Annotated in this window: 55 protein-coding genes, 1 tRNA gene and 1 pseudogene (1 of these 57 only partly in view); 51 read left to right on the top strand and 6 right to left on the bottom strand. The window is 66.1% G+C overall.

Going from position 1 to position 56,523, the window contains the following annotated elements; translation table 11 throughout:
- Window positions 1-143: 143 nt before the first annotated feature.
- Window positions 144-692 (bottom strand): redoxin domain-containing protein, encoded by a 549-nt coding sequence (locus ABC977_RS05535; protein WP_369666254.1) that lies wholly within the window; start codon window positions 690-692, stop codon window positions 144-146.
- Complete coding sequence (locus ABC977_RS05540; protein WP_369666255.1) at window positions 692-1,288, bottom strand: protoglobin domain-containing protein; 597 nt, start codon at window positions 1,286-1,288, stop codon at window positions 692-694. The genes ABC977_RS05535 and ABC977_RS05540 overlap by 1 nt, the downstream gene beginning before the upstream one ends.
- 117 nt (window positions 1,289-1,405) lie before the next feature.
- Between ABC977_RS05540 and ABC977_RS05545 the strand changes: the two genes are divergently transcribed.
- Window positions 1,406-1,789: a winged helix-turn-helix transcriptional regulator gene (locus ABC977_RS05545; RefSeq protein WP_369666256.1), complete on the top strand. Its 384-nt coding sequence runs from the start codon at window positions 1,406-1,408 to the stop codon at window positions 1,787-1,789.
- 238 nt (window positions 1,790-2,027) lie between these two features.
- Here ABC977_RS05545 and ABC977_RS05550 read toward each other — a convergent pair whose 3' ends face one another.
- Window positions 2,028-3,590: a GTPase family protein gene (locus ABC977_RS05550; protein ID WP_369666257.1), complete on the bottom strand. Its 1,563-nt coding sequence runs from the start codon at window positions 3,588-3,590 to the stop codon at window positions 2,028-2,030.
- Window positions 3,587-4,816: a YcjF family protein gene (locus tag ABC977_RS05555; protein WP_369666258.1), complete on the bottom strand. Its 1,230-nt coding sequence runs from the start codon at window positions 4,814-4,816 to the stop codon at window positions 3,587-3,589. Before ABC977_RS05555 ends, ABC977_RS05550 begins: the two co-directional genes overlap by 4 nt.
- Before the next feature lie 254 nt (window positions 4,817-5,070).
- Between ABC977_RS05555 and ABC977_RS05560 the strand changes: the two genes are divergently transcribed.
- The gene (locus tag ABC977_RS05560; protein ID WP_369666259.1) at window positions 5,071-6,597 is read left to right on the top strand and encodes an alpha/beta hydrolase; all 1,527 of its coding nucleotides are present in this window, start codon (window positions 5,071-5,073) and stop codon (window positions 6,595-6,597) included.
- 93 nt (window positions 6,598-6,690) lie between these two features.
- On the opposite strand, the gene ABC977_RS05565 is transcribed toward ABC977_RS05560, so the two are convergent.
- Window positions 6,691-7,110, bottom strand: a complete 420-nt coding sequence (locus tag ABC977_RS05565; protein ID WP_369666260.1) for a hypothetical protein — start codon at window positions 7,108-7,110, stop codon at window positions 6,691-6,693.
- 166 nt (window positions 7,111-7,276) lie between these two features.
- Here ABC977_RS05565 and ABC977_RS05570 point away from each other — a divergent pair.
- Together ABC977_RS05570 and ABC977_RS05575 are read left to right on the top strand one after the other, a co-directional pair.
- A tRNA-Met gene (locus ABC977_RS05570) sits at window positions 7,277-7,353 on the top strand.
- A gap of 224 nt (window positions 7,354-7,577) precedes the next feature.
- Window positions 7,578-9,581, top strand: a complete 2,004-nt coding sequence (locus ABC977_RS05575) for a UvrD-helicase domain-containing protein (RefSeq protein WP_369666261.1) — start codon at window positions 7,578-7,580, stop codon at window positions 9,579-9,581.
- Between the two features lie 15 nt (window positions 9,582-9,596).
- Here the strand turns inward: ABC977_RS05575 and uvrA are convergent, their stop codons facing one another.
- A complete protein-coding gene (uvrA, locus tag ABC977_RS05580) occupies window positions 9,597-12,428 on the bottom strand; it encodes an excinuclease ABC subunit UvrA (RefSeq protein ID WP_369666262.1) in 2,832 nt (943 codons plus the stop codon).
- Window positions 12,429-12,750: 322 nt separating this feature from the next.
- Between uvrA and ABC977_RS05585 the strand changes: the two genes are divergently transcribed.
- The 47 genes and pseudogenes from ABC977_RS05585 to flhA form a co-directional block, all read left to right on the top strand.
- Window positions 12,751-13,278 (top strand): single-stranded DNA-binding protein, encoded by a 528-nt coding sequence (locus ABC977_RS05585; protein WP_369666263.1) that lies wholly within the window; start codon window positions 12,751-12,753, stop codon window positions 13,276-13,278.
- A gap of 9 nt (window positions 13,279-13,287) precedes the next feature.
- Window positions 13,288-14,364 carry a dTDP-glucose 4,6-dehydratase gene (gene rfbB / locus ABC977_RS05590; protein WP_369666264.1) on the top strand — a complete coding sequence of 359 codons (1,077 nt, stop codon included), beginning with the start codon at window positions 13,288-13,290 and terminating at the stop codon, window positions 14,362-14,364.
- Window positions 14,361-15,251, top strand: coding sequence for a glucose-1-phosphate thymidylyltransferase RfbA (gene rfbA, locus ABC977_RS05595; RefSeq protein ID WP_369666265.1), 891 nt, complete (start codon window positions 14,361-14,363; stop codon window positions 15,249-15,251). The genes rfbB and rfbA overlap by 4 nt, the downstream gene beginning before the upstream one ends.
- Window positions 15,248-15,820: a dTDP-4-dehydrorhamnose 3,5-epimerase gene (rfbC, locus tag ABC977_RS05600; RefSeq protein WP_369666266.1), complete on the top strand. Its 573-nt coding sequence runs from the start codon at window positions 15,248-15,250 to the stop codon at window positions 15,818-15,820. Before rfbA ends, rfbC begins: the two co-directional genes overlap by 4 nt.
- Entirely contained in the window at window positions 15,817-16,722 is a 906-nt protein-coding gene (gene rfbD / locus ABC977_RS05605; protein ID WP_369666267.1) for a dTDP-4-dehydrorhamnose reductase, read from the top strand. The genes rfbC and rfbD overlap by 4 nt, the downstream gene beginning before the upstream one ends.
- A gap of 81 nt (window positions 16,723-16,803) precedes the next feature.
- On the top strand, window positions 16,804-17,502 hold the full coding sequence (queC, locus tag ABC977_RS05610) for a 7-cyano-7-deazaguanine synthase QueC (protein WP_369666268.1): 699 nt from the start codon (window positions 16,804-16,806) through the stop codon (window positions 17,500-17,502).
- Window positions 17,499-18,593, top strand: coding sequence for a 6-pyruvoyl trahydropterin synthase family protein (locus ABC977_RS05615; RefSeq protein ID WP_369666269.1), 1,095 nt, complete (start codon window positions 17,499-17,501; stop codon window positions 18,591-18,593). The genes queC and ABC977_RS05615 overlap by 4 nt, the downstream gene beginning before the upstream one ends.
- A gap of 81 nt (window positions 18,594-18,674) precedes the next feature.
- Complete coding sequence (locus tag ABC977_RS05620; RefSeq protein WP_369666270.1) at window positions 18,675-19,022, top strand: C-terminal helicase domain-containing protein; 348 nt, start codon at window positions 18,675-18,677, stop codon at window positions 19,020-19,022.
- Window positions 18,977-19,186, top strand: coding sequence for a protein NO VEIN domain-containing protein (locus ABC977_RS05625; protein WP_369666448.1), 210 nt, complete (start codon window positions 18,977-18,979; stop codon window positions 19,184-19,186). The genes ABC977_RS05620 and ABC977_RS05625 overlap by 46 nt, the downstream gene beginning before the upstream one ends.
- 149 nt (window positions 19,187-19,335) lie before the next feature.
- The gene (locus ABC977_RS05630; protein ID WP_369666271.1) at window positions 19,336-19,551 is read left to right on the top strand and encodes an AbrB/MazE/SpoVT family DNA-binding domain-containing protein; all 216 of its coding nucleotides are present in this window, start codon (window positions 19,336-19,338) and stop codon (window positions 19,549-19,551) included.
- A complete protein-coding gene (locus ABC977_RS05635) occupies window positions 19,538-19,921 on the top strand; it encodes a type II toxin-antitoxin system PemK/MazF family toxin (protein WP_369666272.1) in 384 nt (127 codons plus the stop codon). Before ABC977_RS05630 ends, ABC977_RS05635 begins: the two co-directional genes overlap by 14 nt.
- A 190-nt stretch (window positions 19,922-20,111) precedes the next feature.
- Window positions 20,112-20,816 (top strand): DUF1156 domain-containing protein, encoded by a 705-nt coding sequence (locus ABC977_RS18355; protein WP_501040249.1) that lies wholly within the window; start codon window positions 20,112-20,114, stop codon window positions 20,814-20,816.
- A 317-nt stretch (window positions 20,817-21,133) separates the two neighbouring features.
- Complete coding sequence (gene flgB / locus ABC977_RS05650) at window positions 21,134-21,520, top strand: flagellar basal body rod protein FlgB (protein WP_369666273.1); 387 nt, start codon at window positions 21,134-21,136, stop codon at window positions 21,518-21,520.
- Between the two features lies 1 nt (window position 21,521).
- A complete protein-coding gene (flgC, locus tag ABC977_RS05655) occupies window positions 21,522-21,932 on the top strand; it encodes a flagellar basal body rod protein FlgC (RefSeq protein WP_369666274.1) in 411 nt (136 codons plus the stop codon).
- A gap of 25 nt (window positions 21,933-21,957) precedes the next feature.
- Window positions 21,958-22,632, top strand: a complete 675-nt coding sequence (locus ABC977_RS05660) for a flagellar hook assembly protein FlgD (RefSeq protein WP_369666275.1) — start codon at window positions 21,958-21,960, stop codon at window positions 22,630-22,632.
- A 185-nt stretch (window positions 22,633-22,817) separates the two neighbouring features.
- The gene (gene flgE / locus ABC977_RS05665; protein ID WP_369666276.1) at window positions 22,818-24,080 is read left to right on the top strand and encodes a flagellar hook protein FlgE; all 1,263 of its coding nucleotides are present in this window, start codon (window positions 22,818-22,820) and stop codon (window positions 24,078-24,080) included.
- 19 nt (window positions 24,081-24,099) lie between these two features.
- The gene (locus ABC977_RS05670; protein ID WP_369666277.1) at window positions 24,100-24,834 is read left to right on the top strand and encodes a flagellar basal body rod protein FlgF; all 735 of its coding nucleotides are present in this window, start codon (window positions 24,100-24,102) and stop codon (window positions 24,832-24,834) included.
- A 253-nt stretch (window positions 24,835-25,087) separates the two neighbouring features.
- Window positions 25,088-25,873, top strand: coding sequence for a flagellar basal-body rod protein FlgG (gene flgG, locus ABC977_RS05675; RefSeq protein WP_369666278.1), 786 nt, complete (start codon window positions 25,088-25,090; stop codon window positions 25,871-25,873).
- Window positions 25,874-25,894: 21 nt separating this feature from the next.
- Window positions 25,895-26,620 (top strand): flagellar basal body L-ring protein FlgH, encoded by a 726-nt coding sequence (locus ABC977_RS05680; protein ID WP_369666279.1) that lies wholly within the window; start codon window positions 25,895-25,897, stop codon window positions 26,618-26,620.
- A 144-nt stretch (window positions 26,621-26,764) separates the two neighbouring features.
- Window positions 26,765-27,877, top strand: coding sequence for a flagellar basal body P-ring protein FlgI (locus ABC977_RS05685; RefSeq protein ID WP_439849167.1), 1,113 nt, complete (start codon window positions 26,765-26,767; stop codon window positions 27,875-27,877).
- Between the two features lie 12 nt (window positions 27,878-27,889).
- Window positions 27,890-29,017, top strand: coding sequence for a flagellar assembly peptidoglycan hydrolase FlgJ (flgJ, locus tag ABC977_RS05690; RefSeq protein ID WP_369666281.1), 1,128 nt, complete (start codon window positions 27,890-27,892; stop codon window positions 29,015-29,017).
- 502 nt (window positions 29,018-29,519) lie between these two features.
- Window positions 29,520-31,472 carry a flagellar hook-associated protein FlgK gene (gene flgK, locus ABC977_RS05695; RefSeq protein ID WP_369666282.1) on the top strand — a complete coding sequence of 651 codons (1,953 nt, stop codon included), beginning with the start codon at window positions 29,520-29,522 and terminating at the stop codon, window positions 31,470-31,472.
- Window positions 31,473-31,475: 3 nt separating this feature from the next.
- Entirely contained in the window at window positions 31,476-32,687 is a 1,212-nt protein-coding gene (gene flgL, locus ABC977_RS05700; protein WP_369666283.1) for a flagellar hook-associated protein FlgL, read from the top strand.
- A gap of 101 nt (window positions 32,688-32,788) precedes the next feature.
- Window positions 32,789-33,106 carry a DUF29 family protein gene (locus ABC977_RS05705; protein WP_369666284.1) on the top strand — a complete coding sequence of 106 codons (318 nt, stop codon included), beginning with the start codon at window positions 32,789-32,791 and terminating at the stop codon, window positions 33,104-33,106.
- 414 nt (window positions 33,107-33,520) lie between these two features.
- On the top strand, window positions 33,521-34,987 hold the full coding sequence (locus tag ABC977_RS05715) for a flagellin N-terminal helical domain-containing protein (RefSeq protein WP_439849162.1): 1,467 nt from the start codon (window positions 33,521-33,523) through the stop codon (window positions 34,985-34,987).
- Window positions 34,988-35,197: 210 nt separating this feature from the next.
- Window positions 35,198-35,623, top strand: a complete 426-nt coding sequence (locus ABC977_RS05720) for a flagellar protein FlaG (protein ID WP_369666285.1) — start codon at window positions 35,198-35,200, stop codon at window positions 35,621-35,623.
- 58 nt (window positions 35,624-35,681) lie between these two features.
- Window positions 35,682-37,076, top strand: coding sequence for a flagellar filament capping protein FliD (gene fliD / locus ABC977_RS05725; RefSeq protein ID WP_369666286.1), 1,395 nt, complete (start codon window positions 35,682-35,684; stop codon window positions 37,074-37,076).
- Between the two features lie 65 nt (window positions 37,077-37,141).
- Window positions 37,142-37,576 (top strand): flagellar export chaperone FliS, encoded by a 435-nt coding sequence (gene fliS, locus ABC977_RS05730; RefSeq protein WP_369666287.1) that lies wholly within the window; start codon window positions 37,142-37,144, stop codon window positions 37,574-37,576.
- A gap of 22 nt (window positions 37,577-37,598) precedes the next feature.
- Window positions 37,599-37,937 (top strand): flagellar protein FliT, encoded by a 339-nt coding sequence (locus ABC977_RS05735; protein ID WP_369666288.1) that lies wholly within the window; start codon window positions 37,599-37,601, stop codon window positions 37,935-37,937.
- A gap of 579 nt (window positions 37,938-38,516) precedes the next feature.
- Window positions 38,517-40,082 (top strand): sigma-54 dependent transcriptional regulator, encoded by a 1,566-nt coding sequence (locus ABC977_RS05740; protein WP_369666289.1) that lies wholly within the window; start codon window positions 38,517-38,519, stop codon window positions 40,080-40,082.
- Between the two features lie 182 nt (window positions 40,083-40,264).
- Window positions 40,265-41,329, top strand: coding sequence for a sigma-54 interaction domain-containing protein (locus tag ABC977_RS05745; RefSeq protein WP_369666290.1), 1,065 nt, complete (start codon window positions 40,265-40,267; stop codon window positions 41,327-41,329).
- An 18-nt stretch (window positions 41,330-41,347) separates the two neighbouring features.
- On the top strand, window positions 41,348-41,674 hold the full coding sequence (gene fliE / locus ABC977_RS05750; RefSeq protein WP_369666291.1) for a flagellar hook-basal body complex protein FliE: 327 nt from the start codon (window positions 41,348-41,350) through the stop codon (window positions 41,672-41,674).
- A gap of 43 nt (window positions 41,675-41,717) precedes the next feature.
- Window positions 41,718-43,379: a flagellar basal-body MS-ring/collar protein FliF gene (gene fliF, locus ABC977_RS05755; RefSeq protein WP_369666292.1), complete on the top strand. Its 1,662-nt coding sequence runs from the start codon at window positions 41,718-41,720 to the stop codon at window positions 43,377-43,379.
- The gene (gene fliG / locus ABC977_RS05760; RefSeq protein WP_369666293.1) at window positions 43,369-44,373 is read left to right on the top strand and encodes a flagellar motor switch protein FliG; all 1,005 of its coding nucleotides are present in this window, start codon (window positions 43,369-43,371) and stop codon (window positions 44,371-44,373) included. The genes fliF and fliG overlap by 11 nt, the downstream gene beginning before the upstream one ends.
- Window positions 44,366-45,127, top strand: coding sequence for a flagellar assembly protein FliH (locus ABC977_RS05765; protein ID WP_369666294.1), 762 nt, complete (start codon window positions 44,366-44,368; stop codon window positions 45,125-45,127). Before fliG ends, ABC977_RS05765 begins: the two co-directional genes overlap by 8 nt.
- Before the next feature lie 44 nt (window positions 45,128-45,171).
- Window positions 45,172-46,518: a flagellar protein export ATPase FliI gene (fliI, locus tag ABC977_RS05770; protein WP_369666450.1), complete on the top strand. Its 1,347-nt coding sequence runs from the start codon at window positions 45,172-45,174 to the stop codon at window positions 46,516-46,518.
- Between the two features lie 224 nt (window positions 46,519-46,742).
- Window positions 46,743-47,189 carry a flagellar export protein FliJ gene (gene fliJ / locus ABC977_RS05775; RefSeq protein WP_369666295.1) on the top strand — a complete coding sequence of 149 codons (447 nt, stop codon included), beginning with the start codon at window positions 46,743-46,745 and terminating at the stop codon, window positions 47,187-47,189.
- Between the two features lie 4 nt (window positions 47,190-47,193).
- Window positions 47,194-48,549 (top strand): flagellar hook-length control protein FliK, encoded by a 1,356-nt coding sequence (locus ABC977_RS05780; RefSeq protein WP_369666296.1) that lies wholly within the window; start codon window positions 47,194-47,196, stop codon window positions 48,547-48,549.
- 371 nt (window positions 48,550-48,920) lie between these two features.
- Entirely contained in the window at window positions 48,921-49,403 is a 483-nt protein-coding gene (locus tag ABC977_RS05785) for a flagellar basal body-associated FliL family protein (protein ID WP_369666297.1), read from the top strand.
- A gap of 1 nt (window position 49,404) precedes the next feature.
- On the top strand, window positions 49,405-50,484 hold the full coding sequence (gene fliM / locus ABC977_RS05790; protein WP_369666298.1) for a flagellar motor switch protein FliM: 1,080 nt from the start codon (window positions 49,405-49,407) through the stop codon (window positions 50,482-50,484).
- A gap of 143 nt (window positions 50,485-50,627) precedes the next feature.
- Window positions 50,628-50,891 (top strand): annotated as a pseudogene (gene fliN / locus ABC977_RS05795) (flagellar motor switch protein FliN); the annotation flags it as partial.
- A 65-nt stretch (window positions 50,892-50,956) separates the two neighbouring features.
- Window positions 50,957-51,334: a FliO/MopB family protein gene (locus ABC977_RS05800; RefSeq protein ID WP_369666300.1), complete on the top strand. Its 378-nt coding sequence runs from the start codon at window positions 50,957-50,959 to the stop codon at window positions 51,332-51,334.
- Between the two features lie 18 nt (window positions 51,335-51,352).
- Window positions 51,353-52,099, top strand: a complete 747-nt coding sequence (gene fliP, locus ABC977_RS05805; protein ID WP_439849163.1) for a flagellar type III secretion system pore protein FliP — start codon at window positions 51,353-51,355, stop codon at window positions 52,097-52,099.
- Between the two features lie 161 nt (window positions 52,100-52,260).
- Complete coding sequence (fliQ, locus tag ABC977_RS05810) at window positions 52,261-52,530, top strand: flagellar biosynthesis protein FliQ (protein ID WP_369666301.1); 270 nt, start codon at window positions 52,261-52,263, stop codon at window positions 52,528-52,530.
- A gap of 2 nt (window positions 52,531-52,532) precedes the next feature.
- Window positions 52,533-53,306: a flagellar biosynthetic protein FliR gene (gene fliR, locus ABC977_RS05815; RefSeq protein WP_369666302.1), complete on the top strand. Its 774-nt coding sequence runs from the start codon at window positions 52,533-52,535 to the stop codon at window positions 53,304-53,306.
- Between the two features lie 9 nt (window positions 53,307-53,315).
- Window positions 53,316-54,434 carry a flagellar biosynthesis protein FlhB gene (gene flhB, locus ABC977_RS05820; protein ID WP_369666303.1) on the top strand — a complete coding sequence of 373 codons (1,119 nt, stop codon included), beginning with the start codon at window positions 53,316-53,318 and terminating at the stop codon, window positions 54,432-54,434.
- A gap of 89 nt (window positions 54,435-54,523) precedes the next feature.
- Window positions 54,524-56,523, top strand: partial view of a flagellar biosynthesis protein FlhA gene (gene flhA / locus ABC977_RS05825; RefSeq protein ID WP_369666304.1) — the 5' portion only. Its footprint extends 76 nt past the window's final position; only the first 2,000 of its 2,076 coding nucleotides appear in the window; it begins with the start codon at window positions 54,524-54,526; its stop codon lies off the right edge, out of view.

Raw genomic sequence — 56,523 nt, forward strand, 5'->3', positions numbered from 1 at the left:
CATACTGCGAATACTTTTGCAACTATTAATACTATGAAATCAGAGAGCTGATGGCGCGCAGGATTTGCAGAGACCTCGGAATAGCGGAACCATAGACGATGACGGGAGCCGTCGATTCGTGAACGCACGCGGGCGCCCTTGCGCTACACGGCGCCGCGAGAACTGTCGGCGCAAGGGTCCGACACCGAGGCGGTCGTTGTGCCGGTGGCGTCGAACCTTCCGGGCGCTTCCGCCAACAATGTTCCGATCTCAGCGCCGAGCAGCAGGTCGTCATGCACGCCGAAGACCTGCCGGCGCAGCCGGCCTTGGGCGTCGATCAGAAGTGTCGTCGGCGTACCTTGCATCGCGTACGCACGCATCGTGCGGGGCATCGGGTCGCCATCTTGCCCCGGAGCGTCGACACCGACGGGGAACCGCACCCGGTACTCGTGCAGGAACGCCCGCAGCGACTCTAGTCCCATCGCCTCGTGGTGCTCGAATACCGTATGCAGTCCAACGACCGTCAAAGGTGCGCCCTTGAAGATCTCCGCAACACGCTGTGCCTGCGGAATGCCGTGCGCCACGCATCCGGGGCAGAGCATCTGGAAGGCGTGCAGAACCACGACCTGCCCCCGAAGGCGTTCCAGATCGAGGGGCTCTGGCGTGTTGAACCATGTCGTGGTCTGCCATTCATGGGCTGGTCTCGGCTTCATCAGAAGTCCCCGTCCTTCACGTACGGGTGGGTCCAAAGGGTCATCTGTAAGAGGCACGACTTGACCCACGCCAGATACATCTTCTCGACATCCTCGGCCGGGTGGCCCTTTTTCGCGAGGAACGGCTTGAGCGTGAAGGTGACCGGGACGACCAGCAAGAACAGGTCGCGGAACGGCACGATCTCCGTCGATGCGGCACCGTCGGTGCGGTTCTTCTTCGCGCGGTGGTGGCGGAGGCCGATCTCGTGCTGGTAGTCAAGCCACTTCTGGTCGTACTCGGCGCGGGCCGTATCCAGGATCCACTGGCCGAAGCGTTCGCGGACAGCGCCGAGGTAGTCACCGAGCGGCTCGCCGTCGCGTTTGCCCGTAAACGACGCGAGCAGGTGCGGGTTCGAGCCGACGAACCCGTACCAGACATCGAGGATGGCCTCGACGTGATCCTTCACGACATCGTGGGAAAGTCGCAGGTACTCGACATCCTCGTCCCCGAACAGGACACTCTTCTTCATCAGCTCGAAGTCGGCGAGTGTCACGGGGGACGGCGGAACGGCACTGGTTCCGTAGCTGTATCCGGGAATTGCGGTCGGTTCATTCATGGTTCGATCCTTCCATCTCGTCGGGTTCGAGGCGCCCGTTTGCACCTCGTTACCAGCAACTCTAAGGGCGATGGTGGGCTGTGTCAGGAAGGCACTTTTCGGTAAGGTAGTTACGATATGGTTCAGAACGACCCCTCAGAGCATGCGGACTGGGAGTCGAGCGACGAAAGCCTGATCCCCGTAGCCGGGATGGTCGAGAGCATCATCGGCTGCAAATGGTCGGTTCGACTCCTTCAACTGTGCGCCGAAGATCACCACCGGCCCAGCGTGTTTCTTCGATCCTGCCCTGGCCTGTCCTCGAAGGTAATGAACGAGCGGCTGCGCAAGATGACTCGCTTCGGAATCCTGAAGCGGACGGTCTTCGGTGAGAAGCCTCCTGTCGAGGTAGAGTATCGGCTGACTCCGCTCGGCCGGCGATTCATGCAGATCCTCGAGGAGGTACGCCGCCTTCAGGAGGCCATTGACCGTGGTGCGCTGTCAGAATCTGGCGACTCGGAATGAGCGTAGAATCGTTCAACAAGGCCAATTGCCGACCCGAAGAGCGCGCGCCCGACTCGCAGGTCTGTTCAAACGCGGTGCAAGCGCGCTTTCACGGGGGTGCGGCGCGGCCGTGAGGAATGGCAGGCCCTTCTCGAGCCCGCCGAGCGCAGTCGCCTGAGTAGGCTGGCGTTCTGCGCGGCGGAGGAATTCACTACCGCGAGCTCTTACCTGGGGGGCAAGCGCCGGCGGCGTTTCTCGATCAGTCTTGGCGGGTCTGCGATGCCTTGAAACGCGCCGGCAGCTTCATCAGGAGGCGGCCGGCGCCGATCATCTGGCGGCGCAGCAGGTCCCAGTTTTCGGCGCGGCGCCGGGCGTCGAGACAACGCAGCAGGCGCGTGCGAACGGCCTGGTCCTGCTGGTCGAGGATCGTGGCCCAGAGGCCGTCGTCGATGTTGTAGCGGCGCTCGTCGGTCAGGACCACGGGCACCACGCGCTCGAGCGGGATCGCAAGGTCGCTCGCGACGGCGGCGACCGCGGACTGGATGTTCGCGCCCTTTTGGTCGGTCGGTTCGCGCAGGTCGTAAGGCGGCTGCCAGTCGCGCGCCGGGCGCAATTGGTCGACATGGCTCAAGGCGACCAGCAGCGGCGGTGGACGGTGCTCCGGCCGCGCGGCCTGGGCCGCGCGCAGCTTCTCGAGCAGCGCGCGTTCGGCTTGGCGGTCGGGCCGGTGGGCCGGACTGACCCAGAGGATCAGATCGGCCGCCAGGGCCGCGTCGATCAGCGTCGCTTCGTCGACGCGGTTGCCATCGAGCCCCGGGGTGTCGATGACCAGCGCTTCGGTCAGGCCCTCGCGGACCAGCGGGTACCCGTAAAACTCCCGCGTCGTGTCGGCGAGGGTGTCGGCCGCGGCCACGGGCCGGTCGAGCAGGGCGTTGATGAGGCTGGATTTGCCGGCATTGGCGCGGCCGAGCACCAGGATCCGCAAGGGTTCGCGCGGCGCGGGGGTGGCCGCCGCGCGGGCGAGGTCGGCGCGGGTTTCGGCGCTCGGGGCCGCGGTCGGGTCCTCGGTCGTGAGTGGCAGCCGGCCGCTGTAGAGGTCGATCGCGTAGAAGCCGATCTTGCGTACCAGCGCGCGCAGGAACCAGCCCTGCAGCTCGGCCTGGGCGACCCCCGTGCCCTGCTCGCGGAGGCTGCGCCAGGTCTCGCTGATCAGCGCATCGACCGGATTGACGACCAGGCGACCGACGCGGTAGACACGGAAGGCCTGTTCCGCCGAGCCCTTCCAGCGCTGTATCCGGATCAGGTCGCCGAGGGTCAGCCGATGGCTGAACGGGATCTGCTCGGCGATGTCGCGGCGCAGGTCGCGGCAGGCCCGTTCGAGGATCAACAGCGTATGCGGGACCGTCAGTTCGAGCAGCGGCTGTTCGGCCTTCGGGTGGTAATGGCGCGCGACCCGTTCGAGCGTCAGGCGGCCGAGCTCGATCAGTCGCGGCCCCTCGGTGAGCGGCCAGTCTTGCCAGTCGAGGCCCTCGGCCAGCGCCTCGACGTCGCGCCAGACCACCTCGGCGCGCGGCGGCCAGTCGGGATCTGGCTCGGTGCTGGCCTCGGCCAGCAGCCGGCGATCACGCCGTTGCAGCCAATGTTGCAGCCCGTAGCCGGCCGCGCCGCACAGCAGTAATGCCGCGAGCCAGTAGTAAAGGCTGCCCGTCTGCCACAGCCACAGCATGCCGAGGCCGAACAGCGCGAGCGGCGGGGCGATCAGCAGGCCCAGCGCGAGCAGCCGCAGCGGGTCGATGTGTCGCAGCGCGTCCTTGGCCTTCATCGCTGGTTCGCCCGCGCGCGGTCCTGGATGACCCGGGCGCCACGCGCCAGCGCCTCGGCGTAGACCTGGCGCAGCCGCGTCGGGTCGACCTCGAGGCCGTCCTGGCGCCGGGCGAGGAAGTAGACCGCGGCCTTGCCCAGCGCATAAGTCGTGGCGCCGCCCGAGCCGGCCCCGACGACGGCCCCGACCGTTTGGCCCCAGACCGGGATCAGCTTGATCGCGCTGCGGCCGAACCAGTGCGCGAGCAGGCCCGTCGCGACGCCGGCGCCGAGCAGTCCGAGAAACTGCGCGGTCGTTCGGCGGTCCCAGGTCTGCCGGTACAGCGCCCCGAGCGCGTGGAGCAGCTTGGCCTGCACCGCGGCGACACCGACCAGGTCGACGATCGGCACCGCGCCGATGCCAGCCGCCGCCAAGGCGTGGCCGACGATCTGCAGATGAGCCGTGCGCGCATAGAGGTCGCGGACCCCGTCATCGCCGAGCAGTTGGGTCTTCAGGCCGAGCGGCGAGACCTGTTCGATCCCTTGCCAGAGGGCCTCCAGGCCGTAGTCGGCGGGTTCGTAGCCGTCGTCGGGTTGGGTCAGGTCGATCGCGACCCAGGATACCGGCGCCGAACCGGACAGTGCCGGCAGTGCACGGCGCTGCGCGATCAGCGCGCGGCGCAGGTCGGCCGGCACCCGGTCGGGCCAGGGCTCGGATGCGAACGGGTAGGGCACTGGATGGTCCGAGACCGGGGCGTAGAGTTCGTGCAGGCCCGTCTGCGCGATCAGCACCGGCCATTCCGGATGCCGCCGGCGCACCGCGCGCAGCACGTCGAACACCGCCTCCTGGCGCTGGTCGGCGACCTTCATCACCGCGAGCAGCAGATGGGCCTGGGCTTCGGCGAAGCGGATGTCTTCGTCCGGGTCGTAGGTGATCTCGCCAAGGCCGCGGGTGTCGAGAAAGCGCACCACCGGCATCTCGGCCGGAAAGTCATAGAGGCGGGCGTGGCGCGTGCAGGGTTGAAAGCCGCTGCCGATCTCGGCGCGGTCGCTGCCGGTCAGCGCGCGGATGATCGAGGTCTTGCCGGCCTGGGTCTTGCCGATCAGCCACAGGACCGGGATCGGCAACTTGGCCCGGGCGGCCGCGAGCGACGCGGCCAGATCGCGTTCGTCGACGCTCGGTTTCAGCAGAGCGGTGCGCAGTTGCCGCCATTGATCACGCCAGGCCTTACGTTCCCCGAACCTCACGTCTCGCTGCCCGCTATGCTTGCCCCCGGCTTGCCTGGCGCGAGGTTAGCAGCTTCGCGCGCTAGCCGTCGAGCCGGTCGGTCCCGATCCATGCCGGTGCGGTTGCCCGGGCTTCTGCCCCCGCGCGGCCTCGTGGACCACCCCGCATCCGTGCCTGTGTCGGCCGCGATCGGGCGGGGCGGCGCGGTACGGGGCCGTTCGCGGTTGCGATCCGCCGGCTTGGCCTCATCGCGCGACCGTGCTAGCGTTGCGACATGCGTCACCTGATCCTTGCCGTCATCGCCCTGATCCTGATCGCCGTCGGTCTGTGGCAGCTCGATCGGGACACGGTCGGCCTGACCGTGACGGCGGATCGGGTCGGTGCGATGCCGGTGACCCTGTATCAGCCGGCCGCGGCCGAGCCGGCACCGGTCGTGCTGATCGCGCATGGCTTCGCCGGCTCGCAGCAGCTGATGCAGTCCTTCGCGATCACGCTGGCGCGCAACGGCTATCTGGCCGTGACGCTCGATCTGCCCGGCCACGGCCGTCATTCGGAGCCCTTGCAGGGCGGTATCGCCGACCCCGAGCGCCGCTCGGAGACCCTGCGCGAGGCGCTGGTCCCGGCCATCGCCTGGGCGCGCGCGTTGCCGGGCGGTGACGGGCGGGTCGCGCTGCTCGGTCATTCGATGGCGACCGACGTGCTGGTGCGCCTCGCGAAGGTCGATCCCGACATCGCCGCGACGGTCGCGGTCTCGCCATTCTCGGATCAGGTCACGGCCGAACGCCCGCGCAACCTGCTCGTGATCTACGGCGCCACCGAGCCTAAGCATCTGCACGAGGTCGGCGAGCGGATCCTGGCGCGCACGACCGGTGGCCCGGTCGAGCTCGGCCGCCTCTATGGCGAGTTCGGTGACGGCACCGCGCGTCGCCTGGTCCATGCCGCCGGGGTCGAACACACCGGCGTGCTGTTCAGCGGCGAGAGCCTCGATGCGGCCCGCGATTGGCTCGACCGGGTCTTCGAGCGCGCCGGCCCCGGCGACATCACACCGCGCGCCTCCTGGTTGGGGCTGCTGTTCCTCGGGATCCTGCTGCTGGCGAGGCCCCTGTCCGAACTCCTGCCGCGCGTGGCCCCCGCCCCGCGCGGCGGCGCGCGTCCCTGGCGCCGCTTGTGGCCGGTGGTCGTGTTGCCGGCGGTCTTGACACCGCTGCTCTTGTGGCCGGTTCCAAGCGGTTATCTGCCGATCCTGCTCGGCGATTATCTGGCGCTGCATTTCGGCCTGTACGGGCTACTGACTGTGCTGCTGCTCTGGTGGACGCACCCGCGAACGCCGAGCGTCGAGCTCGACCGGGTCCCGGCGTCGACGAACTGGTGGCTGTTCGCGCTGGCGACCGTCGCGACCGCAGCCTATGTGACCTTCGCGATCGCGCTGCCGGCGGATGGTTTCCTGACCTCCTATCTGCCCGGCCCGGAGCGTGCCCCTTTGATCCTGGCCGTGTTTGTCGGCACGCTGGCCTTCTTCGCCGCCGACGAGTGGGCCACGCGCGGCCCGCACGCGCCGCGTGGGGCCTACCTGGCGACCAAGGTCCTGTTCCTGACCTCGCTCGCGGCGGCCGTGCTGCTGAACGCGACCAAGCTGTTCTTCCTCGCGATCATCCTGCCGGCAATGCTGATCTTCTTCGTGATCTACGGGTTGTTCAGCCGCTGGGCCTACCGCCGGACGAACCATCCGCTGGTCGGCGGCCTGGCCAATGCGCTGGCTTTCGCGTGGGCCATCGCCGCGAGCTTCCCGCTCGTCGGCTGATCGGGATCCTCGGGACGGATTCAAGAACAAGCGCTACAACTCGGCCTTCGTTGCCGTGTTACGCGGCGCTGACCCGATCTCCGAGCCGGCCGGTCACTCGAACACCGGCAACGCGGAATCGAGCCACCAGGCCTTCGTGGCCTCGTCGTACCGCCAGATCTGGTGGTCGGTCACCGTGCGCACCCGCTGCACGTCCTGGTGCAGATAGCTGATCAACACGCTCTGGTTGGCCGTGACCGCGTCGCTCATCGCCAAGGGTCGGGCGACCTCGTAGCCGACGACACGCACCCCATTGCCCCAGTTCGCATCGAAGCCCTGAGCGCGGCGCTCGGGATGCAGGTAGCCCTGTGCGGTCTCGAAATAGCCCCAGCGCAACGCGGTGGCGTAGGCCTGCGTCGAGGCCTCGATCGCCATCGCCTTCTTGTCCTGTTCGATCTTGGCGCAGCCGCTGAACAGGATAACGAGGGCCAGAAACAGGGTCGCGAGCGGCTTGACCATGGCTTGTCCAAACATGGCTCTTCCAAATGGAAACGGGGATCGGCCGATGATACAGGAGCGACGGTCCCGGCGAGACAGGCCGCGTGCCGCCGGGATGGGCGCTGGCGCGCGGTGCTGATACGAGTGTCGAAACATGGTGGTTGCGCCAAGGCCGATTCCTTGCTACTATTCCTTTCTCTGATGCGGGGTGGAGCAGTCAGGCAGCTCGTCGGGCTCATAACCCGAAGGTCGTAGGTTCAAATCCTGCCCCCGCTACCAATTTCGAGTCACATCAAACCCGCGTCCGGCCCTGGCGCGGGTTTTTTGTTTTGGCCCTGGGGTACGGAATCGCCCCCTCGCCTCCGTTCCTCCTCTTCATGGGTCGCCTGATGGCGCATATGCTGTGAGGGTTCAAGGCCCCCGATGCCGTCGCGACCGTTATAATCGCCCCTCCCCGATCCGTCCGTGCGCCGGCACGCCGCGACCAGTCATCCCCGATCTGCATGCGCGACCTCAATCCTCGTCAACGTGAAGCCGTGCGCCATACGACTGGCCCCTTGCTGGTGCTGGCCGGGGCCGGGTCGGGCAAGACGCGCGTGATCAGCCACAAGATCGCGCACCTGATCGGTACCGTCGGGTTGGCGCCGCGCCATCTGTGCGCGGTGACCTTCACGAACAAGGCGGCACGCGAGATGCGCGAGCGGGTGGCGGGGCAGCTGCGCGGTCGCGAGGCGCGCGGGCTCACGATCTCGACCTTCCACACGCTCGGGCTCGGGATCTTGCGCCGCGAGGTCGAGCGCGCCGGCCTGCGGCCGGGCTTCTCGCTGTTCGATGCGCAGGACGCCGAGGCCCTGATCAAGGAGCATCTGGCCAAGGTTCGGCTCGCCGACGGCACCACGCCGGCCATCGTGCAGGCACGCATCTCGCATTGGAAGAACGCACTCGTCGGCCCGGAACAGGTGCTGAGTCAGGCCGAGGACGACTACGAGGCGATGCTCGCGCGGCTCTACGAACGCTACGAGCGGAGCCTGCGCGCCTATAACGCGGTCGATTTCGACGACCTGATCGGGCGGCCGGTGCGACTGCTCGCCGACCTGCCCGAGGTCCGCGAGACCTGGCAAGGGCGCATCCGCTATCTGCTGGTCGACGAGTACCAGGACACCAACGGCGCCCAGTACGAGCTGGTCCGTCTGCTGGTCGGGCCGCGCGGCGCCTTGACCGCGGTCGGCGATGACGATCAGTCGATCTATGCCTGGCGCGGTGCCCGCCCGGAGAATCTGACCCGGCTGAAGGACGACTACCCGAACCTCGAGGTCATCATGCTGGAGCAGAACTACCGCTCCAGCGGCCGCATCCTGTCGCTCGCCAACGGGTTGATCGCGCACAACCCGCACATCTTCGCAAAGCGCCTCTGGAGCGAGCATGGCCCTGGTGAACCGGCCCGGGTCGTCACCTGCCGCGACGAGATCCACGAGGCCGAGCGGGTCGTCGGCGAGATCCTGCACCGCCACTTCGGCCAGGGCGTGCCGTTCGGCGCCTGCGCCATCCTGTACCGCGGCAACCATCAGGCGCGTCCGTTCGAGAAGGCCCTGCGCGAGCACAAGGTCCCTTACTTTCTCAGCGGCGGGACTTCCTTCTTCGCCCGTGCCGAGGTCAAGGACACGATGGCCTACCTGCGGCTGCTGGCCAATCCCGATGACGATGCCGCCTTCCTGCGCATCGTCAACACACCGCGTCGCGAGATCGGGCCGACGACGCTCGAGCGGCTCGCCGACTATGCCGCGGGCCGCGGCGTCGGTCTGCTGCGTGCTTGCTCCGAGCTCGGTCTCGCCGAGCATCTCGGCGAGCGCCCGCGGCAGCGCCTGTGCGACTTCGCCGGATGGATCCAGGGCTTCGCCCACCGCGCCGAGACGGCGCCGGTCGCCACGGTCCGCGAGCTGATCGAGGCCATGCGTTATGCCGACTGGCTGCGCGAGAGCGCCTCCAGCCCGCAGGTCGCCGAGCGGCGGATGGAAAACGTCACCGACCTCCTCGAGTGGCTCGATGCGCTCAACAAGGGTGAACTGCAGGAGAAGACCCTCGGCGAGATGGTCAGCCACCTGACGCTGATGGACGTGCTCGAGCGACGCGACGAGGAGCAGGGCGGCGATCGCGTCCACCTGATGACGCTGCACGCGGCCAAGGGTCTGGAGTTTCCGCACGTGTTCCTGGTCGGGCTCGAGGAGGAGCTGTTGCCGCACCGCAGCGCGATCGAAGAGGACAGCATCGAGGAGGAGCGGCGCCTCGCCTATGTCGGCATCACGCGCGCGCAGCAGACGCTGACCTTGACGCTCGCCCGCCGGCGGCGACGCTACGGGGAGTTCGTCGAGAGCGAGCCGAGCCGTTTCCTCGCCGAGCTGCCGGACGAGGCGCTGGAGTGGGACGAGCGCCGCGAGGTCTCGCCCGACGAGCGCAAGAGCCGCGGCACTGCGCATCTTGCGAGCCTGCGCGGGCTGCTCGGGACCTGACCAGGCCCCGGCGGTCTACCAGCCGCGTTCGAGCAAGGGCTTCAGGAACCGGCCGGTGTGCGAGGCGGGGTCGGCCGCGATCTGCTCGGGGGTGCCGGCGGCGATGATGTCGCCACCCTTGTCCCCGCCCTCGGGGCCCAGGTCGAGGATCCAGTCGGCGGTCTTGATGACGTCGAGGTTGTGTTCGATGACGATCACGGTGTTGCCCTGGTCGCGCAGTCGGTGCAGGACCTCGAGCAGGTGTTTGACGTCGTGGAAATGAAGCCCCGTCGTCGGTTCGTCGAGGATGTAGAGGGTCCGGCCGGTGTCGCGCTTGCTGAGTTCGCGGCTCAGCTTGACGCGTTGGGCCTCGCCGCCGGAGAGCGTCGTCGCGCTCTGACCGAGGCGGATGTAGGACAGGCCGACGTCGGCGAGGGTTTGCAGCCGGCGGTGGATCACGGTGACCGGCGCGAAGAACAGGAGCGCCTCCTCGACGGTGAGGTTCAGGACCTCGTCGATCGTCTTGCCCTTGTAGCGGATCTCGAGCGTCTCGCGGTTGTAGCGGCGCCCGCCGCAGGCGTCGCACTGGACATAGATATCCGGCAGGAAATGCATCTCGACGCGGATCAGTCCGTCCCCTTTGCAGACCTCGCAGCGCCCGCCCTTGACGTTGAAGCTGAAGCGTCCGGCCGTGTAGCCACGCGCGCGGGCCTCGGGGACCGCCGCGAACAGGTCGCGGACCGTCGTGAAGAGTCCTGTGTAGGTCGCCGGGTTCGAACGCGGTGTGCGGCCGATCGGGCTCTGATCGATGTCGACGACCTTGTCGAAGTGCTCGAGACCCGCGATCGCGCGATGCGGCGCGGCGCGCAGGCTCGCGCCGTTGAACTCGCGGGCGGCGACCGGAAACAGGGTGTCGTTGATCAGCGTCGATTTGCCGGAGCCCGACACCCCGGTGACGCAGCACAGGGTGCCGACCGGGATCGCGGCGTCGACATCGCGCAGGTTGTTGCCGCGCGCCCCGAGGATCCGCAGCTCGCGGTCGGGATCCGGCGCCGTGCGGCTGGAGGGTACCGGGATGCGCAGGTCGCCGCGCAGGTAACGCCCGGTCAGCGATCGTGGGTTCGCGGCGATCTCGTCGGCGGTGCCCTGCGCGATGACCTCGCCGCCGTGGGCGCCGGCACCTGGCCCGAGGTCGACGACCAGGTCGGCGCGGCGGATCGCCTCTTCGTCGTGTTCGACGACGATCACGGTGTTGCCGAGGTCGCGCAGGTGGGTGAGGCTGCGCAGCAGCCGTTCGTTGTCGCGCTGATGCAGGCCGATCGAGGGTTCGTCGAGGATGTACATGACGCCGACCAGACCGGCGCCGATCTGGCTCGCGAGCCGGATGCGCTGCGCCTCGCCGCCGGACAGGGTCTCGGCGCTGCGGGCGAGCGTCAGGTAGTCGAGGCCGACATCGACGAGGAAGCGCAGCCGGGTCGCGATCTCCTTGATGATCTTGGCCCCGATCTCGCCGCGCACCCCGGGCAGCGTCAGGCCCTCGAAGAACGCGAGGCCTTCGCCGATCGGCTGGTGGGTCAGCTCGGGGAGGCTGAACCCGGACACGAAGACGTGCCGCGCGGCCCGATTCAGCCGCGTCCCGTCGCAGGCGGGGCAGGGTTGGTGCGAGATATAGCGGGCCAGCTCTTCGCGGACCGTGTTCGAGTCGGTCTCGCGATAGCGCCGCTCCATGTTGCGGATGATCCCTTCGAAGGGTCTCCGGCTCGTACTGCCGGGGCCCCGGTCGATCGCCGGCGCCAGCGCGATCCGTTCGGACCCGCTGCCGTACAGGATGACCTCGCGAACCCGGTCGGCGAGATCCTTCCAAGGCGTCTCGGGATCGAAGCCGTAGTGCTGTCCGAGGGCGCGGATCATCTGAAAATAATAGGCATTGCGCCGATCCCAGCCGCGGACCGCGCCGCCGGCCAGGCTGAGCTCCGGGTGCAAGAGGACCTTGGCCGGGTCGAAGAACTGCTCGACGCCGAGCCCATCGCAGGTCGGGCAGGCCCCGGCCGGGTTGTTGAACGAGAACAACCGCGGCTCGAGCTCGGGCAGGCTGTAGCCGCAGATGGGACAGGTGAAGGCCGCCGAGAAGGTCTGCGGTGGGCGCGTCGGCTCATCGAGCCAGGCGATCCGCACCAGCCCGCCGGACAGGCCGAGTGCCGTCTCGATCGATTCGGCCAGCCGTGGCCGCAGGTCGGCGCGCACGCGAAAACGGTCGATCACGACCTCGATATCGTGCTTGCGTTTGGCGTCGAGGTTTGGCGGATCGTCGAGCTCGTAAAGATCGCCATCGATGCGGGCGCGGATGAACCCTTGCGCGTGGAGCTCGGCGATCAGCCGCTGGTATTCGCCCTTGCGCGCCGAGACGACCGGCGCGAGCAGCATCAGCCGGGTGCCCTCGGGTTCGTCGAGCACCTGGTCGACCATCTGGTCGACGGTTTGCGCGGCGAGGGGCTCGTCGTGATCCGGACACCGCGGTTCACCGACACGCGCGAACAGCAGGCGCAGATAGTCGTAGATCTCGGTGATGGTGCCGACCGTCGAGCGCGGGTTGTGGGATGTGGTCTTCTGCTCGATCGCGATCGCCGGGGACAGGCCCTCGATGTGATCGAGGTCCGGTTTCTCCATCACCGATAGGAACTGGCGCGCGTAGGCCGACAGGGATTCGACATAGCGGCGCTGGCCTTCGGCGTAGATGGTGTCGAAGGCGAGCGACGATTTGCCGGAACCGGACAGCCCGGTCAGCACGATCAGCCGATCCCGCGGAAGGTCGAGATCGATGTTCTTCAGGTTGTGGGTGCGCGCGCCGCGCAGGCGAATGGTGTCCATCTCGGATCGTGGATTGCCAGGCCCGTGCCGGCGGCGGGTCTCAGACCAAACGGGTACTATAAGCAGCCGGTCGCCACCGACGCAAAGCCGATCGCGTGCGAGTGGACAGCGGCCGGCTCGATTCGTCACCATTGCGATCGTGCGGTTCGCGAACGACCGTCGCCGCCTGGCACCTTGGCGCACCAGGGGCATTGGTTGCATGAGCGGGCAAACCGCGCCGGTCGCGCAGGCGCCGAACGGCCGTGGGCAGGGTCATACCGGGCCAGTCGGCTTTCGTTTCACCACGGGTCAGCGAGGCCCGGCGGCAATGGAGAGTAAGGCTATGTCAAAAGGGAGCGTCAACAAGGTCATCCTGATCGGCAACCTCGGGGCCGACCCCGAGGTGCGTTACACCCAGGGCGGCAGCGCGGTCGCGAAACTGCGGATGGCGACCTCGGAGCAATGGCGTGATCGCAATACCGGCGAGACGCAGGAACGGACCGAGTGGCACCGGGTCGTGTTCTTCGGCAAACTGGCCGAGATCGTCCAGCAGTACCTGAAAAAAGGCTCGAAGATCTATGTCGAGGGGCGTTTGCAGACAAACAAATGGCAGGATCAGAGCGGTCAGGACCGCTATACGACCGAGATCATCGCCGACGTGATGCAGATGCTCGACAGCCGGGGCGCTGGCGGTTCTTCGTCGAATTTCGACGAGGGTGCGCCGATGGCGGGTGGCGGGCGTGCCGCCGGTGGTGTGTCGCAGGGCTCCTCCGGGTACGCGGGGGCATCGGGCCCGAGCGGTCAGCCGGCGGCGGGGTCGTCCGGGCCGAATCGCGGCTATGACGATTTCGATGATGAAGTGCCTTTCTGAGGGAGACGGATGAGAACCCTACTCGTCACCGGTGGTGCCGGCTTCATCGGCAGCAACTTCGTGCAGCTGGCGCTGGCCGAGACCGATGCGGTCATCGTCAATCTGGACAAACTGACCTATGCCGGCAATCTGGATAGCCTGGCCTCGGTCGCTGGCAACCCGCGGCACGTCTTCGTCCAGGGCGACATCGGCGATCGCGCGCTGGTTCGCCGGCTGCTGGCCGACTATCGCGTCGACGCCATCGTCAACTTCGCCGCCGAGAGCCATGTCGACCGGTCGATCGATGGGCCGGCGGCCTTCGTCGAGACGAATGTCGTCGGGACCTTTCATCTGCTCGATAGCGCGCGCGATCATTGGGCCCATCTGGCCCCGGACGCGCGCGCCGCGTTCCGCTTCCTGCACGTCTCGACCGACGAGGTCTACGGGTCGCTCGGTGCGACCGGCCGCTTCACCGAGACGACGCCCTATGCACCGAACTCGCCGTACTCGGCGTCGAAGGCGGCATCGGATCACCTGATCCGGGCCTGGCACCACACCTTCGGTCTGCCTGTGTTGACGACGAACTGCTCGAACAATTATGGCCCCTATCAGTTTCCGGAGAAACTGATTCCGCTGATGATCCACAAGGCGCGGTGCGGCGAGGCCCTGCCGATCTACGGCGATGGCGGAAACATCCGCGACTGGCTCTATGTCGAGGACCATTGCCGGGCGATCCTGCGGGTCCTGGAGGCCGGGCGTCCGGGGGAGGTCTACAACATCGGCGGCGACAGCGAGCGGACCAACCTGGAGGTCGTCGACACCCTCTGCGCGCTGCTCGATGACGCCTGTCCGGACTCCCCGCACCGACCGCATGCGCGCCTGAAGCAGTTCGTCACCGACCGCCCCGGCCACGACCGCCGCTATGCGATCGATGCTAGCAAGATCCGGACCGAGCTCGGTTGGCGCCCGCGCGAGACCTTCGAGACCGGCCTGCGCCGGACCTTGGCCTGGTACCTGGACAACACCGATTGGTGTGACCGGGTCATGAGCGGCCGCTACCGCGGCGAGCGCCTTGGCGCGGCCGCGCCATCGGAGTCCCCTCGATGAATCGAAAAGGCTTGATTCTGGCCGGGGGCTCCGGCACCCGGCTCTACCCGCTGACCAATTCGATCAGCAAGCAACTGCTGCCGGTCTACGACAAGCCGATGATCTACTACCCGCTCAGCACCTTGATGCTGGCCGGGATCCGGCAGATCCTGATCATCACGACGCCGCGGGATCTCGCGGCCTTTCGCGAGTTGCTCGGCGATGGTCGCCAATGGGGCATCGAGCTGTCTTACGCGTCGCAACCCGAGCCGGGTGGTCTCGCGCAGGCCTTCCTGATCGGCCGCGATTTCATCGCCGGCGATCCGAGCTGTCTCGTGCTCGGCGACAACCTGTTCCACGGCCACGGGCTGACCGAGCGCTTGCGGGTCGCGGCCGCGCGGACCGAGGGGGCCACCGTCTTCGGTTACTGGGTCAAGGACCCAGAGCGCTATGGCGTGGCCGGGTTCGATGCCGCCGGTCGCGTCACCAGTCTCGAAGAGAAGCCGGCCGACCCGAAATCGAATTATGCGGTGACCGGTCTTTACTTTTACGATCGCGATGTTTGCGACCTCGCGGCCGAATTGCGTCCCTCGGCCCGCGGCGAGCTCGAGATCACGGATCTCAACAACCGTTATCTGCAACGGGGCAGGCTGATCATGGAGCGGCTCGGCCGCGGCTTCGCGTGGCTCGACACTGGCACGCACGAATCGCTGTTGCAGGCCGGCGAATTCATCCACACCATCGAGGAACGCCAAGGGCTCAAGGTTTGCTGCCCCGAGGAGATCGCGTTCAAGAACCGCTGGATCGACGCCGGTCACCTGAAGGCCCTGGCGCGGGACCTGCAGAAGAGCGGCTATGGCGACTATCTGCTGCGGTTGCTCGACTGGGATCAGGAGATCGGCCCATGACCCGGATCGAAACGGCGATCCCCGGGGTCTTGATCCTCGAGCCCAAGGTCTTCGGCGACGAACGCGGCTTTTTCATGGAGACCTGGCGCCGGGATGGTCATGCCGAGCTTGGTGTTCCCCCTGGCCTGGTCCAGGACAACCTGGCCTTTTCGCGGCAGGGCGTTCTGCGCGGGCTGCATGTCCAGTATCCGCATCCGCAGGGCAAGCTGGTGCAGGTGTTGCGCGGCGAGGTCTTCGACGTCGCGGTCGACATCCGACACGGCTCGCCTTGGTTCGGTCGCTGGGTCGGGGTGCGCTTGTCCGGCGACAACAAGCGCCAGTTCTGGGTGCCGCCGGGCTTCGCGCACGGTTACTGCGTAATCAGCGACGAGGCGCTGTTCGGTTACAAGTGCAGCGACTACTATCACCCGGAGACGGAGTTCGGGGTGCGCTGGGACGATCCGGCGATCGGCATCGAATGGCCGCTCACCGGCCCGCCCCAGCTGTCGGAAAAGGATCGTAACGCCCCATGTCTCGAGGAGATCCCGGAGGCGCGTCTACCCATCTACGAAGGGGGTCCCCCGTCATGACCGTGTCGACCAACAAACCACCTCGCCTCTTGCTGATCGGCGCCAATGGCCAGGTCGGTTGGGAACTGTGTCGAACCCTGGCGCCGCTGGGTCAGGTGGTGACGGCCTCGGTCGAGGGCGGCACGGACCATTGGGTCGATCTCGCCGATGCCGAGTCCGTCAGCCGCTTGATCCAGGAGGCCAAGCCCGATGCCGTCATCAACGCGGCTGCTTATACAGCCGTCGACAAGGCCGAGACCGAGACGCTGATCGCGCAGCGGATCAATGCCGATGCGCCCGGGATGCTCGGTGCGCTGCTCGGGGAGCGCGGCATACCGATCGTCCATTATTCGACCGACTTCGTGTTCGCCGGCGATACCGGCCAGCCCTACCGCGAGGACGATGCACCGGGGCCATTGAACGTCTATGGCGCGACCAAGCTCGAGGGCGAACGCCGGCTGCTCGATTCGGGCGCCAACGCGATCGTCTTCCGTACCGCCTGGATCTACGGGGCGCGCGGCAACAATTTTCTGCTGACGATGCGGCGGATGTTCGCGGATAAAGACGAATTGCGGATCGTCAACGATCAGATCGGTTCGCCGACCTGGAGTCGCATGTTGGCCGAGGTCACGGCCCTGGTGCTGCATCGGGTCCTGATCGGCGAACTCGACATCGAGCGGGTCAAGGGCGTCTATCACCTGACCGGCGCCGGGCAGACCAGCTGGTACGATTTCGCGTGCAGCATCCTCGGGGCCAGCGGCGAGCGTTGTCGTCTGTTGCCGATCCCGAGCAGCGAATACCCGGCACCGGCGAAGCGCCCGGCCTTCTCGGTGCTCGACAACTCGAAGACGCTGGAGACCTTCGGGGTGCGCCTGCCCGATTGGCAACACTCGCTGCGGCAATGCCTCGAGGAGTTGCGCTGATATGGGCGATCGCCCGCGTGTGACCACGGCGAGGCGCTCGCCCCGGGCGGTGACGGCCGATCGGCGTGGCGGGCTCGGGTCGTGAGCCCTGTCGTCGTCCTGCTCAGCGGTGGCTTGGACTCGGCGACGGCCCTGGCGGTCGCCCGGGAGCGCGGGCACCAGCCATTCGCGCTGTCGTTCCGTTACGGGCAGCGCCATGCCGTGGAGCTCCGCGCGGCCGAGCAGCAGGCCGCGGCGCAAGGCGTCACCGAGCATCTGATCCTCGACATCGACCTGCGCCGGCTCGGTGGTTCGGCCCTGACCGCCGACATCGCCGTGCCCAAGGGTCGGGATACGGCGGCGATGGCGACCGGCATCCCGGTCACCTATGTTCCGGCCCGCAACACCATCTTCCTGTCCTTTGCACTGGCCTGGGCCGAGACCCTCGGTGCCCGCGAGATCTTCCTCGGTGTCAATGCGCTCGATTATTCCGGCTACCCGGACTGCCGTCCCGACTACATCGCGGCCTTCGAGCGCCTGGCCAACCTGGCCACCGCGGCGGGTGTCTCCGGCGACGCGCCGATCCGGATCCAGGCCCCGCTGATCGAGGCCACGAAGGCCGATATCATCCGGCTCGGGACCCGGCTCGGGGTCGATTTCGCGTTGACCAGCAGTTGTTACGACCCAGAAGGTGATGGCCGGCCCTGTGGGGCCTGCGACGCCTGTCGGCTGCGGGCCAAGGGTTTTGCCGAGGCCGGTTTGACCGATCCGCTGCTCGAACGCTTCGCGGTGGGCCAATGAGCGAGCGGTTGTTCCATGTCGCCGCGGCCCCATTCGAGGCCGCACGCCGGGTCGCGATCCTGCCCGAAGGTCACCGGGCGCGGCGACTCCACGGCCATGGCTTCGTGGCCCGCGTGCGCGCCGAGATCCCGGACGGTTGGGCGCCGTTTCGCGGCGGCGAGGGCGACCGGCTCACGCAGGCCCTCGGTGACTGCATCGCCGAACTCGACTATCGGGACCTCAACGAGGTCCTCCCGATCCCGACCGACGAGAACCTAGCCCGGTGGGTGCGTCAACGGCTCGCGGTGCCGGGTCTCGATTCGGTCGGCATCCAGAGCACGCCGCATCAGGGCGCCGACCTCGACGGCCGAGACCATGTCCATGTCTGGCGCCGTTTCCGCTTCGAGGCCGCGCACCATCTGCCGAGGGTCGCGGCCGATCACCCGTGCGGCCGATTGCACGGTCACGGCTTCGAGGTGATTCTGCATGCGGATCAGGATCTGGCCGGGCATGACATGGGCCCCGATTTCGACCGGCTCGAGGCGCTCTGGGTGCCGTTACACGAGGCCCTGCATCAGCGCTACCTGAACGAGATCCCGGGACTCGAGAACCCGACCAGCGAGATGCTCGCGCGTTGGCTGTGGGACCGGGTCCGGCCCGAGCTGCCGGCGTTGTCATGCGTCAGCGTCTACGAGACCGCGACCGCCGGCTGCCATTTCGATGGCCGCCACTTCCGGATCTGGAAGGAACAGCGGTTCGAGAGCGCGGTGCGCCGCGTCCACGCCCCAGCCGATGACCCGCGCCACGGCTGGCACGGGCACAGCTATCTGCTGCGCCTGCATCTGACCGCGCCGCTCGATGAGGTCCATGGCTGGACGATCGACTACGGCGACGTCAAGGCGTTGTTCGCGCCGATCTACCGGCAGCTCGATCATCATCCGCTCAATGACCTGCCACACCTCGACGAGGCCGCCCCGGGGCATCTGGTCTCCTGGTTGCGCGAAGCCTGCGCGGCGGCGCTGCCGCAACTCGATCGCATCGATCTCTACGAGACCCCCGGCTGCGGCGCCCTGCTGTGCTGGGGCGACCTCGGCCCGAACCTGCCGCTTTGATCGGTGGACGGTCATCAGGGCGGCAGCCCGGGGCCGTGCCGAACCGCCGCCGCCTTGGCCGATCGCGCCGAGGAGCCCAAGGTGCCCTGCGGCGCGGGACCGATCCCGCTGCCGACACCCTCGCCGCATAAGAAGCTCGTCATCTTCAGCGAGCATCGCGACACCCTGAATTACTTGGAGGGTAGCATCACCAGCTTGCTCGGCCGCAAGGATGCCGTGGTCATCATCCACGGCGGGATCGGCCGCGAGGAGCGCCTCGAAGTCCAAGAGTCCTTCAAGCACGACCCACAAGTCCAGGTCCTGCTCGCCACCGACGCGGCGGGGGAGGGCATCAACCTGCAGCGATCGAGAGCCGCGTCCCCGGAACCGGCAAGCTGCGCTTCATCGAGGTCAAGGGCCGGGTCGCCGGCGCCGAGACCATCACCATGACGCGCAACGAGATCCTCTCCGCACTCGATAAGCCGGACGACTTCATCCTTGCCATGGTGGAGTTTCTCGACGGCGACACACATCGAGTGCACTGCCTTCGACAGCCGTTCCGGCGGGCGCCCGACTTCCATGCCAGCCGCGTCAATCACCATTTCGCTGAATGACTGAGTCGCGCGGAGGCGCCGAAGTAATCGCCCGAGCAACGGGTGGGCGCGATCACACACGCCACCAAACGACATCCTTGGTTGACCAGTACAAGGATTCTCCCTAGCTTGACAGGCCATCGTCATTGATCTGTCCACGAGGTGTCGGGATGCTGACCAGTAAACTCACCAGCAAGTCGCAAACCACCATTCCTCAACCGGTGCGTGCGGCACTCGGACTGCGTCCGGGCGACGAGATCCTTTACCGCATCGACGATGGTCAGGTGATCCTGGCCAAGGCGCGGGCGGTCCAGGGCGATGACCCTTTCAAGACCTTCGACGAATGGGACTCGGAGGCGGATCGCCAAGCCTATGCCGATCTCTGACCCATCCGCGGCATTCCTGCCGGGAGCAGTGATCAAGGTTCCCTTCCCCTACACGGATCGCCCGACCCGGCAGCGACGACCGGCACTGATCGTTTCCAACCCGGACTTGCAGCGCAGGCACGGGCTTTCCTGGGTACTGATGATTACGAGCGCCGCCAACCGCGGTTGGCAAGGCGACGTGGACACCGCCGACATCACCTTGGCTGGCTTGCCGGCCCCTTCGGTCGTGCGTACGGCCAAGATTGCCACGATCGACTCGCGCGATGCTGTCCTTTTGGGTCGGGTCAGCGCGGAGGTCCTGCAACTCGTCCAGCGACACCTCGACGCGATCCTTCGATCCGATGACTCCCAACCGAGACCATCACCCTGACGCGCAAAGAGATTCTGTAATCGCTCGACAAGCCGAATGACTTCGTCCTGGCCATTGTCGAGTTCATCGGCGACACGCTGAGGGGCAGCCGTGTACGCTGCGGGGATGGGTTTCTCCCGCAGTTCATCGAGGAAGAGCTCTCCCTGGTTCCTCAATACAAATCGGGGTCCTCATCGAAGTCGCCCTCCCGTTGGAGGCGATCAACAAGGCCGGTGCGCGGGAGAAGTCGATCCGGCACGGACATCCGTCGACGCTGTATCGGTGGTGGGCGCGGCGGCCTTTGGCGGCGGCGCGGGGTCGATGCCGAGGGCAAGCCGTTGCCTGTGCGTGCCGCGCGGCTGGTCGGGGCGCTGCGCCGCCTCATCCTCGGAGACGACGGCGACGGCGATCCGGTCATGCAGTTGCAGACCAACTTCGGCGGCGGCAAGACGCACTGGATGCTACGTGCGGGGCAGATGGTGACCTGTGGTCGACAGCCAAGCGTCGGGGGTCTTGGTCAATCCCGACGTGGCCATGCGTCAGTTGGATGCCGAGCGCCCGATTGCTCCCAAGCCGCGGAGCGCTGAACCGAACTCGAGCGGCGTGGATGAGCCGATCGTGGTCACGCCCGGGATACCCTCGCTGGGCGGGAGCAGGCGACCCTCGGCGGTGGAGTGCGAAGCCGAAGCGCTTTCACGGTAGCGTCCGGCTCGACGCGACCCGCGTCGGACGCGACGCCGGGCGCGTCGCCGAGGAGGTCATCGCGCATCTGGCTGGTCTAGTCCATGCCAAGGTGACCGTGACCATCGAAATCGAGGCGGAGATGCCCTTCGGCGTGCCGGATCATGTGGTGCGCACGGTGACCGAGAATAGCCGGACGCTGAATTTCGCGAGTCAGGGATTCGAGCAGGAGTAGTCCATCACGTCCCTACGTTTTCGCATCGCAGGTCGCGACACGCCCTGCATTCATGCTTGACATCATCCTTGCCGGGGCGTCGACGAGGTTTCCTCGCCAACGACGGTCGCGTCCACGCGATGCGCATCGGTTCGCGGTGCTCCATCGCGTCGGGCCGTTCCTTTGTTTGCCGGTACCGGCAAGAAGTTGCCACTGCCGGGCCGCCGCCGACCGGCGGGCCGCGGCAAGTCCTTGCTGAGGCAGTCGTACAGCTGATGGCGCAGAATCTGCTTTAACAGGGGCTGGTACAGCGATAGGGGCATTCCTCTGGAGGCATCATGGCCATCGGCATCGATTCGGCGCTCGGCGTTTATCCCGAGGCCTTGCGGCTTCGCGAACGCCGCGCGGAAGTCCTCGCCGCTAATCTGGCGAACGCCGACACGCCCGGTTTCAAGGCCCAGGACTTCGACTTCAAGGCGACCCTGGCGCAGCAAAACGTGCGCGTCAGGCTCGCCAGCACGAATGCCGCGCACATCGAGACCCCGGGAACACCGGAGGCCGAGCGTCTGTACCGGGTACCGTCGCAAGCCGCGCTCGACGGCAATACCGTTGATCCGCATCTGGAAAAGGCCGCCTTCGCGGAGAACGCGATTCGGTACCAGACGACCCTGATGTTGTTGGGGTCGCGGATCGGCGGCCTGATGAGCGCCATCCGAGGAGAATGACATGGCCGTTGAACGGGTCTTCGATATCGCTGGATCGGCCTTGTCCGCCGGCAGCGTCCGGCTGAACACCATCTCGAGCAACCTGGCCAATGCCGACACGGTCAGCGCGACCCCGGAAGAGGCCTATCGCTCGCGCGAACCGGTTTTCGCCAATGTCTTGGCGGGGCAACTCGGCGGCGGGAGTGCTGGCGTTCGCGTGCTCGGGGTCGTCGAAAGCCTTGCCGAGCCGCGCAAGGAGTACCAGCCCGATCATCCAGGGGCCGATGCGGACGGGTATCTCTACTATTCGAACGTCAACGTCATGGAGCAGCTTGCGAATCTGATCTCGGCGTCTCGCTCCTATCAGACCAACGTCGACGTCATGAGCACGGCAAGGCAATTATTGCTCAAGACATTGGAACTCGGCCGATAAACGGCGGATCACGAGGGTAGCCATCATGTCCATCGCAGTGAATCCAACGATGACGGCCGATGATCCCGGTCAGATCGAGCCGCGGCCGCCACCTTCGAGCCAATCCCTGGGCCAGGACGATTTTATGACCCTGATGATGGCCCAGCTCAAGGCCCAGGACCCGATGAACCCGATGGACAGTCACAACTTCCTGTCCCAACTGGCTCAGTTCAGCACCGTCAGCGGGATCGAGAAACTGAATCAGTCTTTCGTTGGCCTTGCCGAGTCGTTGACGTCCAGCCAGACCTTGCAGGCCTCTCAGCTGGTCGGCCGCTCGGTATTGGTCCAGGGTGAGGGACTCGTGTTCGATGGGACCTCTGGGGCGGTCGGCGCGATCGATCTGCCGGTGATGGTGCCCGACTTGACCATCAATCTCTATGACGCGACTGGTCAGCTCGTGCGCACGATGAGCATGGCAGGGCAGGGTCCGGGTCTGGTCAACATCAATTGGGACGGACTCGATGACTCAGGCGAGCCGCTGCCGGCAGGCCGTTACCGTCAGGAGGCGACCGGTTCCATCAATGGAGAGCAGGTGGTGTTCGAGTCCATGGTTCGGCAACAGGTCGATGGCGTCTCCGTGGATGCTCAGGGCGGGCCAGTGCTTCTATCCCTGGCCGGTGGGCAGCAGATAACCTTGGATCAGGTGCGAGAGATCCGTTAGGGAAACGCTGAACTATCCAGCGTTTTCCGTGCGGGGCAGGAGCCCCGCCGTGTTCGGTCGCGATCAGCGACTGAACAAGAGGGAAGTCGGAAACCGCGTTTGCGACTTCCGTGCTGATCTTTGGCCAGGACGGCCAATAGATCAGCGTCGCCTTGGTCGACAGATGATTCGTGGGAGATGATTCGATGCTAATGAATAACGCCATCAGTGGCCTGCAAGCGGCGACGACCGATTTGTCCGTGGTCAGCAATAATGTGGCCAATGCGTCCACCGTCGGCTTTAAGTCGTCGCAGGCGCTGTTCGCGGACATGTACGCGGCGAATGCCTCGCCCGGGAAGGCCGTGGGCATGGGTGTGCAGGTCGCTGGGGTCAGCCAGAGCTTCAACCAGGGGTCCTTGAAGTTGACCAACAAAAGCCTCGATTTGGCCATCGTTGGTCAAGGGTTCTTCGGCGTGAACAATGGTGGCGCGATGGCCTACACCCGTGCTGGTGCCTTCGGAACCGATAAGGATGGTTTCATCGTCAACCAGGGTGGCATGAGACTGATGGGGTACCAATCGAATGGCGCGGGCGGGGTGTCGGGCCAGTTGGGGGACCTGCGGATCGACACCGCCAAGATGGCCCCGTCGGCGACGTCGCGAGGCAATCTGTCATTGAACCTCGACGCCGGCGTCGAGCCGCCCGCCGAACCCTGGGCCGGGCCTTTCGATCCGTGGGGCGAAGACGCGAACGCCGGACCACCGAGCCCAGATACCTATAACAGCGCCACGTCGCTGACGGTCTACGATAGCTTAGGCAATCCTCATACCCTCTCGCTCTACTTCGTGCGCGGAGAGGGCAATCAGTGGGAGGTGCATGCGCTGATCGGCGGCGTCACAGTGGGTGGTTCACCGGCCGGCACCCTCACCTTCGATGAGCAGGGCGTCCTCGACCCCGAATCGGCCGAGTTCGAGCTCGCCGGCTGGCAGCCCCTGAACGGGGCCGGCGAGCCCAATGGCGCGGCGGGGAAGGATATGACCTTTTCACTCGGGGATTCGACCCAGTTCGCCAGTCCCTTCACCATCCAGGGTCTGCAACAGGATGGCTATGCGACCGGCGAATTCAGCCGGATCGCGATCGACGACACCGGCCACATCGTCAGCTACTTCACGAACGGCCGATCGCAGGTGGTGGGGCAGGTGGCCCTTTACAACTTTGCCAACCCGCAAGGACTTCAGCCGGTTGGGGACAGCGCTTGGGTCGAAACCCCGGAGTCGGGAGTGGCCCTGGTGGGCGCCCCGGGTGTGGGCGGATTGGGGCGCTTGGAGTCCGGCGCGCTGGAAGAGTCGAATGTCGATCTCACCGAGGAGCTGGTGAACCTGATTCAGGCGCAGCGTAATTATCAGGCCAATGCCAAGACGATCCAGACCGCGGATACCATTACCCAGACGATCTTGAACATGAGGTAGGCGGAAGGAGGGGTCAGCGATGGATAGGATGCTCTATATCGGTATGGCCGGAGCGCGTGAGGTGGCCAATGCGCAGGGGGTTGTCAGCAACAACCTGGCCAACGCCAACACCGCCGGTTTTCGCGCCGATCTGCATCAACTGCAGAGTCAATCCGTCTATGGGCCGGGGTTTCCGTCGCGGGCCTATGCCGGGGCCGAGTCGCCCGGGGCCGATCTCTCGCCGGCGGCCCCGATTCCGACGGGCCGCGATCTGGACGTGGCGATTCAAGGTCAGGGTTGGATCGCGGTCCAGGCCCCCGATGGCAACGAGGCCTATACACGGGCCGGGGATATGCAGGTCTCGGCCGGCGGCATCCTGACCAACGGAGCGGGGCACCCGGTGCTCGGCAATGCCGGCCCGGTGGCGCTGCCGCCGGCCGACAAGGTCGAGATCGGCCAGGACGGGACCATCTCGATCAAGCTGTTGGGACAGGACAACATGGCGGTGCTTGACCGGATCAAACTGACCCGGCCCCCGGACGAACAGATGCACAAGGGCGATGATGGCTTGTTCCGGTTGGCCGATGGCGAGGAGGCCGATGCCGATCACACGGTGACATTGGTATCGGGGGCGCTCGAATCGAGCAATGTCAATGGCGTCGAGTCGCTGGTGCAGATGATGAAGCTGGCCCGTCTGTTCGAGCTGCAGGTCAAGGTCATGAAGGAGGCCGAGAGAACGGACGAGGCCGCGAGCATGCTGGTCCGGCCGGCCTGACGACCGGACGGGTCCGAGCATCGGTTCAAGAATAACCGCCGCACTCGTAGGTCGGGTCAGCGCAGCGCAACCCGATCTCGAAGGCTAATTCCCATGGCCGGGGCCACCCCGCAGCTTGGCATCTCTCGACCGGGGGCCAGGTATCCGGCGTTCGGCTGCGAACTTCAGGTTAAGCCAGGTTGGCCCGAATAATGCTGCCAACTCAGTAGGTGCCGATTCCTTGACGGACCGGCCGCAATGCGACGGAGGTGACATGTTTCCCGCCCTTTGGATCAGCAAGACCGGGCTCGAGGCCCAGCAGACGAACCTCGCGGTGATCTCGAACAACCTCGCGAACGTCAACACGACCGGCTTCAAGCGTGGACAGGCCATGTTTCAAGACCTCCTGTATCAAACCGTGCGCCAGCCGGGCGGGTTGGAAACGGAGGACACGGAGCTGCCGTCCGGACTCACGCTCGGAACCGGGGTGCGAACCGTCGCGACCGCGAAGCTGTTCACGCAGGGCAACATCGTCCACACCGGCAACGATCTGGACGTCGCGATCAACGGTCGCGGATTCATCCAGGTCTTGTCGCCGGATGGCACGGTCGTCTACACCCGGGATGGATCGCTGCAACGCAATTCGGAGGGGCAGCTCGTGACGGCCAGCGGGATGCTAATCGAGCCGGCGGTGACCCTCCCCGAGGCGACCTTGACCGTGACGATCGGATCGGATGGAACCGTCTCCGCGCAGGTCGCGGGCGACGAGGCCCCGACGCAGGTTGGCCAGATCGAACTGGTCGACTTCATCAACCCGGCGGGCCTCGAGGCGATAGGCAATAACCTGTTTCGGGAAACCGCCGCTAGCGGTACGCCGCAACCGGGTATCCCGGGGCTCGATGGGCTTGGGGTCCTGGTGCAGGGGTCGGTCGAGAGCTCGAACGTCAACGTCGTCGAGGAGCTCGTGAACATGATCGAGACCCAGCGCGCCTACGAAATGAACTCAAAGGCCATCGGGACGGCCGACGACATGCTGCGGTTCGTTGCTCAAAACCTCTAACGAGTGATTCGGAGAACCGGTATGACGCCTCTATCCTGGATCGGCGGCGGCCTCGGTGCCGCGGGGCTTCTGTTGATCGGCGGCTGTGCGTCGGTGACGAAGCCGCCACCGGTACCCGGCGATAACCCCGCCTATGTCGCGGCGCGTCCGGTACCGCCGCCGCCGGAGGCGGTCCCGCCGGTCGTCATGCCATCGCCGACCCAATTCACCGGGAGCCTTTACCGTGCCGGGTACGGCATGATGCTTTTCGAGAATGCCGTGGCCCGCAATATTGGTGACATCCTGACCATCACACTGATGGAGAAGACGGCCGCCAAGAAGAATGCCATGACCGGTTTGGCGAAGGATTCGACTGGGTCCTTGGAGGCCGCGATCCGTGCGGCTGGCATGAACGTGGATCCACGCAGCTTGGACCTGGACGTGACGGTGGACCGCGCCTTCGACGGCGTCGGCAAGAGCGAGCAAAGCAATAGCTTGCAGGGCAACATCTCGGTGGTCGTTTCCGAGGTGCTGCCGAACGGCAATCTGCTGGTCGGCGGCGAGAAATGGCTCACGCTGAACCAGGGCGAGGAGTTCATTCGCATCACGGGCATCGTTCGGCCGCAGGACATCCGGCCCGACAACACGGTGTCGTCGTTGTTGGTCGCCGATGCACGGATCAGTTACGGCGGGACCGGAACGCTCGCGGATACGAACCGGCCGGGTTGGCTCACGCGCTTCTTCTTGAACCCCATCTTCCCGCTTTGATCGAGGGGTCCGGCCGCGGCTGCTCGGCCCGGCCCGCCTCGTTGTGAGTGTCACGCTATGAAACGAAGGTCTTGCACGATGATGACCGGCCGCTGGCTTGTCCCCTTGAGCCTGTTGGCGGCGTTCGCGGCGCACGGCGACGGCATGCTCGAAAACGATGACTTTGGCGCGACGCCGTATCCCACTCCAGGTTTGCTCGACGCGCGCGCGAGCGTCGGGACCCGGATCAAGGACATCGCATCGATCGCCGGCGTGCGTTCGAACCAGCTCGTCGGTTATGGGCTGGTGGTGGGTTTGGATGGCACCGGCGATAATACCAATACCAGCCGTTTCACGGCCCAAAGCGTCACCAACATGCTCCAGCAGCTCGGTGTCGCCCTGCCCCCGAACGTGCAGATTCGACCGAAAAACGTCGCGGCCGTCCTCGTGACGGCGACGCTGCCACCGTTCGCGCGACTGGGTCAGACGATCGATGTCACGGTGTCCTCGATCGGCAACGCCGAGAGCTTGCGCGGCGGCGCCTTGCTGATGACCCCGCTAAAAGGGGCCGATGGACAGATCTACGCGCTGGCCCAGGGCAACATGGTCGTTGGCGGATTCGGTGCGCGAGGCGCGGATGGCTCGCGGGTCACGGTCAATGTCCCGAGCGCCGGCCGGATCCCGAACGGTGCGACCGTCGAGCGGGTCGTCGCCAACCCTTTCAACGAGGGCGGCGACCTGGTGCTGCATCTGCATGATTCGGACTTCACGACGGCCCTGAGAGTGGCCGAGGCGATCAATGCACGGCTCGGCCGCCACTCGGCCTCGCCGCTCGACGGCGGCGCGATTCGCGTCACGGCGCCGGATGATCCGGGTCAGCGGGTCGCCTTCGTCGCCGCGGTCGAGAACATCCCCGTCGAGCCGGGAGACGCCGCGGCGCGGGTGGTCATCAACTCCCGCACCGGGACCGTCGTCATTGGGCAGCATGTCGTGGTCCGGCCGGCCGCGGTCAGCCACGGCAATCTGGTCGTGACCATCACCGAGACCCCGTTGGTCAGCCAGCCGGCGCCCTTCTCCGGCGGGGTCACGGTCACCGGGACCGATTCCGAGGTCGAGATCAGCCAGGAGAGCCGTATGTTCTTGATGGAACCCGGTGTCTCACTCGAGGAGATCGTGCATGCGGTCAACCAGGTCGGCGCGGCGCCCGGCGACCTGGTGGCGATTCTGGAGGCGTTGCGCGAGGCCGGCGCGCTGCGCGCGACGCTGGTGGTGATCTGATGGGGGTGACGGATGGATGAGCTTCAGGCCAGCCGGGTCTATACCGATTTCCAGGGTCTGGCGACGCTACGGGGCAAGGCGCGCGAAGCCGCACCGGAGGCCCTGACCGTCGCCGCGAAGCAGTTCGAAGCCTACTTGGTGCAACAGCTTCTGCGGGCCAGCCGCGAGGCCAACCCGGACGGAGGACTGTTCGGTGGCACCGGTAACGGCCTGTACGAGGACATGTTCGATAAACAGATCGCGTTGACCGTGACGGCCGGTCGCGGACTCGGGGTGGCCGATCTGCTGGTGCGCCAGTTGGCGCCGGCGGTTCAAGGCACAGACTCGCCGACGGCACGACCTGCGGCCAGTGATTCGGGCCCGACGGCAGTGGGAGACGAGCCGCAACCCGCAACCGCGACCCCGGTGGCCGTCAGAGCCGAGCCCAGGGTCGCGACCCCAGCGCAGCCCGCCGCGGTCCGGGCGCCCGAGCCGCCGGTCCCGGCTGTTCCGACTGTCGCACCGCCGCCGGCTGCTGTTTCGTCAACGCGTCCGTCCTGGCCTCTGCTGGGCGCTGGCTCGCCGATTACCCAAGCCGCAGTGGCCGCGACGCGCTCCGCGGACGGTCCCGAGGGGTCGGCAACCGGCCCGACCAGGGTCCGCTTCACCAACGCCGAGGCCTTCGTCGACGCCGTCATGCCGCATGCGCGGCAAGTCGGGGCCGAGCTCGGCGTCGATCCGCGACTGCTCGTGGCCCAGGCCGCGTTGGAGACCGGCTGGGGGCGCTCGATCATCCGCAACAGTGACGGCAGCAGCAGTCACAACCTGTTCAACATCAAGGCCCACCGGGCCTGGGATGGTCCGGTTGCGGCGGTACGCACCAAGGAGTACCTGGGCGGGGCCCCGACCATGGTGCAGGCCGAGTTTCGCTCCTACGAGTCCTTCGGGGCGTCGTTCCGCGATTACGTGGATTTTCTCAAGGCCAACCCGCGTTACCGCGAGGCCCTGACCAAGACACATGATCCCAAGGCGTTCGCCGAGTCGCTGCAAGCGGCGGGCTATGCCACGGACCCATCGTACGCGGACAAGGTCATGCGCATCTTCGCGTCGGACCGACTCGCGAAGGCCGCGGCGGCGCCCGCCGGACCGGGGCTCGTCTGAGCGGCGCCGAGTGCGAGCACGCGTCAGCGCGCGGTCAGGCTAAAGAATCGGCCATAGCGAACGATAAAGAGGTCGTGGCGCTGACCTTGGCGAGGCAAGGCCACGGAAGAAGGGTGAGCGCGGCGATGTCGCGTTCCGGCGCGCATCGAGCGCGATCCCCGGGACAGTAGGTGCGGCTTCAGCCGCATGATGACCACGGCCTTGGCTGCTTGGGCGAATTGTGTTGCGGCTGAAGCCGTACCTACACCGAGCCTGGCGGTTGAAGCCCCACCTACGGCGCTCTTCATGGCGGCGTGAGCCGCCGCTTGGGGCAGCATGTCACTGGGCCGCTGATCGGTTTGCGCTGGAGGCGGGCGGCTGGAAGCTGGCTGCGCGACGCAGGTGGTACTCCATCTTGCGGGAGTTGCCCGATCTTGGACCACCCAAGTCACGCGCAATCCCGTCTGTGCCGGATGATCGAACGAACGGCCCGGCAAGACCGGGTGGAGCGAGGAACCTAGCCATGGGCGTCAATCTGATCCAAACGGGGCTGTCGGGGCTCAACGCAGCCAGGTCCGGGCTTGCCACGACGTCGCACAATATCGCGAATGCCGCGACACCCGGATACAGTCGCCAGCGGGTGTTCCAGACGGCCGCCACCCCGATCCACGCCGGGCCTGGTTTCGTCGGGACCGGGACCCGCGCGGTCGACATCCAACGCAGCTACGACCAATTCTTGACCCGAGAGCTCCAGTTGGAGACCGCGGCCGCCGCGCAGTTGCGCACCCATCATACGCAAGCCGCCCGGCTCGATGCCTTGCTCAGCAATTCGGCGACCTCGCTGACGCCGGTGCTGCAAGGCTTCTTCGATGCCGTGCACCAGGCCGCGGCGGAGCCGGCTTCCGGCGCGGCCCGGCAGCTGCTGCTCGAGCAGATGGATCGGGTGACCGAGCGCTTCTCGCTGATGGATCAGCGCCTTCAGCAGACACGTGCCGGCGTGGTCGGCGATATCCGCTCCCATGTCGATCGGATCAATACGCTGAGCGCCGAGGTCGCGCGACTCAACCGCGGGGTGGCCGAGGCGCGTGGTAGCGGCAGCGCGCCCAATGATCTCCTCGATCGGCGCGACGAACTGGTGCGCCAGCTCGCCGAGCACGCCGGTGTGACGCCGCTGATCCAGGGTGACGGCACCCTCAATCTCTTCATCGGCAACGGTGTGCCCTTGGTGGTCGGCAGCGAGACCATGCCGCTGGCCGTCGGGGTGAGCTCGCGGGATCCGTCGGCGACCGGTCTCTTCTCGGTCGGCCATGGTGGCACGCGTGTCGAGGTCACGGGTCAAGTCCAGGGCGGTGCACTTGGCGGCCTGATCGACTTCGAACGCGGCCTGCTAGCCGATGCCGAACGGCAACTCGGGCTGTTCGCGCTGGGACTCGCCGACGCGGCGAACGCCCAGCATCGGCTTGGCATGGACCCGGTTGGCCGACTCGGCGGGGATCTCTTCACCAATGTCAACTCCCCGGCGCTCCAGGTCGCGCGGGCCATTGGCCAGGCCGACAACCAGGGCAATGCGTGGCTCGAGGTGCGGATCGATCAGGTCGGCACGCTGAACGGCAGCGACTATCGGTTGACCTACGACGGGGACGAGGGCGGCTACCGGCTGATCCGCGCCCGAGACAACCAGATTGTCGACACCTTCGCGGATCTGCCGCATAGCGTTGCCAGCGAGGGCTTCACGATCAGGCTCGCCGCCGGGGCCATGGACGCCGGCGACAGCTTCTGGATTCGCCCGGCGGCCGGGGCGGCGGGCGCGTTGCGCCGGGTCGCGGCGGATGCGTCCTCGTTGGCGCTGGCCGCGCCGGTCCGTGCCGACCCCGTTGGCGGCAACATCGGCGAGGCGCGCATCGGCCCGGTCACGGTCAGCGCGCTGAGCGGCACCGCGCTGACCGGGGCCATCACCTTGACCTACGACGCGGCGAACGCGCGCTTCGCGGTCACGGACCCGCCAGGCGGGACCTTGGCCTACAGCCCGGACAGCGACAGCGGTGCGACCTTGAACCTGGCGGTTCCGGGCTTCGGCGAGCTAGCCTTCACGATGACCGGGGCCCCGGCCGATGCGGATCGCTTCGTGCTCGCCGGCAACGCACAGGGCGTGGGTGACAATCGCAATGCCCTGGCCCTGGCGGCGCAGCTGCAAGAGACGCCACTGTTGTTTGGCGGCTCGGCAACCCTGACGGAAGGCTACGAACGGTTGGTCACCGAGGTCGGGGGGCGCACCCAAGGGCTCGGCTTCGCGGCCGAGACCCAGGAGAAGCTGGTGCGATGGGCGCAGGATGCGCGCGAGGCCCTGTCCGGGGTCAACCTCGACGAGGAGGCGGCCGACCTGCTGCGCCTCCAGCAGGCCTACGAGGCCTCGGCCCGTGTCATCGCCGTCTCCAACGATCTGTTCCAGACCCTGCTCGGTGCTCTACGAGGTTAGGCCATGCGCATCTCCACGCAACAGTTTCACCAACGCGCCGTCGATATGCTCCATGAGCAGCAGACGCGGCTGGTCCAGACCCAGCGCCAGCTCGCGACCGGCCGGCGTTTCGAGGTGGCCGCCGAGGATCCGCTCGCGGCCGGTCAGGCGCTGCGCCTGACGCGCGAGGTCGCGACGACCGAGCAGTACCAGGCCAACGCGAACGCGGTTCGTCTGCGTCAGGAGCTGCAGGAGGCCGCGCTCGGCCAGGTCACCGAGGTGCTGCACCAGGCCCGCGAGCTGCTGGTTCAGGCCCATGGCGCTGCGTCGTTCAACGCCAACGAACGGCACGCCTTCGCACAGCGCCTCGAGCAGCATCTGACGAGCCTGGTCGGGTTCGCCAACGCCCGTGATGGTGGTGGCGAATACTTGTTTGCCGGTGACCAGAGCGGCACCCGGCCCTTCTCCGACGCCGGCCAGGGTCAGGTCGTCTACCAGGGTGACTTGGGTCAGCGGCACATCCCGATCGGCCCCGGTGTCAGCGCCGCGATGACCGCGTCCGGTGCCGAAGTCTTCGGGGGCGTCCGCGAGGGCAATGGGCGGTTCGTGACTGCCGCGGATCCGAGCAACACGGGCAGCGGCGCGATCTCGATCGGGCAGGCGCGCGGGGACTGGACCTCCGGTGCCTACCGGCTGACCATTGTCCAGCCGGCCCCCGCCCGGCCGCCGACCTACGAGGTGCACGATGCCGACGACAATCTGGTCGCCGCTGGTGACTACGTCAGTGGTGCCCCGATCCGGTTCCAGGGTGCCGAGGTCGCGGTGACCGGCAGCCCGGCGCATGGCGACACCTTCCAGATCACGCCGGCCGGCCAGCGCGACCTGTTCTCGATCCTGCGCGGGGCCGCGCAGGCCCTGACCGAGGCCGGCGAGGTTCCGGCCGGTCGCGCGCGGCTGCAAGTCGGGCTGAATCGCGGTCTGGCCGAGCTGGATGCGGCGCTCGACCATGTCCTCTCGCAACGCGCCCAGATCGGCGCGCGGCTGGACCAGATCGACCGTCAGACCGATGCCAACGAGGCCTTCCGCCTGGTCGCGACCGAGGCCTTGTCGGAGGTCCAGGACCTGAATTACGCCGAGGCCGCGATGCGCCTGCAGACCGGGATGCTGGCCCTGGAGGCCGCGCAGCGCTCCTACGTCAGCATTCAAGATCTGTCGCTGTTCCGTTTCCTGCGTTAGGCCGTCGAGGAATCGCTTGGCCGTCTCCAACGACTTTTGCAACCCCCGATAAGGCTTGCCAGGAGCCCCGGTCGCGTTGACGAGCCGGGTCGGCGCAGGCGATGCTCGACGCCACGCCGAGCCTGAAACACCAGATCCCGGAGCTCTTCGGCAAGGCGTGGCAACAGGCACGAGGGGCCGCGCGAAAATCATTCGAGATCCATGGTGAGTCGGTGCGTGTGCCAGACACCTGTCCGTATTCGATCGATCAGGTCCTCGATCCCGACGACGTCCTAGCCCCGCCGCAGGTTGCAAGCCCTCGAGAAAGCATCGAATGCTTGGCGATGTTACCGGGCGGTGGTCAGTGTGCCGATGTATCCGCTCCTAACGGACGACGCAGCGAACGAGGCCATCCGCGCCTGTCGAAGGCCGTGAGCTGATCGACAGCCCGGCCGTCGCGTTCGGGATGGATCTTCGCCGCGCGGACGTCCCGGTTCCACGCACTGCCTTCACCCGTGGTCGGCATTCGCCCGACAAGACCATGCCCTCGTTTCGACTGCGCCCCACCAGACCCAGCGGCCAATCCTTCGGTCGCGCCTCTCGCGCCTCGGCCGGATTCAGGCCGCGGGCCGTTGCAGATCAGCGAAACCACGTGCGGCGGATCGTTCTGTGACGGGCGTCACCTTTTCACGCCGCGGATCCGGTCACCGCGGTTAAAGCTTTGCCGGTGGACGCCGATAAGGCCAGTGACGGCGCTCGGTACCTCGGCGCCGGATGACGCGCAGTCCCGATAGCGACCTCCGCCGGCCACCGCCACGGAGGGTCCAAGATCCCAACAAACGGAGGTTATTCGAATGTCCAGTGTCATCAACACCAACGTCATGTCGCTGAATGCCCAGCGCAACATGCTCAAATCCTCCGGCGACATGGCGACGACGATGCAGCGCCTGTCGACCGGCCTGCGCATCAACAGTGCCAAGGACGACGCCGCGGGCCTCGCGATCTCGGAGCGGATGACCGGTCAGATCCGCGGCATGAACCAGGCGGTGCGCAACGCCAACGATGGTATATCGCTGATGCAGACCGCCGAGGGCGCGCTGCAAGAGGTCACGAACAACCTGCAACGGATCCGCGAGTTGGCGGTGCAGGCGGCCAACTCCTCCAACAGCAGCACGGATCGCGCCGCCCTGCAGGCCGAGGTCTCGCAGCTCGCCGCGGAGATCGATCGCGTGGCCGGGCAGACGAACTTCAACGGCACTCAGCTGCTTGACGGCAGTTTCTCGAGCCAGAGCTTCCAGGTCGGCGCGAACGCCGGCGAGGCCATCAACGTCAAGTCGATCGTCGATAGTCGGACCGCATCGCTGGGCTCGCATACCCTGACCGCCGAGGGCACCATCACCGGCAAAGTGGTTGCCGGGGCCGCCAACGGTATCACCGCGGTGGCGAGCACTGACAATTTCACGATCAAGACCGACGCCGGCACGACCAGCGCAATCACCTATGCGGCCGATGCGAGTGCGAAGGACATCGCGGCGGCGATCAACTCCGCGGCGAGCGGCATCGGCGTCACGGCTACCGCGACCAACAGCACGACCCTGAGCGGCCTAAACGGCATCGGCAATGGGGACGGCACCGTGTCTTTCACGTTGAACGGCCAGGCCGTCTCGGCTGTCCTGACCGATCAGAACGATCTGTCCAGTCTGGTTTCGGCGATCAATGGCGTATCCGGCACGACCGGGGTGACCGCGGCCTTCTCGAGCACCGACTCCAAGGCCTCGATCAGCTTGACCACCACCGACGGCCGCAACATCGCGCTTGGCGCCTTCGCGGTGGACGGCGCATCAGAGCAAAGCATCAGCTTCGGTGGGACGACCTTGACCGAAGGCGGTGCGGTCGCCGCGGTGCAGACGGGGATCGTCTCGCTGTCGAGCTCCAAGGGCGCGATCTCCACGGCCAACGCGAACGCCCAGGTGTTCGCGGGTGCGGGCGTGAACAATTCGAGCTTCGCCTCGCTCGCCGCGGTCGACATCTCGACGTCGGCCAACGCCTCCTCGGCCTTGGCCACGCTCGATGCCGCGCTGCAGCAGATCAACACCGGCCGCGCGGACCTGGGTGCCATCCAGAATCGCTTCGAGTCGGTGGTGTCGAGCCTGCAGATCACCTCCGAAAACCTCTCGGCCTCGCGTAGCCGCATCCAGGATGCCGATTTCGCGGCCGAGACGGCCAACCTGACCCGCGCCCAGATCCTGCAGCAGGCCGGTGTGGCGATGCTCTCGCAGGCGAACCAGGCGCCGCAGACCGTGCTGTCGCTGCTGCGCTGATCGGGTCGGTGAGGCGGCCGAGGTGATTCCACCGCGGCCGCGTGGGCCTTGACCGCCTGTTCTGGCCGAGCCATGGATGGCTCGGCCGTGCGAGGCGGTCGAGGGCTCGGCAACCGGAGTCTGTCGGAGGGCGCGGGATGCGATGAACGCATCGCTGGCATCTGGGGGCGCACTGGATCGGCAGCTCCAGCGTGATTGGAGGGCAAGACCATGATCATAGGTGACAGTATCCTTCAGGCGACCAGCCGGCCCCTGAATTTTTCGGACGCGGCCGAGCGCACCGCGGGGGCGGGCCGGGATGGTGCCGAGCGGGTCGGTTCGGGCCGCGTCGCCGATGCGACCCTCGCGGGGACCCCGCGCGAGCCTGCCCCCTTGACCGCACCGGTGGCGTTCGACGATCCGATGGCCGAGGCGCTGCTCGATCGGCTGAATCAACACCTGAAACTGGAGCAGCGCGCGGTGCGTTTCTCGACCGATCAGGACTCCGGACGGCTGGTGATCAAGGTGACCGACACCGAGACCGATGAGCTGATCCGCCAGATCCCGCCCGAACGGACCCTCGAGCTGCTGCGTCATCTGGCCGACGGCCCGCCCGACCTGGAGCAGGCCGGGTTGCTGGTGCGCGAGACCGTGTGACGGCCTGGAAATTGCCTAATGCCTCTCGATGTAGGCAACAGGTGACCTGGAGGTCAAGATGGCAACGATCACGGCAATGGGGATGGGGTCCGGACTCGACATCGCGGGCCTGGTCTCGCAGTTGGTCAAGGCCGAGGGCGGGCCGGTCACGCAACGACTGGACCGGCAGCAGCGACAGGCCTCGGCCGAGCTGTCGGCGCTGGGTTCGCTGAAGTCGGCGCTGGCGTCGCTGCAGACCAGCCTGAAGGGCCTGGCCGATGCGAACGGCGCCCGGCCGATGTCGGCCTCGTCGAGTCACGAAGCCTTGTTCAGCGCCGTCGCCGATGGCCAGGCGGTCGGTGGCCAGTATCAGCTCGAGATCGTGCGCCTGGCCCAGCGTCATAAACTCGGCACCGAGCTCATCGACAAGGGCCAGACCTTCGGCGGTGCGGCCGGCGATCAGCTGACCATCGCGACCGGCGGTGCCGAGTTCACATTGGATCTGGCGACGGCCAAGACGCTCGCCGAGATCCGTGATGCGATCAATCGGGCCGCCGACAATCCGGGCGTGACGGCGTCGCTGCTGCGGGTCGACGCAGACAACGAGATCCTGGTGCTCAGCGCGGCCGACACCGGGCAGGCGAACGCGGTCACGGTGACCGAGACCTTCGCCGGTGGTCCTTCGTTGGGCCTGACCACGGCCAATCGCGATGCGGCCGGGAAACCCTTGACCGATCTCGCCGAGCTCGATGCCCTGATCCGGATCGACGGGATCGAGATCGCGCGCACCGGCAACCAGCTCGCGGATGTCCTCGATGGGGTCAGGATCGAGCTCGGCCAGGCCGAGCCCGGGACCCTGGCGGCCCTCGAGGTGGTGCCGGATCACCAGGCCGATGTGGCGGCGATCAAGGGCTTCGTCGACCAGTACAACGCGCTGATGGATACGTTGGGCCGGCTCGCCGGCTTCCGAGGGGTCGGTGCCGAACAGCCGCCACTGTACGGCGATGCCGCGGCGCGCGGGCTCGGCAGCCGGCTGCGCACGGAATTGAGCCGCTCCGCGGATGGATCTCCGTTCGGCCAGTCCGGGTTGGCCGAGATCGGCATCCAACTGGGTTCGGACGGCAAGCTGACGCTCGATGCCGGGAAGCTGGAGTCGGCCCTCGCGGCCGATCGGGATGGCGTGAGCCGGGTGTTCGGGTCCGAAGAGGGGTTGGCCACCAGGCTGGGCGCCCTGCTCGAGGCGCACCTGCAACGCGGCGGTATCCTGGACACGCGGACCGATGGACTCAAAGGGCGGCTCGATCGAATCGCGGGCGCCCGGGAGGCGCTGGAGCGACGGCTCGAGGTCATCGAGACCCGGTATCGCCAGCAATTCCTCGCGATGGACGTCTTGGTGGGCCGGCTCCAGAACACAAGCAGCTTTCTGTCCCAGCAGCTGACCGCCCTCAATTCAATCCACCAGCAAGCCAGGTAGCTGCGAGCCGCGACCGCCGAGCAGCTCGGCTCACCGCAACCAAATAGCGAAGGGGTAACGACAGCATGAACGCTTTGTCCGCTCTGAAGACCTACCGCGAAGTCGGCGTTCAAAGCGCCATCCAGGACGCGAGCCCGCACCAGCTCGTGCAGATGCTGATGAGCGGCGCCATCGACCGGATGACGGCCGCGATCGGACACATGCAACGCGGCGAGATTGCCGACAAGGGCCGCCTGATCGGCGCGGCGGTTGCGATCGTCGAGACGCTGCGCGGCGGCCTGAATCGAGACGTCGGCGGGGAGCTTGCCGCGAACCTGGATAGCCTGTACGACTATATGGCCCGGCGGCTCTTCACGGCCAATCTCAGGAACGACAGCGCGGCGCTCGTCGAGGTCATCTCGCTGATGAAACAGATTCGCGAGGCCTGGGAGGCGATCCCCCAGCCGCAACGGCAGGTCGACGGCCGCTCCGGTCCAGGGCTGGCGCTGCCGCGGTCCTGAGCAAGCTAAGGAGGTGATCGACGTGAACCGTCTATCTCTGGTGGACACGACCCGGCCCGTCGAGTGGGATGGGATCCTCGCGGACACACGCGCAATGCTCGAGGCGGCCCAGGCCGGTGACTGGGAGCGGGTGATGCGGCTCGAGCGGGAGCGCCAGCCGCGGATCGAACGGTTCTTCGCCGCCGAGCCCGGACCGCACGAGACGACGTGGGTGCGACGGGGCATCGAGGAGATCCTGGTGTCCGATGAAGCCGTGCTGACCCTGTGCCAGGCCGGCCGGAGTGCCGCCTCATCGAAGATCCTCGATCTGCGCCACAAGGCGGCGGCAAACCGGGTCTACGAACGCACGGCGGCGGTTTGACGTCGGCCCGCCCCGGTGACGGGGCGGGCCGCTGGCCCGTTTCTCCCCCGCCGGCCTCCGGGGTCGGTCTATCAGGTTGCCGGTGACCTCGCGGCGCTCGTCGGGCCGTTGAACGGATAATTTCTCGGGTGGCCGTCCTCTGTGCTGGCGCCGTTGGCACCGAGTCACGATCACCCCCGCCGCGTCGCGTAACCAGGCCGCGGCGATCAGCCCGTCCCTTCTTGGGTCGCCATCCTCCCTCAGCGATGCTCATGTCGACGGGCACGCGAGATATCGCCTGGCGGCCGTCAAAATTTTGACCCTTGTCATCGTTCCCCCGCTCGAACTGGTGTCTAATGGTGACCGGGGGTGTCTGGCCCACGAACGGCCGTGTCTTCCGCCCTCGACCAACCCCTTGGCCCCCGGGTCGGAGATGCCCGGTGGCGTGCCCCCGCAGCGATGGTCCCGGTAACGGCCCCGGCGCGTGGCGCGACCCCGTTGATGTGGTTATCATTTCGTGGAACGTCCTAAGAAGGTGTCTCTGCCGGGCGCGCTCGAGGGCGCCCGGCATGGCGGTGACTGGTTACTGATGGGGAACACATGGTCGATTCATTCCGTCGACACACCCGTTCGAGACGATCCAGCGCGGTCGAACCCGCGACCGCCGGGACCGGCCGCAGCGAGACGGCGGCGGCCTCGTCACCGACGGATGGGTTGGTTCTGGTCCTGGACGCGGATCGGCGGCGCGCCTATTCGGTCGTCGCGATCCTGGAGTTTCTCGGGTATCCGGCGCGGTCCATGTCTCTCGAAGCCTGGCCGATGGCTATCGACGAGGGAGGTCCCGTCGCCGCGGTCGTGATCGGTAGCGACGACCGCGGCGGGGCGCCGCGCGCGCTGCTCGACGCCGTGCTGGCCTGGGGGCCCACGCTGCCGGTGTTTGTCCTCGACCTTGACCTCAATGCCGAGACGGGCGCGCTGCTCGAAGGCCAGGCGGAGCGAGGGCACCAGATCCAGGTTCTCAAGTACCCGCTGCGCCAGCCCGAGCTGATCGAGGCACTGGAGCGGCGTCACGCGCTCAGTCAATGGCGGCGCCCGCCCAGCGGTGATGGCTCGCCTTTGCTGGCGCGCGCGCTGGTCGGGGCAAGCCCGGTCATGCGGCGGGTGCGTCAATTGATTCAAAAGGTCGCGCCGACGGATGCCACGGTGCTGGTGCTCGGCGAGACGGGTACCGGCAAGGAGATCGTCGCGCGCAACATCCACTACCTGTCGGCGCGGCGCGGGGCACCGTTCATTGCGGTCAACTGCGGGGCGATTCCCGCCGACCTGCTCGAGAGCGAGTTGTTCGGGCACGAGAAGGGCGCCTTCACCGGGGCGGTCAGCGCCCGCGCGGGACGCTTCGAGCTCGCCGAGGGTGGCACCCTGCTGCTCGACGAGATCGGTGATATGCCGTTGCCGATGCAGGTCAAGCTCCTGCGGGTCTTGCAGGAGCAGACCTTCGAGCGGGTCGGCGGACACCGCAGTCAACGGACCGACGTGCGTGTGATCGCGGCGACCCACCGCGATATCGAGGGGCTGATCGCGCAAGGGCGGTTCCGCGAGGATCTGTACTACCGGTTGAACGTCTTCCCGATCGAGATGCCGCCGCTCCGCGAGCGCATCGGGGATCTCCCGTTGCTGATCAATGAGCTCATCGAACGGATGGAGGCCAATGGGCGCGGCTCGTTGCGCCTCGCCGCGTCCGCGGTGCAGATCCTGGCGCGATATCCCTGGCCCGGAAACGTCCGTGAACTGGCTAACCTTTTAGAAAGGCTGGCGATTCTCGAGCCTGGCGGCCTAATCGGAGCGAGCGCTTTGCCGAGTCGGTTCCTGCCCGAAGACTGGCAGGGGCGGCCGTCGGAGGAGGAACCATCGGAGCCGGATTCGGCCGCCTGGACCCCGTTGGGATCCGGGGCGCTTGCCCCGGAAGACCCGCGCTTGCCGCCCGGAGGGCTCGACCTGCGCGATTATCTGAGTCGCCAGGAGACCAGCCTGATCAACCAGGCCTTACGGGAGTCCGACGGGGTGGTGGCGCATGCCGCGACGCTGCTCGGTATGCGCCGCACGACACTCGTCGAGAAGATGCGCAAGTACGCCCTCCAGCGGGTCGACTTGGCGACGGATCTCTGACAGCTGCCCACATCGGTGGCGGCCATCCCATTGCTCTAAAAGATTTATCTGTGACTGGCATTGTGCTTGCTTAGCCTCGGTGAGTGAGGCCCGGCGGGTCGAGTTTCCGCCGCCCCGCATCTTGGGCCCCAGGATGCCGCGATGGCCGACACGGGCTCAACCGAGTTTGAGGAGAACAGCGCATGCGACCTTCCGCGTTTGTCGTTATCGATCGGGCCCGATCCGGATGCGAGCCATCCGCGCCGCCCGTCGAACCCGATGGGACGGGGCTGGTACACGCCGATCCGGTGACCGGGCGTATTCTCGCGCTGGCCGAGCGGGTTGCCCGCACCGAGGCGGCGGTGATGCTGTCCGGCGAGAGCGGCACGGGCAAGGAGATGTTCGCCCGCCATATCCACGCCAGGTCGGCCCGCGCCGATGGACCCTTCGTTGGCGTCAATTGCGCTGCGATCCCCGCCACGATGCTGGAGGCCACCCTGTTCGGGTACGAGCGCGGCGCCTTCACCGGCGCGCACCAGGCTTACCAGGGCAAATTCGAACAGGCCCACGGCGGGACCCTGCTCCTTGACGAGATCACCGAGATGGATCTCGATCTCCAAGCCAAACTGCTGCGCGTCCTCCAGGAACGGGAGATCGAGCGGATCGGGGGCCGCAGGCCGATCCCTCTCGAGGCGCGGATCCTGGCCACCACCAATCGGGATCTTGCCGCGGAGGTCGCGACGGGGTGCTTTCGGATCGATCTGTACTATCGCTTGAACGTCTTCCCGTTGATCATCCCGTCGCTGCGCGAGCGTCGAGCGGACATCCTGCCGATCGCGCTTGCGCGGATCCGGGCCCATGCCCCGGAAGGTGGGCCGATCCCGCGGCTGACCCGCGCCGCCGAGGAGCGGCTGTTGACCCATTCGTGGCCCGGGAATGTGCGGGAACTCGACAATGTGATCCAGCGCGCCTTGATCTTGCAGAGCGGCGCGTGGATCGACGTCGACGAAATCTGCATCGAACCGGTTGCGGTGCCGCCGGGTCCCGGCTCCATCATGGCGTCCGCGAAGCCGGCACCGACCGGTCTCGGCGAGGATCTGCGGGCGCACGAGCGTGACCTGATCCTCGACGCCCTGCGTGCGACGGACGGTCACCGCGAGGCCGCCGCGGCGCGTCTGGGCATCAGCCCGCGAACGCTGCGTTACCGCATCGCCCGATTACGGCGGCTTGGGGTCGGGATACCGGTGGTTCTCGCGAACGGCGGGTGATAGGACGAACACATGGCTATGTCTGACAACAACGTTGGGCCGACCGAGGTCCTGCACCGCTTGCGCGCCCTGTCCGAACGCTTGGAGGCCGGGCTCGAAATAGCGAATGACGAGAAGCCATCGGTCCGTTTCGCCGATCTATTGCATGAATCGCTGAATCGGGTCAATACGACCCAACAACGGGCCTCGGCCATGGGTCAGGCCTATGAGCTCGGTGATCCGAATGTCTCGACGGCCGAACTCGTGATCGCGATGCAGAAGTCCAGTCTGGCCTTTCAGGGCGCGCTGCAGGTTCGCAACAAGCTGGTGGCCGCCTACCAGGACATCATGAGCATGCCTGTGTGATCGCGAGGGTTGCGATCACCACGCCTAGCCAGTCGCCGAATCCATGGAACTGATCAGACTCAGACCGGACCAGATCACCGCCCGGGTTCGAGCCCTTGCCGAGTTGCCGATGGCCAGGCAATTGGGGCTGATGCTGGGGTTGGCCCTGAGTGTCGCCATCGGCGTTGCGGTCGTGCTGTGGTCTCAGGAACCCGTTTATCGTCCCTTGTTCAGCAACCTGTCGCCGATGGATGCGAGTGAGGTCGTCGCTGCGTTGCAGGAGCGTCGCGTCCCTTACCGGGTCGACGAGCACAGCGGCGCTGTCCTGGTGCCGGCAGGCGGCATGCATGAGACCCGGATCGCGCTGGCGGCGGCGGGCTTGCCGAGGGGCGGTGGCGTCGGGTTCGAACTGCTCGACGGCCAAGGCACGTTCGGCGAGAGCGAGTTCATGGAATCGGTGCGCTATCAGCGGGTGCTCGAGGGCGAGTTGGCGCGGACGATCGCGAGCCTGGCCGATGTGCGGGGCGTGCGAGTACACCTGGCGCTGCCGAAGCGGTCCTTGTTCGTACGCGAGCGCGAACACCCGTCGGCCTCGGTGTTGCTCGAACTCTATCCGGGGCGAACCCTGGATCCGGTTCAGGTGCGGGCGATCATGCACCTGGTCAGCTCGAGCATCGCGAATCTGGCTCGCGAGCGGGTGACCGTGATCGATCAGGCGGGGCGATTGCTGTCGCCAGAGGAAGGCGATGCCGGCTTCGAGGGCTCGCTGGGGCAACTCGACTTCACGCGGCGGATCGAGTCCTCCTACGCCCGGCGGGTCGAGGAGATCCTGACCCCGTTGGTCGGCGTCAATCGCGTCCGCGCTCAGGTCGTCGCCGATGTGGATTTCACGATCGTCGAGGCGACCGAGGAGCTCTTCGATCCAGCGGGCCAGAGCCTGCGCAGCGAACAGATCTCGGAACAACAATCCCGTGGTTCGTCCCTCGCCGGCGGCATTCCGGGTGCGCTGACCAACCAGCCGCCCCCCGCCGGAAACCTGGAGCCGGGGGGAGCGGCCGGCGATAGGCCCGAGAGTCTCTCGAAACAAGCGACGCGAAACTTCGAGATCGATCGCCGGGTCCGGCATGTGCGCTCGCCCAGCGGCGTGCTGCAGCGACTATCGGTGGCCGTCGTGATCGATGATGCCGCGGCCGTCGATAAGGACGGCAACCCGCTCCGGGAACCCTTGACCCGGGACCAGATCGAGGACCTGACGACCCTGGTCAAGCAGGCGGTCGGCTTCAACGAGGAGCGCGGCGATACCGTGCACCTGGTCCCGGCCGTCTTTCAGGATGGCCTGGATGGCACCCTGGTGACCTCGCCGCGCCTGTGGGAGCAGCCGTGGTTGTGGAGCCTGGCCAAGCAGGGTCTTGCCGCGATCCTCGTCCTGTCGCTGGCGCTCGCGGTCCTGCGCCCCCTGCTGAGGGGTATGGCGTCGGAGCCGGCCCGGGTGGATCCGGCTCCGGCGGCACTGGCCGATGGGTCCGCTCCGGAGACGAGCCTCCCGGCGCCGGACGAACTGGCACCGGATCAGATCGAACTATCGCGGGGCGCGCGGCAGGCCTTGACTCAGCTCGAGGTACCCCAGGAATACACAGAACGGGTGGCGCTCACGCGAGACCTGATTTCCCAGGATCCGCGCCTGGCCGCAGACATCGTAAAGGGGTGGTTGGCCAGTGACCGATGACTTGACGACCCAGCCTGGCGGTAACGTGCGCGCCGCGATTCTGCTCCTGACCGTCGGCGAGCGTCTCGCCGCGGATGTGCTCAGGTATCTGGATCCGCCGGAGGTCCATAAGCTGGGCATGGCCATCTCGCGCATGAAGACCGTTTCGCGACAGGAGGTCTCGGACACCTTGGCGGCCTTCATGACCGAGGCCCGTGATCGCTTGCCATTGGGCATCGGTTCGGAGCAGTACCTGCTCACGTCCCTTGGAGACGCCGTCGGCGAAGACAAGGCGCGCGAGTTCGTCAACCAGATCATGGCCGGGCGCCTGTGTGGGATGGACGCGGTCCGGCACATGGAGGCGACGACAGTGGCCGATCTGTTGCGTACCGAACATCCGCAGATCGCGGCGATCGTGCTGGCCAATCTGAAGCCGGGGCATGCCGCCGAGGTGCTGTCCTTGTTGCCCGAGACCCAGCGTCCCGAGTTGCTGATCCGAATAGCCAACCTGGAAGGTCTGCCGCCGGCGGCCTTGAAGGAGCTGGACGCGATCATCGACCAGAAGGTGTCGGATGCCCCTGGCATCCATAGCTCGCGCGTTGGAGGCATCAAGGCCGCCGTGGACGTGATCAATCGACTCGATCGGCCGCTCGGCGTGGACGTCCTGGACAGCATCCGCGAAGAGAATCCGGAGCTCGGCGGTTCGTTGGATGAGGCATTGTTCGGCTTCGAGGATCTCGAGAATGTCTCCGATCGCGACGTCCAGATCTTGTTGAAGGAGGTTTCCACCGACCTGTTGGTCAAGTCGCTGAAGGCCGCCGACGAGCGTCTGCGGGGCAAGTTCTTCCGCAACATGTCAAAGCGTGCCGCGCAGCTGGTCCAGGATGATATCGAGGGGACAGGCCCGGTGCGCTTGTCCGATGCCGAGGAGGCTCAGAAGGAGATCACGCGGATTGCACGACGCCTCGCCGAGCGAGGCGATATCGCATTGGGGGCACGCGAGGCGTATGTCTGAGGCAAGTCATGATCCAGAACTCCAATTGTGGCGCTACTGGTCGGCGCCGGAACTCGCGCCAGGTCCCGCGTCGGGTGCTGCGCCGAGCCCGGGCGATGCGACGATGCGCCCTCCGACAGCCGAGGACCTCGAAGTCTTGCGCCAGGCGGCCTATGAGGAGGGTTTTGCGTCGGGTCAGGAAGAGGGACTGCGTCAGGGACGCGAGCAGGGCTTGCGCGAGGGGCGCGAGGCGGTAGAGGCGCACGCGCGATGCCTGCAATCGTTGGCTGCGTCCTTGGCGCGGCCACTTCAACAGGTCGAGGCGCGCGTCGAGGAAGAGCTGGTGGCCTTGGTCATCGGTTTGGTGCGGCAGCTCGTGCGGCGCGAAATCAAGACGGACCCGGGCATCATCGTCGCGGCGCTGCGGGAGGCGCTCGGGGTCCTGCCCGCGTCGGCGCAGGACGTCGTGGTCAAGGTACATCCCGATGACGCGGCACTCCTGCGCGAGACCTATGCCGAGGAGACGGGGCCCGGATGGCGTCTGCTCGAAACCCCGGCGATCACCCGCGGTGGCTGCGTCGTCGTGACCAGTGCCTCGGAGGTGGATGCCAGGGTCGAGGAGCGGCTCGCGTCGGCAATCTGTCATGTCTTTGGCGGGGAACGCTCATCCGATGGCGACAAGGCGTCAGAGCTTGCGAGCGGCTCGACCCCGGCCAATGGGCACGATCGGGCCCCCGACGGAGCCGCCGACCAGACCCCGGAGGTGTCGTCTTGAGCGTGCCGCAAAACGGGTTTCACGTCCCACGCTGGCTCGAGGCGATGCGCCGCTATCGTGAGGCTGCGGAGCGGCTGCCGCCGCCGGTCGTGCACGGGCGATTGACGCGGGCGGTGGGTCTGGCGCTGGAGGCCGTGGGTTGTCAGGCGGCCGTCGGCGGCCGGTGCGTGATCACGGCGATGGATGGATCCGAGGTCGAGGCCGAGGTCGTCGGGTTTTCCGGGGAGCGGCTGTATCTGATGCTGGCCGGCGAGGATCGCGGGTTGACCGTCAATGCACGGGTCACGCCAGCGCGCCATGGGGGCGAAGTGCCGGTCGGCGCGGCCCTGCTCGGGCGGGTGCTCGACGGTGCCGGTCGTCCCTGGGACGGGCGAGGCGCGATTCGGGTCGACGATCATGTGCCCTTGCAGGGCCGCCCGATCAATCCGATGTCGCGTGCGCCGATCCACGAACCGCTCGACGTTGGGGTGCGCGCCATCAATGCCGTTCTGACCGTTGGGCGCGGCCAGCGCATGGGTCTGTTCGCCGGCAGCGGCGTGGGCAAGAGCTCATTGCTCGGGATGATGACCCGTTATACCGACGCGGACGTGACCGTGGTCGGTCTCATCGGGGAGCGTGGTCGGGAGGTTCGTGAGTTCGTGCAGAACACCCTCGGCGACGAGGGGCGTCGTCGTGCCGTCGTCGTCGCCGTGCCGGCCGATCACCCGCCACTGATGCGTTTGCGGGGCGCGATGCTGGCGACCAGCATCGCCGAGTATTTTCGCGATCAGGGGCAGCGGGTCTTGCTGCTGATGGATTCGCTGACCCGCTACGCGCAGGCGCAGCGCGAGATCGCGCTAGCCATTGGCGAGCCGCCGGCGACCAAAGGCTACCCACCCTCTGTGTTCGCCAAGCTACCGCATCTGGTCGAACGCGCCGGTGCCGGCGAGGGGATTGGGTCGATCACGGCCTTTTATACCGTGCTGGTCGAGGGCGATGACCAGCTCGATCCGATCGCTGACGCGGCGCGCGCCATCCTCGATGGCCATGTCGTGCTGTCTCGTGCTTTGGCGGACACGGGTCATTTTCCGGCCATCGATATCGAAGGCTCGGTGAGCCGGCTGATGCAAGAGATTACCGGCTCGGCGCAACAGGAGGCCGCGCGGGCCTTGAAGGGTTTGGTGTCGCTGTACAACAGAAATCAGGATCTGATCACACTCGGTGCCTATCGCAAAGGCCACAATCCTCAGGTGGACGAGGCCGTTGAACGGCATCCGCAGATCGCTCGATTCCTGCGACAAGGGATCCATGAGCGGGTCGATCTCGGGGCTAGCGTCGGACAGCTGATCGAGCTGATGAAGCCCTCGGAGGCGGAAGGCAACTCCCGCGAGATAAAACCCCATTTGGGTTGACTGATGCGCGGTGCAGGTGCGGCTTCAGCCGCAACGCAATTCGGCTAGACGGCCAGGGCCGTGGCCGTCGTGCGGCTGAAGCCGCACCGACACCGAATCTGTTGTGATTCAACGGAGACAGCCGCGCAAGCCTGGTGCGGGGTTCTGCGGGAGTTGCCTGGACGGCCGGGGAGCTAACGGCCTGTGCCGACCTGTAACATCTTCGGGCGATGGACGGGAAAGATATGAGTCGTAAACAACGCATCGAGCACCTGAAACAGTTCGCCGAGGACCGGGGGCAGGACGCGGCGCGGGCGCTCGCCGATCGCCGTCGGGTCCTCGAGGAGACCGACGGCCAGCTCAACCAGCTCATCGTGTACCGTGACGAGTACACGGGTCATACGCCAGTGACCGCCGAGCAGACCGGCGCGAACTTGCGGGACTATTGGCGCTTCATGTCGCGGCTCAACACCGCTATTGTGGAACACCGCGAGCGTATCGATCAACAGCGAATTGCCCTTGAGCAATCCTTCTGTCGCTGGCAGGAAAGTCAACGCGAGGTCGCCATTCTGGACAAGGTGATCGATCGACTGGGCACCGCGGAACGTCGCGCGCAGGAGCGCCAAGGCCAAAGGATCCAGGACGATTTGTCGAGCCGTTACGCCAATCTCCCGCGCAGCGACGAGAGCTGACCCCATGATGAACGCGATGCTGGTCGCCCTTGCCGAGCGATTCGCGCCCCAAGAAAAAGCGCATGCCGATCGGTCGGCGGCTTCGGAACAAGGCCAGGGCCCTTTCGCCGATCTGATGCGGCAGCAGGGGGCCGAGGAGTCTCTCCCACCCGGCGACGGCGGGACCGAGGGCAGCGCCTCCTACAGCGAAGAGCCGGGTCATTCGGCCAAGCCTGACCTGCGCGCGCTGGCACACGCACTCGGTCCACGCCATGACTCGCTTTCGCACGGAGGCGAACCGTCGTTCATGGGCGATCAGACGTTGACCCTCAATGGCGGGCGCGAGCCCAGCGTCGTGCATCCTGCATCCCTCGCGGGACCTATGCCGATGGACACGCCTGAGGTCGATAGACCCTCGTTCAGCGAGCAGCGTTACGCGGTGTTTTTGCGCCAAACGTCGTTGGATGCGGATCGCGGAGATCTGGAGGGGCGCGCAGAGCGGGAGCGCAGGGTGACCGATGGGCGGACGGAGGCGGAGCACGAGGTAGCGGAGGCGTGCGCGGAGCTAGAACGCAAGGTGGTCGACGGGCGCGCGGAGGCAGAGCGCCAGGTTTCGACTGGGCGTGCGGAAGCGGTGCGGTTTGGCGAACGGGTGGCGAGGGCAGAGCGGCCTGAAGCCGATCCGGCGGGGGCGAGGCCTTCGGATCGAGTGACGATGGCTAACGCGGCCGAGGATGCGATGGGCGGGCGCGGCCAGGTCGCCACGAACGTGCCGGAGACGGAAGGCGCGGCGGCTTTGCGGATGGCGGACGTCTCGTCGTCGATGCTTCAGGCGGGTCGCGTTGCGGCTCAGGTCGGGATCGAAACCGGACGCCCCGAGGGTTTGGCGATGACGGGAATGGCATCCCTGGATGTGCCGTCGCGGCCGCTTACCACAGGCCCAACGCCGGCCCCGCTGAGTGCGTTGACGCAGCCCGTTGCGGCCCAGGGATGGGGCGATGAATTCGGCACGCGCCTCAAGTGGCTTGTCGGTCGGCGCGAGACCATCGCCGAGCTGCGCCTTAATCCCCCGGAACTTGGTCGCTTGGAGATCCACATCAAGCAGGAGAAGGCCAAGACCAGCGTCAGTGTCATCGTCCAGAGCGCGCAGGTCCGCGAAGCGGTGGTCGAGGCCCTGCCGCGCCTGCGAGAGATGTTCAATGAGGCCGGGCTGTCGCTCGAAAGTCTGGATGTGACCGAACGGCAGGCGGAAGGTCGCGCTGACGGGGAGCGGGAGCGCGCGCCGTCGGACGAATCGATGCCGGAGGGCCGCGATCATGGCCAACGCCCGGCGTCTCGGTCGCTGACGCCGACCGACGGCCTGATCGACACCTTCGCTTAATCGCTGGGCCCGTTTCGGTTACGAGCCATCGCTTGTTCCCGCGATGGCCGCTGCTGCGCCTGTTCCCGGTTCGGTGCGGTCCGGTCCGAGCTATGGCGCCATCCCTCTGCACAGCGCCCCTCTGGCGCACGACATCCCGTTGATCTCCCGGGGCCAAAGGCTTCGGTTACCCGGGTGGCTTGACCCGTCAAGGAATCGTCGCCAGTCCAATCTGTCGCGGGCCAAAACCTTGGCGTTCATTCATCGCACGGCCCTAATCCTCTGTTATGTCGCAAGTTAAAGCGATGGCCCAAAGATTGCTTTCTTCAGGGTGGCGGCACGGGGGATGATTCCCGTCAGTGGCCACGCAGCCCAAACAGGTCAAGGGTGTTATGAAGAAGATCGTCATTCTGAGTGTGCTGGGGACGCTGCTCGTTGTCGGTAGCGTAGTGGGGACCTTGTTCGCCACCGGCAGTCTCCCTGGTCTAACGCCGTCCCCCGAGCTAACGGGCACCGAGTCTGACATCGAAGCCTCCGACGCCGTCGCGGTTCGGGCGGCCTCCGCCTATGTCCCGCTCGATCCGGCCTTTGTCGCGACCTTCGCCAACCCGTCGGTTGCGCAATTCCTCCAGGTCAGCATCGAGGTGGCCGTCGACGGAAAGAGCGCCGAAGATGCGATCAAACGCCATGGCCCGGTCATACGCAACAGTATCGTGATGGTTCTGAGTCGTCAGTCGGCCGAGGAACTCCAGACCCCGAAAGGAAAGGAGCAATTGCGCGCGCAGATTCGCGACGAGATCCGTGACACCCTTTCCGGCTTGACCGGAAAGTCTGGGGTTGTCGATGTGTACTTCACCAGTTTCCTGATGCAGTGACATGATGAATAGCGACCTGCTGACCCCCGACGAGCTCGATGCCCTGCTCAACGAGGTCGATTGGGGAGGGCTCTCCGATGACGAGCCGCATCAATACCCCCAGGGCAACGTTGTGCCCTACGATTTCTCGGTGCAGGAGCACATCTTGCGCAGCTCGATGCCGGCGCTGGAGATCGTCTACGAGAAGTTCTCGCGCCGGCTCCGCGCGACTTTGACAGGCGTGTTGCGGCGTGGCACCGCGGTGCAATTGTCGCGTGTCGAGACTCTGCGCTACTCCGACTGGCTCGCCAAGCTCCCAAGACATTGCGGGATGCATCTGGTCAAGGTTCGGCCGCTGTTGGGTACCGGCCTGTTCGTGTTGCCGTCGAATCTGGTTTATCTCTTCGTCGATAGTTATTTCGGCGGACGGACCGAGGCGCAACACATCGCGCAGTCGCGCGAAATCACGTCGGCCGAGCTCCGGGTAACCCGGATCATTGTCGATCGCATTGCCAAGGAACTCGAGGAGGCTTGGTCACCGATCTATCGGATTGCGATCGAACATGTGGGTTGGGAGACGAACCCCTTGTTCGCCAATGTGGCGAGCCCGGGTGACCGTGTGATCGCGGCACGATTCGGCATTCGACTGGGTGAGGTCAAGGAGGAGCTGAGTTTCGCGATCCCCCATTCGATGGTCGAGCCCCTCAGGGCCCAGCTCGACAATAGTCTTTCGGGCGAACACTCGGATCAGGAACGCCGTTGGCGGGAAAACCTGGTCGAGAATCTGTTGAATGTGCCACTCGAGCTGCGCGGCACCCTGGTGGAGACTGTGATGCCAGTGCGACGGATCCTGACCATGAAGCCTGGCGATGTGATCCCGGTCGAGATCCCCGAGCGGCTGCCGGTTGATTTGGAGGGCACGACGGTGTTCACCGGGGAACTGGGAGCGGCTCGGGGACGCAATGTGGTGACCATCACCCAGGTCCTCCACCAAGAGGCTGAACCGAAAAGATCAGCGTCGGCCGCGAGCTCTCAGCAGGCCACCCCGACGGCCTGGCTTGCGACGGACAAGAACCAGGGCGGCTTCGCCGCCTGCGCCTGAATCTGCACTCACCATCCTGGAGACCCGAGATGCACTCGATCGACACATCAGATCGCCCCGATGCCGACGCGCGTCTTTCCGATGACAACCCCGCGCCAAAGGTCGACACCACCGCGCTCGGAGCCAAGGCGGCATCGCCCGGTGCGAACCTGGACGTCGTTCTGGATATCCCAGTGACGGTGTCGATGGAGGTAGGGCGCCGGCGGATGACGATCCGCGACCTGCTCAAACTCAGTCATGGCTCGGTTCTGGAATTGGATCGGGATGCCGGTATGCCAATGGATGTGCTGGTCAACGGAACCTTGATCGCCGAAGGCGAGGTTGTCGTCGTGAATGACCGCTTTGGAATCCGCTTGACCGACGTGGTGAGCATGCGCGAGCGGGTCAAGCGGCTCAGCACTGGCTGATGGACGGACCTGGAATGCGAATCTGGTCACATCTGAGCCGCTTTCCGCGGAGGTGGGGCGCCGTTTTGGCCTACCCCGCCACCATGCCAGCCTGGGCGGTCGGCTCGGATGCCGGGACCGGGTCGGTGCAGCCGCTCCCCGCCGTCGAGATGATGGGTCAAGTCACGCTCGTGTTGATGTTGGTCGTGGCTATCCTTTTGGTTCTGGCTTGGGTCGTGCGCCGACTCCAAGGACTCCAGGCCGGCGGTGCACTGAACCCCCGGGTGCTGGGGGTGTTGAGCATCGGCGTTCGTGAGCGGATCCTGCTGGTGGAGGCGGGGGGCAAACGGCTGTTGGTCGGGGCCTCGCCGGGTGGGTTGCGGACGCTGCTGGTGTTCGATGACGACGAGCAGGCGAAGTCGGTCGGGGCCGACAAGGGTTTTTCGCTGCGTGGATTCTCGTAAGCTGACCGAGAGGGCAGGATGATGATGGCTTCCCGGGTGGCGATCCTGTTGGCATCGGCGCTGTTGGTGGTAACGCCGGCGAGTGCCGATACGGGGCTGCACTTCGTCCAGATGACGGCCACGGCCGATGGCGGGGCGTCCTATAGCGTGAGCCTACAGGTCTTGATCGCAATGACCATGCTCACGTTGTTGCCGGCCTTGCTGCTGGCAATGACATCCTTCACCCGGATCATCATCGTGCTCGCGATTCTGCGCCAGGCCATTGGCACCATGCAGACGCCGCCGAACCCGGTGCTGATCGGACTGGCGCTGTTCTTGACGCTGTTCGTGATGTCCCCGGTGTTCGATCGCATCAATCAGGAGGCGGTACAGCCGTACCTCGCGGAGGCGGTGTCCGCCGAACAGGCGATCGAACGTGCCGGGGATCCATTGCGCGAGTTCATGCTGCCGCATACCCGGGAACAGGACCTGGCTTTGTTCGCCGGATTGGCCGGGCTCGACGAGTTCGAGTCCCCGGACGATGTGCCTTTCTCGCTGCTCGTGCCGGCCTTTCTGACCAGCGAACTCAAGACCGCGTTTCAAATCGGTTTCCTGATCTTTCTGCCGTTCTTGATAATCGATCTCGTGGTGGCGGCGGTCCTGATGTCGATGGGCATGATGATGCTATCGCCGATGATCATCTCGTTACCCTTCAAGCTCATGCTGTTCGTTCTGATCGATGGCTGGGCCTTGGTCATCGGCACGTTGGCGCAGACCTTCGCCTAGGCCCATGCGGGTTCGCGGAGTTCATAACGGGGAGCGACACCGGTTGGTTCGCGGAGGTTGAATCAACCCTCTGTTCGGAGCGAGACCTCGGGGGCCGACCCTAGCGGGCCGGCACACGACGCACCCATCATCGCAACGCCAGGAAGTCAACCGAGGGGACCATGTCACCGGAACTCGTCATTACGATAGGCAAACAGGCCCTTATCGTAACCGTGCTGCTGTCTGCGCCCTTGTTGCTCGCAGCCTTGGCCCTGGGGCTGATCGTCAGCTTGTTCCAGGCCGCAACCCAGATCAACGAGATGACCCTGACCTTCATCCCGAAGCTCGTGGGGCTGGTGCTCGTGCTCTTTCTTGCCGGCCCCTGGATGTTGTCTACGATCACGGGCTTCGCCAGACGCCTGTTCGAGTCGATCCCTAACCTGCTCGGTTAACGATGACGATCGACTTGCAGCCACTGTCGATCTGGGTCCTGGGTTTTCTGTGGCCCTTCTTCCGCGTTGCGGCGATGCTTCTCGCGACGCCGATTGTCGGTGGTCGGACCTTACCCGCGCGGGTGCGCTTGGTCTTGGCGCTGGCGCTGACCTGGGCCGTGCTGCCGCTGGTCGGTCCGGTTCCGCCGATCGATCCGCTGAGTGTCCCTGGGGCCTTGGTGGTTCTCAACCAGATCCTGATCGGTGCTGCAATGGGTTTGATCCTGCAGGTGGCCTTCGCGGTGCTCATGGTCAGCGGGCAGATGATCGGGACCAGCATGGGATTGGGTTTCGCCGCGGTCGCGGATCCCCAAAACGGGGTCCAGGTGCCGGCGATCGGCCACTTCTATTATCTGCTGGGGGTGCTGGTCTTCTTCGCTGTCGATGGTCATCTGATCCTGATCAGAATTCTTGCCGAGAGCTTCGTCACGCTGCCGGTCGGCGCCCAGGGGCTCGCACCAGACGTGTTCATCGCGCTGGCGCTGTGGGGCGGGCTGATGTTCAGCGAGGCGATGCGTCTCGCCCTTCCCGTCGTGTCGGTCATCCTGCTGACGAACCTGGCCCTGGGGGTCGCGACGCGCGCGGCGCCCCAGCTCAATGTCTTCGCGCATGGCTTCGCGTTGATGCTGTTGCTCGGGTTCAGCGCCATGTTGATGACCCTCGGCAATCTGAGTCCGCTGTTCTCGGCGGTACTCCATCGGGCCTTTTCGCTGGTTCAAGTCGCGGTCGGTGCTTGAGGCGACAGCGTGGACAAGAAACCCGCCCAAGAACGGACCGAACAACCGACCCCGAAACGGCTGCTCGACGCCAAGAAGAAGGGGCAGGTCCCGCGTTCACGCGAGTTGAACACGGCGATGATATTGACGGTTGGGGCCTTGATCCTCTTCGTGCTCGGGCCGACGCTGGGAAAGGGTCTGTCGGAGGTCATGGCGGAGGCGTTGGTTCTGCATGCGGAGGACCTGGACAGCCCGATGGCGATGGTCGACCGTCTGGCGCGGGTCGTCCAACAGACGCTGGTCCTGTTCGCACCTTTCGGATTGGCGATGGTTATCACGGCGCTGATCTCACCGGCCCTGCTCGGCGGCTGGGCGGTCAGCGCGCAGTCGTTGCAGCCGAAGTTGGAACGACTCGACCCGATCAAGGGTTTGGGGCGGATGGTTTCAGCCCGGGCCCTGGTCGAGTTCGTCAAGGCCATTGCCAAGCTGGTTCTCGTTGCCGGTGTCGGGGGGGGGTACATCTGGGCCCACCGGAGCGAGATCCTAGCTCCTCCGAAGGCGACGGTGATGCTGGACATTATCGGCGCTTTTCAGCTGTTTGGCGTTCTGCTGATCCTGTTGGCCGCGGCCACCTTCTTGATTGCCTTTATCGACGTCCCGTTTCAGCTGTGGGATCACACCAAGAAGCTGCGCATGACCCGCCAGGAGGTTCGCGACGAACTCAAGGAGACCGAGGGTCGGCCCGAGGTCAAGTCTCGGATCCGCCAGCTACAGCGGGAGTTCGCGCGGCGTCGCATGATGGAGGAAGTGCCCACTGCCGATGTCGTGGTGACCAATCCAACCCATGTCGCCGTCGCGCTGCGCTATGACGCCCTCAAATCGGGAGCGCCGCGGGTCGTCGCCAAGGGCGCCGATCTCGTAGCGGGTCGGGTCCGCGCCCTGGCGGAAATCCATGGGGTCGAGATCATCGAGGCACCCCCTCTCGCTCGTGCCCTCTACCACCAAGTCAAGCTCGGGCAGGAGATCCCGGCCTCTCTGTACTTGGCGGTCGCCCAGTTGCTCGCCTATGTCTTCCAGTTGCGCGCCGCGCGCAAGGCCGGGACGCGCCAGCCGGAGCGACCGCGCGACCTCCCGGTACCCGATCAGTAGGCTGGCTGCACGCCTTGAAACCTGCCCGGTCTCGGACGCCGAGACGATGAACCCGACGATCTCGTCCCTTTGCCAACGAGAAGGCACCCATGAGCAGCCAGTCTTTCGTTTCCAGACTCCCGCATGGCTTGAAAGGGGCCGTTTGGGCGCCGGCCATGGTCATCACCTTGCTGCTGATGATGGTGATTCCGCTCCCGCCGATCGCGCTGGACCTGCTCTTCACCTTCAACATCGCCCTATCGGTCATCATCCTGATGGTGACCGTTTATGCGATGCGTCCACTGGATGTAACGGTCTTCCCGACCATCCTACTGTTGGCGACTCTGTTTCGATTGGCGTTGAACATCGCCTCGACCAGGGTGGTCCTGATGAAGGGTCATGAGGGCACCGACGCCGCTGGCAAGGTGATTCAGTCGTTTGGCGAGTTTGTCGTCGGTGGCAGCTACGCGATCGGTCTCGTGGTGTTCATCATCTTCATCGTCATCAACTTCGTCGTCGTCACAAAGGGGGCTGGGCGGGTCTCGGAGGTGAATGCTCGCTTCACCCTCGACGCGATGCCGGGCAAGCAGATGGCGATCGATGCCGACCTCAACGCCGGGATGATCGACCAGGAACAGGCCCGTAGTCGCCGCGAGCACATCCAGCAGGAAGCGAACTTCTACGGGGCGATGGACGGTGCCAGCAAGTTCGTCCGTGGTGACGCGGTGGCCGGGATCATCATTCTGCTCGTCAACATCGCGGGTGGATTGGCGGTAGGCATTTTGCAGTACGGCTTGTCAGCCGGCGAGGCGATGCGAATCTACACCTTGCTGACCATTGGTGACGGGCTGGTGGCGCAGATCCCGGCTTTGCTCCTGTCCACAGCCGCGGCCATCCTCGTCACGCGCGTTGCGAGCACGCAAGCCATGGGTCGGCAAATCCTCACCCAATTGTTCGGTTCGCCGCGAGCCTTGGGGGCCACGGCCGGTGTCATTGGCCTGCTCGGTGTGATTCCCGGCATGCCGAACCTACCCTTTCTGATGCTGGCCACCGTGATCGGCTTGGCGGCGTGGTTCGTGTATCGCCGTGATGCTGCCGCATCGGCGGCGCCGAACCAAACGGAGGACTCGGCCCCCGCGGCGGCCCCGACAGAGATCTCTTGGGAGGATGTGCAGCCGGTCGACCTCATTGGTCTCGAGCTTGGCTATCGTCTGATCCCCTTGGTCGATCGGGCGCAGGGTGGCGAGTTGATGGGACGGGTCAAGGGGATTCGCAAGAAGCTATCCCAGGAGCTCGGGTTCCTGATCGCGCCAGTGCATATCCGCGACAATCTCGATTTGGCGCCCAGCGTCTATCGTATCTCGGTCCTTGGGGTGCCACTTGGGGAGGCACAGATCGAGCCCGACCTCGAGTTGGCCATCAATCCGGGCCAAGTCTTTGGGGATGTGCCGGGCATTGCGTGCAAGGATCCGGCCTTTGGTCTCGATGCGGTCTGGATCGCCCCGGCGCTGCGGGATCAAGCCCAGACACTGGGCTACACGGTCGTCGATGGGAGCACGGTGATCGCGACGCATCTGAGCAAACTCGTCCAGGAGCATGCCAGCGAACTCTTCGGTCACGAAGAGGCGCATCAGCTTCTGAATCTGCTTGCTCGTCAGGCGCCGAAGCTGGTTGAGGATTTGGTGCCGAAGACCGTCCCCTTGTCGGCAATCGTCAAGGTCCTCCAGAACCTGCTCGCGGAAGGCGTGCCGATCCGGGACATGCGCAGTATCGCGGAATCTCTGGCGGAACATGGCACCAAGAGTCAAGATCCCGTCTTTCTGACCGGTGTCGTCCGCGCCGCGCTAGGTCGATCGATTGTGCAGCACATCAATGGGTTAAGCCAGGAGCTGGAGGTGATGACGCTTAATCCAGATTTGGAACACATATTGCAGCAGTCTCTTCAGAAGGGCGAGGACGGAGGTCTCGGGATGGAGCCTGGTCTCGCTCAGCGGCTCCTCGAGAATCTGAGAAAGATCGCGGAGAAGCATGAAGTGATGGGGCAGCCAAGCGTGTTGGTGGTTTCGCCGGCGCTACGGTTCTGGTTGGCCAGGTGGTTGCGGCCCAGCGT

It is taken from the genome of Thioalkalicoccus limnaeus (assembly GCF_041197575.1).
In the GTDB taxonomy this organism is placed as follows: domain Bacteria; phylum Pseudomonadota; class Gammaproteobacteria; order Chromatiales; family Chromatiaceae; genus Thioalkalicoccus; species Thioalkalicoccus limnaeus.

Excerpts from the sequence above, each read along its gene's own strand:
- flgG (WP_369666278.1), top strand. The coding sequence starts at position 25,088 with ATGTTTCCCGCCCTTTGGATCAGCAAGACCGGGCTCGAGGCCCAGCAG.
- ABC977_RS05660 (WP_369666275.1), top strand. The coding sequence starts at position 21,958 with ATGTCCATCGCAGTGAATCCAACGATGACGGCCGATGATCCCGGTCAG.
- ABC977_RS05585 (WP_369666263.1), top strand. The coding sequence starts at position 12,751 with ATGTCAAAAGGGAGCGTCAACAAGGTCATCCTGATCGGCAACCTCGGG.
- rfbA (WP_369666265.1), top strand. The coding sequence starts at position 14,361 with ATGAATCGAAAAGGCTTGATTCTGGCCGGGGGCTCCGGCACCCGGCTC.
- ABC977_RS05745 (WP_369666290.1), top strand. The coding sequence starts at position 40,265 with ATGCGACCTTCCGCGTTTGTCGTTATCGATCGGGCCCGATCCGGATGC.
- rfbC (WP_369666266.1), top strand. The coding sequence starts at position 15,248 with ATGACCCGGATCGAAACGGCGATCCCCGGGGTCTTGATCCTCGAGCCC.
- ABC977_RS05550 (WP_369666257.1), bottom strand. The coding sequence starts at position 3,590 with ATGAAGGCCAAGGACGCGCTGCGACACATCGACCCGCTGCGGCTGCTC.
- ABC977_RS05565 (WP_369666260.1), bottom strand. The coding sequence starts at position 7,110 with ATGTTTGGACAAGCCATGGTCAAGCCGCTCGCGACCCTGTTTCTGGCC.
- fliE (WP_369666291.1), top strand. The coding sequence starts at position 41,348 with ATGTCTGACAACAACGTTGGGCCGACCGAGGTCCTGCACCGCTTGCGC.
- rfbB (WP_369666264.1), top strand. The coding sequence starts at position 13,288 with ATGAGAACCCTACTCGTCACCGGTGGTGCCGGCTTCATCGGCAGCAAC.
- flgL (WP_369666283.1), top strand. The coding sequence starts at position 31,476 with ATGCGCATCTCCACGCAACAGTTTCACCAACGCGCCGTCGATATGCTC.
- ABC977_RS05685 (WP_439849167.1), top strand. The coding sequence starts at position 26,765 with ATGCTCGAAAACGATGACTTTGGCGCGACGCCGTATCCCACTCCAGGT.
- uvrA (WP_369666262.1), bottom strand. The coding sequence starts at position 12,428 with ATGGACACCATTCGCCTGCGCGGCGCGCGCACCCACAACCTGAAGAAC.
- fliS (WP_369666287.1), top strand. The coding sequence starts at position 37,142 with ATGAACGCTTTGTCCGCTCTGAAGACCTACCGCGAAGTCGGCGTTCAA.
- ABC977_RS05715 (WP_439849162.1), top strand. The coding sequence starts at position 33,521 with ATGTCCAGTGTCATCAACACCAACGTCATGTCGCTGAATGCCCAGCGC.
- fliM (WP_369666298.1), top strand. The coding sequence starts at position 49,405 with ATGATGAATAGCGACCTGCTGACCCCCGACGAGCTCGATGCCCTGCTC.
- ABC977_RS05785 (WP_369666297.1), top strand. The coding sequence starts at position 48,921 with ATGAAGAAGATCGTCATTCTGAGTGTGCTGGGGACGCTGCTCGTTGTC.
- fliD (WP_369666286.1), top strand. The coding sequence starts at position 35,682 with ATGGCAACGATCACGGCAATGGGGATGGGGTCCGGACTCGACATCGCG.
- rfbD (WP_369666267.1), top strand. The coding sequence starts at position 15,817 with ATGACCGTGTCGACCAACAAACCACCTCGCCTCTTGCTGATCGGCGCC.
- flgC (WP_369666274.1), top strand. The coding sequence starts at position 21,522 with ATGGCCGTTGAACGGGTCTTCGATATCGCTGGATCGGCCTTGTCCGCC.
- ABC977_RS05765 (WP_369666294.1), top strand. The coding sequence starts at position 44,366 with ATGTCTGAGGCAAGTCATGATCCAGAACTCCAATTGTGGCGCTACTGG.
- fliF (WP_369666292.1), top strand. The coding sequence starts at position 41,718 with ATGGAACTGATCAGACTCAGACCGGACCAGATCACCGCCCGGGTTCGA.
- flgE (WP_369666276.1), top strand. The coding sequence starts at position 22,818 with ATGCTAATGAATAACGCCATCAGTGGCCTGCAAGCGGCGACGACCGAT.
- fliJ (WP_369666295.1), top strand. The coding sequence starts at position 46,743 with ATGAGTCGTAAACAACGCATCGAGCACCTGAAACAGTTCGCCGAGGAC.
- ABC977_RS05780 (WP_369666296.1), top strand. The coding sequence starts at position 47,194 with ATGATGAACGCGATGCTGGTCGCCCTTGCCGAGCGATTCGCGCCCCAA.
- flgJ (WP_369666281.1), top strand. The coding sequence starts at position 27,890 with ATGGATGAGCTTCAGGCCAGCCGGGTCTATACCGATTTCCAGGGTCTG.
- ABC977_RS05540 (WP_369666255.1), bottom strand. The coding sequence starts at position 1,288 with ATGAATGAACCGACCGCAATTCCCGGATACAGCTACGGAACCAGTGCC.
- ABC977_RS05635 (WP_369666272.1), top strand. The coding sequence starts at position 19,538 with ATGCCGATCTCTGACCCATCCGCGGCATTCCTGCCGGGAGCAGTGATC.
- fliQ (WP_369666301.1), top strand. The coding sequence starts at position 52,261 with ATGTCACCGGAACTCGTCATTACGATAGGCAAACAGGCCCTTATCGTA.
- ABC977_RS05705 (WP_369666284.1), top strand. The coding sequence starts at position 32,789 with ATGCTCGACGCCACGCCGAGCCTGAAACACCAGATCCCGGAGCTCTTC.
- ABC977_RS05670 (WP_369666277.1), top strand. The coding sequence starts at position 24,100 with ATGGATAGGATGCTCTATATCGGTATGGCCGGAGCGCGTGAGGTGGCC.
- flgK (WP_369666282.1), top strand. The coding sequence starts at position 29,520 with ATGGGCGTCAATCTGATCCAAACGGGGCTGTCGGGGCTCAACGCAGCC.
- ABC977_RS05680 (WP_369666279.1), top strand. The coding sequence starts at position 25,895 with ATGACGCCTCTATCCTGGATCGGCGGCGGCCTCGGTGCCGCGGGGCTT.
- ABC977_RS05630 (WP_369666271.1), top strand. The coding sequence starts at position 19,336 with ATGCTGACCAGTAAACTCACCAGCAAGTCGCAAACCACCATTCCTCAA.
- ABC977_RS05720 (WP_369666285.1), top strand. The coding sequence starts at position 35,198 with ATGATCATAGGTGACAGTATCCTTCAGGCGACCAGCCGGCCCCTGAAT.
- ABC977_RS05545 (WP_369666256.1), top strand. The coding sequence starts at position 1,406 with ATGGTTCAGAACGACCCCTCAGAGCATGCGGACTGGGAGTCGAGCGAC.
- fliI (WP_369666450.1), top strand. The coding sequence starts at position 45,172 with ATGCGCCGCTATCGTGAGGCTGCGGAGCGGCTGCCGCCGCCGGTCGTG.
- ABC977_RS05740 (WP_369666289.1), top strand. The coding sequence starts at position 38,517 with ATGGTCGATTCATTCCGTCGACACACCCGTTCGAGACGATCCAGCGCG.
- ABC977_RS05560 (WP_369666259.1), top strand. The coding sequence starts at position 5,071 with ATGCGTCACCTGATCCTTGCCGTCATCGCCCTGATCCTGATCGCCGTC.
- fliP (WP_439849163.1), top strand. The coding sequence starts at position 51,353 with ATGATGATGGCTTCCCGGGTGGCGATCCTGTTGGCATCGGCGCTGTTG.
- fliR (WP_369666302.1), top strand. The coding sequence starts at position 52,533 with ATGACGATCGACTTGCAGCCACTGTCGATCTGGGTCCTGGGTTTTCTG.
- ABC977_RS05535 (WP_369666254.1), bottom strand. The coding sequence starts at position 692 with ATGAAGCCGAGACCAGCCCATGAATGGCAGACCACGACATGGTTCAAC.
- flgB (WP_369666273.1), top strand. The coding sequence starts at position 21,134 with ATGGCCATCGGCATCGATTCGGCGCTCGGCGTTTATCCCGAGGCCTTG.
- ABC977_RS05575 (WP_369666261.1), top strand. The coding sequence starts at position 7,578 with ATGCGCGACCTCAATCCTCGTCAACGTGAAGCCGTGCGCCATACGACT.
- ABC977_RS05615 (WP_369666269.1), top strand. The coding sequence starts at position 17,499 with ATGAGCGAGCGGTTGTTCCATGTCGCCGCGGCCCCATTCGAGGCCGCA.